Here is a 55,839-nt window from a genome sequence, read left to right on the forward strand (position 1 = left end):
GGCGTCCATGTCCGGCACGGACACGCGGACGATATCCACGCCGGCAGCTTCGAGACGGTTGATCTGAGCGACCGTGGCCGCGACGTCATTGGTGTCGCTGTTCGTCATGCTCTGCACTGCAATCGGCGCATCTCCGCCGACCGGCACGGAGCCGACCCAGATTTTACGAGATTCGCGACGCTTGATCGGTGATTCGCCGTGCATGACTTATTGCCCTAGCTTCAGGCGAGCAGTTTCGCCGCTGGTGAAAGGTGCGACATCTACTGGCTGGCCGTTGTAACTGACTTGAGCTGCGCGGGCGTAGCCCAGGCGCAGGGTCAGGGGCGGCTTGCCATTGACGTCGATACTGTCGCCCTTGCGCTTCAGGCCGCTGGTCAGGACCTTGCCGTTGCCGTCAGTGACCTGAGTCCAGCAGTCGGCAGTGAATTGAACCTGGACCTGACCAGCACCGGCCGCGACAGGGGCAGCTTCAGCCGTCGCTGCCGGGGCGGTGACAGGCGCTGCGGCCGTTGGGGCTGGCGCTGCGTGTGCAGGTGCGACCGGAGTAGCTGGCGTCGTTGTGCCGTGGACCGGCGCGGTTGCCGTAGTCGCAGGCACCGTTGAAGGTGATGCGGTAATTGGCGCGGCAGGCGTTGACGCGCCGGCAACCGGCTCACTGTTGTTGAGCGGCAGAGGCGAGGAATTGCCGTTCTGCGAGTCCGCGACGGCCTGATCTTCGGGCTCATCGAGCGGGTGAATCTGCGTGGTGCCGTCAGCGCTTTCGACTTCTACATGTTCCATGCCAATGCTGGCGGGCTCTTTGCCGCGCATCGCTGCCTGATCCTGCCACCACAGGAAACCGCCGCCAACCAAGGCAACCAGCAGCAACAGGCTGACGATCCGCAAAATGTTATGGGACAAACGCACCGGCTCTTCGATACGACCCAACGCGTGAACATTGCTGCCTTTGCCGTCGGTGCCGGTGTACTGATCGAACTGACTGACCAGAGCCGCCTGATCCAAATCCATCAATTTGGCGTACGCGCGGATATAGCCCCTGGCGAATGTGTGACCGGGCAGCTTGTCGAAATTGCCGGTCTCCAGATTGCTCAAGGACATCACGGTCAGGTTCAACCTTAAGGCCACATCTGGCAGCGACCAGTTTTTGTTCTCGCGGGCCTGACGCAAGGTCTCCCCAGGATTGGTGCGAGTGGCTGCTACAACTTCGGGATGCGCCGCTTTCATCATTGCTCCGACAGGTATTGCTGATATTCCGGCGTACCGGGATAGAGTCTTTTTAGTTGCAGGCCATAACTGGCTGCCTTGTTACGATCATCATAGATTTTCGCCAACCGCGTACCCAACAGGAGACTACGTGCATTTTGCTCGGCGAGTTGGCTAAACCGGTCGTAAAAGTCGCGTGCTGGCACATAATGCCTGTCTTCGTAAGACAACTCAGCCATTTCCAGCAATGAACGCGGCTGCTGTTGATCCAGACGCAACGCTTTTGAGAAATGCTCTCGAGCTCCTTCCCGGTCGCCCAGCATAACTGCTGTCATGCCAAGGTTTTCAAACACCCGTGCACGCTCGGCATAAAGGTTGTCATTGGCCGCCTGCTGGAATCGCTCGTAGGCGTCTTTGTACCGCTTCTGACTGTACAAAAAGCTGCCGTAGTTATTGAGGATCCGGGCGTCCTTGGGGCGAGAGGACAACGCTTTGGCGTAGTACTTGTCTGTGAGTTCCGGCTCTTGCTCGGCCTGAAACACCAGTGCCAGCGCGGCATTGGCATCGGCGTCGGAGCTGTCCAGCTCAAGCGCACTCTTGAGCGGCCCCTTGGCCCGTTCGACTTGCCCCTGCTGCAAGTAACCCAGCCCCAACTGCACATAGGCCTGACGTGCCTCGTCTCGACCCTTGCTGGTACTCAGCGGATCAACATTGCCGGATGAAACGCAACCCACCAGCAACGTGGCAAGACACAGCAATAGCGCAGCGCGCAGGGACATAGAGATCCTCTCAGTCAATTATCGCAGTCAGTTGCGGGACGCAGCGATCTGAGCCCCTTCGGCCTCAGCACTGAGTTCGCGGACAGCGATGTAGCGTTCGCTGCGACGAGTGCGATCCATGACTTGCCCGACCAACTGACCACAGGCGGCATCGATGTCCTCACCGCGTGTGGTGCGCACGGTGACGTTATAACCGGCTTGATGCAATTGATCCTGAAAACGGCGAATTGCGTTATTGCTCGGACGCTCGTATCCCGAGTGCGGGAACGGATTGAACGGAATAAGGTTGATCTTGCAGGGAGTGTCCTTGAGCAGTTCGATCATCTCGATCGCGTGCTCGACCTTGTCGTTGATGTCCTTGAGCATGGTGTACTCAATGGTCAGCACGCGCTTTTCGCCCAGCGACGACATGTAGCGACGGCAGGATTCGAGAAGCATCTTCAAAGGGTATTTCTTGTTGATCGGTACCAGCTGATTACGCAGCGCGTCGTTTGGTGCGTGCAACGAGAGTGCCAGGGAGACGTCGATGTGCTTGGACAGCTCATCGATCATCGGTACCACGCCGGAGGTGGACAGCGTCACCCGACGTTTTGAAATGCCGTAACCCAGGTCATCCATCATCAGATGCATGGCAGCCACGACATTGTCGAAGTTCAGCAATGGCTCGCCCATCCCCATCATCACCACGTTGGTGATGGCGCGGTCGACGGTTGCCGGGACACTGCCAAAAGATTTGTTGGCAATCCACACTTGGCCAATGACTTCGGCGGCGGTGAGGTTGCTGTTGAAGCCTTGCTTGCCGGTAGAGCAGAAACTGCAATCCAGCGCGCAACCCGCCTGGGACGAAACGCACAACGTGCCGCGCTTGCCCTGAGGGATGTAAACGGTTTCTACGCAGCTGCCGGACTCGACACGGACGACCCATTTACGGGTGCCGTCGGTAGAAATGTCCTCGCTGACGACTTCAGGACCACGAATTTCGGCCTGGTTCTTGAGCTTCTCGCGCAAGGGCTTGCTGACGTTGGTCATGGCGTCGAAATCATCGACGCCAAAATGGTGAATCCACTTCATTACCTGACCGGCGCGGAAGCGTTTTTCCCCGATTGACTCGAAGAATTTTTCCATTTCCGGCTGGGTCAGACCCAACAGGTTTGTTTTGCCAGTCAATGCTGTCATGAATTCACCCTCGCTCGTTGGCCAAAAGGCTTATCGAGCGGTTACTTCGGTAGCTGCGAAGAAGTACGAGATTTCACGAGCAGCGGCTGCTTCGGAATCGGAACCGTGAACAGCGTTGGCGTCGATGGAATCAGCGAAGTCAGCACGGATGGTGCCAGCTGCAGCTTCTTTAGGGTTGGTAGCGCCCATCAGTTCGCGGTTCAGAGCGATAGCGTTTTCGCCTTCCAGAACCTGAACGACAACCGGACCGGAAATCATGAAAGCAACCAGGTCGCCGAAGAAACCGCGAGCGCTGTGCTCAGCGTAGAAACCTTCTGCTTCGGCCTTGGACAGTTGCTTGAGCTTCGAAGCGACAACGCGCAGACCGGCTTTTTCAAAACGGGTAGTGATCTCGCCGATAACGTTTTTAGCAACAGCGTCAGGCTTGATGATCGAGAAAGTACGTTGAACAGCCATGGTGTAACTCCAGAAACAGTGATTAATGCGAAAAATTAAACCCGCGAATTATACGCGGGTTCTGGTGTATTGCCTAACGTGCAAAAATGATCAGGCTATTTCGTCGGCCCAAAGCGTCTGGACTGCCTCCAACACCTTCTCGCCTACCCGGCCAGAGGTGTCATCGAAATCCGGCAGTTGCTTGATCATCTGCGGTAGCTTCACGAAACTCACAGAATAAGGGTCGACGCCCGGATGGACCTCGGCCAGCTCTTCTGCAATCCGTTGAACGTCATTCCAACCGTAGCTCATGACTGGCTTCCTGAATCAGTGCGGCGCTTCGGCGGCATGGTTGAGGGAGTATTTCGGGATTTCGACCGTCAGGTCCTGCGTCCCGACCTTGGCCTGGCAGGACAGCCGGGAATGCGCCTCCAGACCCCAGGCACGATCCAGGAAATCCTCTTCCAACTCATCCGCTTCTTCAAGTGAGTTAAAGCCCTCACGGATGATGCAGTGACAAGTGGTGCACGCGCAGACCCCACCACAAGCACTTTCGATCTCGATGTGATGCTCATGAGCCAGTTCGAGAATCGATTGACCGACCTCCGCTTCTACAACCATGCCATCCGGGCAATGCTCGGCGTGTGGCAGAAATATGACCTGCGGCATCAGTTATTCCTCAATCTCATTCAGGTTGCGTCCTGACAGGGCGGCCTTCACCGTCGAGTCCAGGCGACGGGCAGCGAAGGCATCAGTCACTTGCGACAGACGCTTGGTCTGCTGCTCAATGGCCGCACCGTCGGTGCCCTTCATCAATTCACGAAGTTCATCCATCTGCAGATCAATGACCATGCGCTCTTCGGCATCCAGCAAGCGCTCGCCGTCGGCATCAAGCGCGCCCTGGACAGCTTCGAGCAGGCGCTCGGCATCAACCTGCTGCTCGCGCAGAACACGGGCTACCTTGTCGTCGCTGGCGTATTGAAACGAATCCTTGAGCATGCGAGCGACTTCGCCGTCAGTCAGGCCGTAGGATGGCTTGACCTGAATGCTCGATTCCACACCTGACGCCAGTTCGCGGGCAGCAACGCTAAGCAGACCGTCGGCGTCGACTTGAAAGGTGACACGGATTTTCGCAGCACCGGCAACCATGGCTGGAATGCCGCGCAACTCAAAACGCGCCAACGAACGGCAATCGCTGATCAGCTCACGCTCGCCCTGCAAAACGTGAATCATCATGGCCGACTGGCCGTCTTTATAAGTGGTGAAGTCCTGGGCGCGGGCGACGGGAATAGTGGTGTTGCGCGGAATCACCTTTTCCATCAAGCCGCCCATGGTTTCGAGCCCCAACGACAGCGGAATCACATCCAGCAGCAGCAATTCGCCGCCGTCGCGCTTGTTGCCAGCGAGAGTATCAGCCTGAATAGCCGCGCCGATGGCAACCACCTGATCAGGATCAATCTCGGTCAGCGGTTGACGCCCGAACATCTCTGCTACGGCGTCACGCACGCGGGGCACTCGGGTAGAACCGCCCACCATGACCACCGCTTCGACTTCATCGAGTTCAATACCGGAATCACGAACAGCGCGACGGCAAGCCTTGAGGCTGCGCGCGACCATCGATTCGATCAGGCCGTTAAAGCCTTCACGGGTCAGAACTGCACTCCATTGGCCGTAGGCAACATCAACCGACTGGCTGTCGGTCAGCGCTTCTTTCGCCGCGCACGCAGCTTGCAACAGGCTACGCTGAGCCGAAGGATCCAGATCATCGGAAAGGCCCGCTTCGGCAATGATCCAGCTGGCGATGGCGTGATCGAAATCATCACCACCCAACGCGCTGTCGCCGCCAGTGGCCATGACTTCAAATACGCCGCCAGTCAGTCGCAGAATCGAGATATCAAAAGTACCGCCGCCCAGATCGTAGATAGCGACGATGCCTTCGGCATTTTGGTCCAGGCCATACGCAACGGCAGCTGCAGTCGGCTCGTTGAGCAAACGCAGTACATTCAGACCGGCCAGCTTCGCCGCATCCTTGGTGGCCTGACGCTGGGAGTCGTCAAAATATGCAGGGACGGTAATGACCGCTCCCACCAGCTCACCGCCCAAAGTGGCTTCAGCGCGCTGACGCAGAACTTTCAAAATGTCGGCGGACACTTCAACCGGGCTTTTAGGGCCCTGAACCGTGTCAATGAACGGCATGTGGGATTCGCCGCCGATGAAGCGGTAAGGCATCTGCTCACCCAAATGCTTCACGTCAGCAATGCCACGCCCCATGAGACGCTTGACCGAGATGATCGTATTGAGGGGATCGGAGGCGGCGGCAAGCTTGGCCGACTGCCCTACTTCCACGCGATCGGCGTGATAACGGACAGCGGACGGCAGGATAACTTCACCGTCAGTATCGGCCAGCGGTTCGGAAACACCACTGCGCAATGCAGCAACCAGCGAGTTGGTGGTGCCGAGATCAATCCCGACGGCCAAACGGCGCTGGTGAGGTTGTGGACTTTGGCCAGGTTCGGCGATCTGCAGTAGAGCCATTGCTTTTCTGATTTCACAGGCGCGCAGCCAAAGGCAGCGCGGGGTTAATCGTCGAGGCGCTCTTCCAGCTGGCGCACTTCGTAGGAGAGCTTGTCGAGAAACTGCATACGGCGCATCAGCCTTTCGGCTTGCTCACGCTGTGCGGCATCATCCCAACAAGCTGCGAAGCTTTCGTTCAGTTCTTGCTGTGCGGTCTTCAATCGACTCTTGAACGCCGCGACACCTTCCAGGTCAGCCTCGTCCTGCAAATCCTCGAGCTCTTCGCGCCATTGCATCTGCTGCAGAAGAAAATCGGGATCATGCACGGTGACTTCCAGCGGCACCTCGCCGCCATTCAACGCCAACAAATACCGAGCCCGTTTGGGCGCGTTTTTGAGGGTTTGATAGGCGTCGTTAAGGCTCGCCGAACGCTCCAGCGCAACACGCTGCTCACGCTCGGAAGCATCAGCAAAGCGGTCTGGGTGCACGCCACGGGCCAATTCGCGGTAACGCGTCGCGAGCAGATCAAGGTCGACAAGAAACGCAGGCTGCAGGTCGAATAAAGCGAAGTGACAAGGAGTACCCACAATAAGCCTCAGATTTTGAAGCTTTCGCCGCAGCCACATTCGCCGCGTGAGTTAGGGTTATTGAACTTGAAACCTTCGTTCAACCCTTCCTTGACGAAATCAAGCTCAGTACCGTCGAGGTAAACCAGGCTTTTGGGGTCGATAATCACTTTGACGCCGTGAAGTTCGAAAACGGTATCTTCACTTTCCGGCGCATCCACGAATTCAAGCACGTAAGCCAGGCCCGAACAGCCCGTGGTGCGAACACCCAGGCGCACGCCGTCACCCTTGCCACGACCCGAGAGGGAGCGCTGCACATGCTTAGCGGCAGCTTCTGTCATGCTGATAGCCATTTGAACTCCTTACTTCACAGCTGTTACTGAACGCATACTTCGCAAAAGACTGCTTAGAGCAGGCCTTTCTTCAGCTTGTAATCGCGAACGGCCGCCTTGATAGCGTCTTCTGCGAGTACCGAGCAGTGAATCTTCACCGGCGGCAGGGCCAGTTCTTCGGCGAGCTGAGTGTTTTTGATGGTCTCTGCTTCGTCCAGAGTCTTGCCTTTCATCCACTCGGTTGCCAGGGAGCTGGAAGCGATCGCAGAACCGCAGCCGTAGGTCTTGAACTTGGCGTCTTCGATGATGCCCTGCTCGTTAACCTTGATCTGCAGACGCATAACGTCGCCGCAAGCTGGCGCGCCGACCATGCCGGTGCCAACATCAGGATCTTCCGCGTTCATCTTGCCGACGTTGCGCGGGTTCTCGTAGTGGTCGATGACCTTTTCGCTGTAAGCCATGATACTTATCCTCTCAACAGGTGAGCCGCTCTACGGGCTGCGCAACCAGTGGTCAAGCGCGGCCCGTGTGGTAGGCGACTTTAAATTAGTGCGCCGCCCACTCGATCTTCGAGATATCGACGCCATCTTTGTACATGTCCCACAGCGGCGACAGAGCGCGCAGCTTGGTCACGGCCTCACAGACTTTCTGTGCGGCGTAGTCGATTTCTTCTTCGGTGGTGAAGCGGCCGAAGGTAAAGCGAATCGAACTGTGTGCGAGTTCGTCGTTACGACCCAGCGCACGCAGCACGTAAGAAGGCTCCAGAGACGCCGATGTACAGGCCGAACCTGAAGACACCGCCAGATCCTTAAGCGCCATGATCAGCGACTCGCCTTCGACATAGTTGAAGCTCAGGTTCAGGTTGTGCGGTACGCGGGCAGTCATGCTGCCGTTGACGTACAGCTCTTCCAGATGCTCAACCTGCTTATAGAAGCGATCGCTCAACGCCTTGAGACGGAGGTTCTCTGCAGCCATGTCTTCTTTGGCAACACGGAAGGCTTCGCCCATACCCACGATTTGGTGAGTTGCGAGAGTGCCGGAACGCATGCCGCGCTCGTGACCGCCGCCATGCATGGCCGCTTCAATGCGAACACGCGGCTTGCGGCTAACGTACAGCGCGCCGATGCCTTTAGGGCCATAGGTCTTGTGAGCGGAGAAGGACATCAAATCGACTTTGAGCGCGGCCAGGTCGATTTCGACCTTGCCAGTAGACTGCGCTGCGTCAACGTGGAACAACACGCCACGTGAGCGAGTCAGCTCACCGATGGCAGCAATGTCGTTGACCGTACCGATTTCGTTGTTCACGTGCATGATCGAAACCAGGATGGTGTCGTCACGCATGACCGCTTCGATCATCGATGGGGTGATCAGGCCGTCTTCCTGCGGATCGAGGTAAGTGACCTCGAAACCTTCACGCTCCAGTTGGCGCATGGTGTCGAGGACAGCCTTGTGCTCAATCTTGGAGGTGATCAGGTGTTTGCCTTTGGTGGAATAGAAATGGGCAGCGCCTTTGATCGCCAAGTTGTCGGATTCGGTAGCACCGGATGTCCAGACAATCTCACGAGGGTCAGCGTTGACCAGGTCCGCGACCTGACGGCGAGCGTTCTCAACCGACTCTTCAGCTTTCCAGCCAAAGACGTGGGAGCGCGATGCAGGGTTGCCGAAGTTTCCGTCAACCAGCAAGCAATCGCTCATTTTCTGAGCAACACGCGGATCGACCGGGGTCGTCGCGGAGTAATCGAGGTAAATCGGCAATCTCATTGAATATCTCCTATCGGGCAGGCGCGCCGCGCGTTCATCTGCGTTCACTCAACGGCGGATGTTTCAATCTTGTCCAGCTGAGACGTCTTGCTGTTGCAACGACGCTGATCCTGACGCTGAGCGACTTCTTGTACCTCACGGCGAGTGACAAGGTCGGCCAGACTGATACCGCTTAGAAATTCGTGAATCTGCTGACTGAGGTCGCACCACAAGTGGTGGGTCAGACAGGTATCGCCAGCATGGCAATCGCCGAGCCCCTGGCAGCGAGTGGCATCGACAGACTCGTTGACCGCATCGATCACTTGAGCAACCTGAATGCCCTGCATGTTGCGGGAAAGCTGATAGCCACCACCCGGCCCGCGCACACTGGACACCAGATTGCTGCGGCGCAGCTTGGCGAACAGTTGCTCAAGGTAGGAAAGGGAAATGCCCTGCCGCTCGGAAATATCGGCAAGAGACACTGGCCCATGCTGCGCGTGCAACGCCAGGTCAAGCATGGCAGTTACAGCGTATCGGCCCTTTGTAGTCAATCGCATGGCATATACCGCGGAGGTTCGGAATGGAGCCGAGTATGCTATTCCCGAGTATTTAAGTCAACTATAAGACCTAGCGGGTTAGTCGGGATTACCCGCAAAACAGCGGCAGCATCATAGCAAATCCGAACCTCAAAGGGCACGCGCGCCATTGCTCCTGGCGGCCGTTGTCTTTCCCATTCAGCCAGTCTTGGTTTCGTTACGATCCTGGACGCAGTCGAATACATCTTTCTGTAGCGTCGGGAGCTCCTGTTCCCGGTACTGGCAGCCGATCTTTTTCAGGGCATCACCCATATCCTCCAGGCGAACGTCCACAGCCTGGAGATGATCTAGCAATTGCCCAATGGCCTTGGCCACCGGATCAGGCATGTCTTCACTGACCCCATAGGCATCGAAACCAAGCTTTTCGGCCATGGCCTTGCGCTTGGCTTCGGTTTCGTCGCTGGACTTCATAATGATGCGGCCAGGTATACCCACCACCGTCGCGCCGGCAGGAACCGCTTTGGTCACAACAGCATTCGAGCCCACCTTGGCGCCTGCCCCAACGGTGAATGGCCCCAGGACCTTCGCTCCAGCACCGACTACTACGCCAGACTCCAGGGTCGGGTGACGCTTGCCTTTGTTCCAACTGGTACCGCCCAGGGTGACGCCCTGATACAGCGTCACGTCATCACCGATTTCAGCGGTCTCGCCAATGACGATGCCCATCCCGTGATCGATGAAAAACCGGCGACCGACCGTGGCACCCGGATGAATTTCGATGCCCGTGAACCAACGACCGAAATTCGACACCATTCGGGCAGGCCACTTGAAACCGCTGAGCCACAGCAACCGCGAAAGCCGATGCAACCAGATGGCGTGCATGCCCGGATAGCAGGTCAGCACCTCAAACGCATTGCGGGCCGCCGGGTCTCGGTGGAAGACGCTCTGAATATCCTCACGCAGACGCTCGAACATCACTGATCCTTACGCTTATGGGGCTCACCGTTGGCCGACTTTTGGGTTTCGGTGAGGATGCCTCGTAAAATACTCATTTCGGATCGATTAACTGCCGAGCGCCCATAAAGGCGGCGCAGCCGGGCCATCAGATGGCGCGGCTTCTCTGGATCGAGGAAACCGATGGTGACGAGAGTCGATTCCAGATGCTCATAGAATTTCTCCATCTCATCCATTGTCGCGAGCTCGGTACTGCGCACCGAATTCACTTCGAATTTTTCCGTTTTGCTTGCCTGACCGTCTGCCGCCAGCCAGGACATCCGCACTTCATAGCTCAGCACCTGAACAGCTGCTGCCAGGTTCAAAGAGCTGAATTCGGGATCTGACGGGATATGGACGTGATAATGACAGCGCTGCAACTCTTCATTGGTGAGTCCGGCGTATTCCCGGCCGAAGACCAAGGCAATTTCTTCACCCAGCGCGGCATGCTCCACGGATTTGATTCCGGCTTCTCGCGGGTCCAGCAGCGGCCAGGGAATGCGGCGATCCCGGGCACTGGTGCCTAGAACAAGATTGCAGCCCACCAAGGCATCTTCGAGCGTCGCGACCACCTGAGCGTTCTCAAGAATATCGCTGGCACCGGAGGCCCGGGCATCAGCCTCGTGATGCGGGAAAACGGCAGGATCAACCAACACCAGACGCGAAAGGCCCATGTTTTTCATGGCACGAGCAGCGCCACCGATATTTCCCGGATGGCTGGTACCGACCAGAACAACACGAATATTTTGCAGCAAAGGTGAGGTCTCACTAGCAGATGAAATTGGGGAAAGAATCTTACAGAAACGCCCCACGTAACGCCACGAACCCGTGCGACGGTCATTGCGCTTTACCGCATCGACATTAGCCCATGAGCCACGTTTTGCGGCATGAGCAACACTCTGCGCACTGCCCGCAGACGAACTCGCGCTGGAAATCGGTCGGGATTACCCATAGAATGCCCGGCTCTCTTTAACGACCTAGGTGATACATCCATGCAGCCCATGCTGAATATCGCGCTGCGCGCCGCCCGCAGCGCCAGCGAATTGATTTTCCGCTCCATCGAGCGCCTGGATACCATCAAGGTCGACGAAAAAGACGCGAAAGACTACGTAACCGAGATCGATCGCGCCGCCGAGCAGAGCATCATCACTGCCCTGCGCAAGGCTTACCCTACTCATGGCATCCTCGGCGAAGAAAGCGGACTGCATGAAGGCAGCGGCGAAGGCACCGACTACCTGTGGATCATCGACCCACTGGACGGCACCACCAACTTCGTGCGCGGCGTACCGCACTTCGCTGTCAGCATCGCCTGCAAATACCGTGGTCGCCTTGAGCACGCAGTGGTTCTGGACCCGGTTCGCCAGGAAGAATTCACCGCCAGCCGTGGCCGTGGCGCAGCGCTAAACGGTCGTCGTCTGCGGGTCAGCAATCGCAAGAGCCTGGAAGGCGCCCTTCTCGGCACCGGCTTCCCGTTCCGCGAAAACCAGCTGGATAACCTGGAAAGCTACCTGGACATGTTCCGCAGCCTGGTTGGCCAGACTGCCGGGATTCGTCGCGCTGGCGCAGCGAGCCTGGATCTGGCCTATGTTGCAGCCGGCCGCTTCGATGCGTTCTGGGAGTCGGGCCTGTCCGAGTGGGACATGGCTGCTGGCGCCCTATTGATTCAGGAAGCAGGCGGCCTGGTCAGCGACTTCAATGGCGGCCACGACTTCCTTGAGAAAGGTCACATCGTGGCAGGCAACACCAAGTGCTTCAAAGCTGTTCTGACTTCCATCGCTCCGCACGTTCCAGCATCGCTGAAGCGCTGAGTTTTCGAAGCTCGCGAAAAACCGGCCATTGGCCGGTTTTTTATTGCCTGCTAAATGTCTGGCCGTAAAACAACAAAAGCACCCGAGGGTGCTTTTGTTACTTCAGCCCATCAGGGGATTACTGACTCGCCTGACTCAACTCCAGCTGACCGTCTTTATTGACAGGAATCTTGTCGCCCGGATCACGATCCATACGGACCTGACCGACCTTGTCATTGAGCTTGTACTTAACGTTATAGCCAACAACCTTATCGCTGATGTCGTTGACCGTACTGCAGCGGGTCTCGGTAGTTGTGTAGGTATCGCGGTTCTGCATACCTTCCTGAACCTTGTTACCGGCATAACCGCCGCCGACCGCACCGGCGACTGTTGCGATCTTTTTGCCGTTACCACCACCGACCTGATTGCCCAGTAACCCGCCAGCCACCGCACCCAGCACGCTACCGACGATCTGGTGCTGATCCTTGACGGCCGCTCTATGGGTAACCGCTACATCCTTGCAGACCTCACGCGGGGTTTTGATCTTTTCATTGACGGGCTCGACGGCGAGCACGTCCGCGTATTCAGGACCGCTTTTAACGAGGCTATAGGTTGCCACAGCACCCCCGGCAGTTACGCCGACAGCACCCAATACAGCACCAACTAGCAACGATTTGTTCACTTGAACCTCCTGAGGATCTTCAACGCGATTGCTCGCGCTACTCCCAGCCTTGGAGCACAAAAAAAGGCGCGAGTTCAACACTCGCGCCTTTTGGATGACAACCGGTGGGGAAACGCCTTACGGGCGATCGTCCACTTTCTCGGCAGTCACAGGCGGCAGCAAATCTTCACTGCGCAGGTTCAGCCAGATCAACACCACGTTGGCGATGTAGATCGACGAGTACGTACCTGCCAAGACGCCGATGAACAGCGCGACCGAGAAGCCGTGCAAGCTATCGCCACCGAAGGCCCACAGCGCGATGATCGCAAGGAGAGTCGATACCGACGTTGCAATCGTACGCAGCAGGGTCTGAGTAGTGGAGATGTTGATGTTCTCGATCAGCGTGGCCTTGCGCAGCAGACGGAAGTTCTCACGAACCCGGTCGAATACCACGATGGTGTCGTTGAGTGAGTAACCAATGATCGCCAGCACCGCCGCGAGCACCGTCAGGTCGAACGTCACCTGGAAGAACGACAGAATACCCATCGTCACGACCACGTCGTGAATCAGCGAGATGATTGCCCCGACTGCAAACTTCCACTGGAAGCGGAACGCCAGGTAGATCAGTACGCCGCCGAGGGCGAGCAACATGCCGATGCCGCCCTGATCGCGAAGCTCCTCACCCACTTGAGGGCCGACGAACTCGACGCGCTTGACGGTCGCAGGGTTATCGGCGCCGTTCTTGCGCAGCGCCTCGGCAACCTGAGTGCCTAGCTGCGGATCTTCCCCTGGCATACGCACCAGCAGATCGGTTGTCGCGCCGAAGCTCTGCACGACCGCTTCGTGATAACCGGCAGAGGCCAGCTCGTCACGAACCTTGCCCAGGTCAGCAGGACGCTCGTACGTCAGCTCGATGAGCGTGCCGCCGGTGAAGTCCAGACCGAAGTTGAGGCCTTTATGGAACCAGCTGAACAGCGCCAGTACGGTAAGCAGCATGGTGATGCCGAACGCAACGTTGCGAACACCCATGAAGTTGATGGTACGTTTCATGTCAGCCCCTTAAATCCACAACTTCTTGAAGTCACGACCGCCATAAATCAGGTTGACCATTGCGCGGGTCACCATGATGGCTGTGAACATCGAGGTAAAGATCCCGAGCGACATGGTCACGGCGAACCCTTTGACCGGGCCGGTACCCATGGCGTAGAGAATCCCGCCGACCAGCAACGACGTCAGGTTGGCGTCGAGAATCGCTGTGTAGGCACGATCGAAACCTTCGTTGATCGCACGCTGCACGGTCATGCCGTTGGCCAGCTCCTCACGTATCCGCGAGAAGATCAGCACGTTGGCGTCCACCGCCATACCCATGGTCAAGACGATACCGGCGATACCTGGCAGGGTCAGTGTCGCACCCAGCAGGGACATCAAGGCCAGCAGCATGACCATGTTCAGCGCCAGGGCCACGGTCGCTATCACACCAAAGAACCGGTAGATGGCGATGATGAACAACGACACGAACAACATGCCCCACAAGGATGCATCGATACCCTTGGTGATGTTGTCAGCACCCAGGCTCGGACCGATGGTGCGCTCTTCAGCGAAGTACATCGGCGCAGCCAGACCACCGGCGCGCAACAGCAGAGCCAGCTCGGAAGCTTCACCTTGACCGTTCAAGCCAGTGATACGGAACTGAGCACCCAGCGGCGACTGAATTGTCGCCAGACTGATGATCTTTTTTTCTTCCTTGAACGTCTGGACCGGCACGTCTTTCTCGACGCCGTTGACGGTTTGCTTGGTGTAGGTAGTGAGCGGCTTTTGCTCGATGAAGATCACCGCCATGCTGCGACCGACGTTGGCGCGAGTCGCGCGGCTCATCAAGTCACCACCATGACCATCCAGGTTGATATTCACCTGCGGACGACCGTGCTCGTCGAAGCTCGCCTTGGCGTCGGTAACCTGGTCACCAGTGATGATCAGGTTACGCTCGACCGGCGCAGCAGGACGTCCGCCTTCGCGGAACTCGAACATTTCTGTGGTGGCTTTGCTGTCATCGGGACCAGCGCCCAGACGGAACTCAAGGTTGGCCGTCTTGCCCAGAATACGCTTGGCTTCTGCGGTGTCCTGCACGCCTGGCAGTTCGACCACGATGCGGTTGGCACCCTGACGCTGAACCAGCGGCTCTGCAACACCCAGTTCGTTGACGCGGTTACGCACCGTGGTCAAGTTCTGCTTGATCGAGTATTCGCGAATTTCAGCAATCTTGGCCGGCGTCATCGCCAGGCGCAGGGTCGGCATTTCGCCACGATCACTTGGAGTGATTTCGAAATCTGTGAAGCTCTTGCGGATCAATGCACGGGCTTGCTCGCGGGAATCAGCATCGCTGAAACCGAGCTGAATGCCACCATCGACCTGAGGCAGGCTGCGATAACGCAGCTTCTCTTTGCGCAGCAGGCTTTTGACTTCACCCTCATAGACATTCAGACGAGCGCTGAGCGCTTTGTCCATGTCCACTTCGAGCAAAAAGTGTACGCCGCCAGAAAGGTCCAGGCCCAGCTTCATTGGGGTGGCGCCGATATTGCGCAGCCACTTTGGCGTCGTCTGAGCGAGGTTGAGTGCAACGACATAATCGTCGCCCAGCGCCTTGCGAGCGACATCCTTGGCTGGCAGCTGGTCTTCCTGCTTGGTCAGACGCAACAAACCGCCCTTGCCATTCTCGGCCAGAGTCGCGCCCTTGACCGCGATACCGGCATCGGTAAGCGCCTTGCTTACACGATCCAGATCAGCCTGATTGACCTGCAGCGCAGTGCTTGCGCCGGTGACCTGAATGGCCGCGTCATCAGGGTAGAGATTGGGTGCGGAATATATAAAGCCGACCACCAGCACAGCCAGGATCAGGATGTATTTCCACAGAGGGTATTTGTTCAACATCACGCCGCCTGCTTATAACGCGGGGCGCCTTGCGCGCCCCGTCGATTGGTAAAAGACTGGAATCAGATGGCTTTCAGAGTGCCCTTGGGCAGGGTTGCAGCGATAGCGCCCTTCTGGATCTTCAATTCAACAGTGTCGGAAACTTCAATAACAACGAAGTCGTCGGTCACTTTGTTGATCTTGCCGGCGATACCGCCGGAAGTTACAACCTCATCGCCCTTCTGCAAGTTGCCCAGCAGGTTTTTCTGCTCTTTGGCACGCTTGGCTTGTGGACGCCAGATCATCAGATAAAAGATGACGAGAAAGCCGACCAGGAAGATCCATTCAAAGCCACCACCCATAGGGCCTGCAGCAGGTGCAGCAGCGTCCGCGAAAGCGGAAGAGATGAAAAAGCTCATTTAGCACTCCAGTTGCATAATTTTAATAAGAAGCAGAAAGACCGGCTGTCATTCAGTCCAGCGGCGGCGTTGCAAGCCCGCGTTTGGCATAGAAGGCATCGACAAAGGCGGCCAATGTACCCTGTTGAATAGCCTCGCGCAAACCAGCCATAAGCAGCTGATAATGACGCAAATTGTGGATCGTATTAAGCATGCTTCCCAGCATTTCGCCGCACTTGTCCAGATGATGCAGATAAGCGCGCGAGAAGTTCTGGCAGGTGTAGCAGTCGCAAGTAGGATCAAGCGGCGAATCATCGTGACGGTGAAACGCATTACGGATTTTCAGAACACCGGTGTCGATGAACAAATGACCGTTGCGCGCGTTGCGGGTCGGCATCACGCAGTCGAACATATCGACCCCGCGGCGCACACCTTCAACGAGGTCCTCAGGCTTGCCTACCCCCATAAGGTAACGAGGTTTGTCAGCGGGCATCCGGCCTGGCAGGTAGTCCAGCACCTTGATCATCTCGTGCTTGGGCTCGCCCACTGACAGGCCGCCAATGGCTAGCCCGTCGAAGCCGATCTCGTCCAGGCCTTCGAGCGAGCGCATGCGCAAGTCTTCATGCATGCCACCCTGAACAATGCCGAACAGCGCGGCGGTGTTTTCGCCATGGGCAACTTTCGAACGCTTGGCCCAGCGCAGGGACAGCTCCATGGAAATGCGCGCCACATCTTCGTCAGCCGGATAAGGCGTACATTCGTCGAAGATCATCACGATGTCGGAGCCCAGATCACGCTGGACCTGCATCGACTCTTCCGGACCCATGAAAACTTTTGCACCATCGACCGGGGAAGCGAAGGTCACGCCCTCCTCCTTGATCTTGCGCATCGCGCCCAGACTGAAGACTTGAAAGCCACCGGAGTCGGTAAGGATCGGGCCTTTCCACTGCATGAAATCGTGCAGGTCGCCGTGGCGCTTGATCACTTCGGTGCCTGGACGCAGCCACAGGTGAAAGGTATTGCCGAGAATCATCTGCGCGCCAGTCGCTTCGATATCCCGAGGCAGCATGCCCTTCACCGTGCCGTAGGTACCTACTGGCATGAACGCCGGAGTTTCGACCACGCCACGGGGAAAAGTCAGACGACCACGGCGAGCTTTGCCATCAGTGGCCAGTAGCTCGAAAGACATACGACAAGTGCGACTCATGCTAGATCCTCAGGGGCCGCACTCTGGGGAGCAGTCGGCGCGGGATTGCGGGTGATGAACATCGCATCACCGTAACTAAAGAAGCGGTAGCCGTTTTCCACAGCCGACGCGTAGGCGGCCATGGTTTCCGGGTAGCCGGCGAACGCCGAAACCAGCATCAGCAGAGTGGATTCAGGCAAATGGAAATTGGTGACCAGCGCATCGACCACATGAAAGGGGCGGCCTGGAAAGATGAAAATGTCAGTGTCGCCACTGAACGGTTTGAGTACACCGTCGCGCGCGGCGCTTTCGAGAGAACGCACGCTGGTGGTGCCTACAGCAACCACTCGACCGCCACGCTGACGGCACGCGGTCACGGCATCGACCACTTCCTGGCTCACTTCAAGCCATTCGTTGTGCATGTGGTGGTCTTCAAGGCGCTCGACGCGCACCGGCTGAAACGTACCGGCGCCGACGTGCAGGGTCACGAACGCGGTCTCAACGCCTTTTTGCGCGATGGCATCCATCATCGCCTGGTCAAAATGCAGCCCAGCCGTCGGCGCAGCTACCGCACCGGCCCGCTGCGCATAGACCGTTTGATAACGCTCGCGATCCGCGTCGTCGTCCGGGCGATCAATATAAGGAGGAAGCGGCATGTGCCCTACGCGCTCGAGCAGCGGCAGGACCTCTTCAGCGAAATGCAGCTCGAAGAGCGCGTCGTGCCGCGCGACCATCCGGGCCTCGCCACCACCATCGATAAGAATCGATGAGCCAGGCTTGGGCGACTTGCTGGAACGCACATGCGCCAGCACACGATGGTTGTCGAGGACGCGCTCAACGAGAATTTCCAGCTTGCCGCCCGACGCCTTCTGGCCGAACAGCCGCGCCGGAATCACGCGAGTATTGTTGAACACCATCAAATCGCCAGGAAGCAAATGCTCCAGCAAATCAGCAAATTGACGGTGGGCCAGCGCGCCACTCACCCCATCAAGGGTCAGCAAACGGCTGCTGCGTCGCTCGGCCAAAGGATGGCGAGCGATCAAGGAATCAGGGAGCTCGAAGGTAAAGTCAGCAACGCGCATGATGGGGTTCGTCTAGCAGGGCCGGAAAGTTTAGCGGAAATAGTTAAAATTGACCATGAAACATGATTGACCAACGGTCGGACCCTCTCTATACTTCGCCGCCATTGAGCCCTGATGGCGGAATTGGTAGACGCGGCGGATTCAAAATCCGTTTTCGAAAGGAGTGGGAGTTCGAGTCTCCCTCGGGGCACCAAACAGCAGCAAATTCAAGTCCTTACCAGACTTGAAAAACGAAGAAACCGGCCACGTTTGAGCCGGTTTTTTTGTGGGCGTTATTTGACCACGCCACTTGCGCCCTGCCCTCTCAAACCGTCGTTTTGCCAGCCCGCATATCTGCAGACTCCGCCGATATCTACTAGCCTTAAACCTGACTGATCCATAGCCGTTGGACCTTCCTCTGAACCTGGCTGATGGGATAAAAACAATAATGAGAGATCCCTATGCGTTTGGCTTTTACTGCGCGCTGTTTGCCTTGGCGGCGATAACAGGCGCGGTCTTCTACGAGTCGTACACCGGCGCGGGCATTTCGGGGTCGGCGCGTGCGTATGACGTCATCAATTCTGTCTCTGCGCTTGTGCAGGCGCTGGCCGCGATCGGGCTCGTCGGGCTTGCGTTCAAGGCATATCGCGCGTGGAAAAACGAGATGATTCACAACAAAGCCCTCGGGATTATCTGGGAGGCCAATGTGGCGTTTCGCGAAATCGAGATGAGTTTCAACGAGTGGTTCTTCGGACCCAACGCGGTCGATAAAGCAAATAGCGAAGGTGCTCGAATCACGTCATTGCTGAGTGCCAGCCCTTTTGGCGTCAGTCTGCGGGCGTTCAAGAAGCAGTGCGTCTTGCTCGACAAAGTGGTGATCAAGGACAACTGGCAGTGGGTCAATCATGCGACTGAACTGGACATGCTTGCGCGCGTCCTGAGCATGGATGCGTTTCGCCCCGCCAGCCGAACCAAGGAGACTGCCAATGTCATCGACTTTCTTTACTCACGCGAAGGCGAAGCGCTCAAACGCACCCAAGGCGAGTGGGAAATGTTGATGAAAGTGATTGAAAAAGATCTGGCGGCACTGGAGGCAGAGTTCGCTGATTAGCCAACGCAGGACTTGAATCCTGCATCGTGTGCGCATCTCGCAAACCGGACAGAACTGTTCCGACACGCACCGGGTCGAACAGCTTGCGCAGCCCGGAATCGGACTACGTAATCCGCCGGGACCTCCTGCGGCAATCCCATCATTCAAGGTCCGCGCATTTCGTATGTTTGAACATATCGACGTCAATTATTTGCTTGCCACCTACGGTTACTGGGCAGTATTTGTTGGCTGCTTGTTGGAAGGCGAGACCATTCTGCTGCTGGGTGGCATGGCCGCACACCAGCACATCTTGAGTCTCTGGCCGGTCATCGCATACGCCAGTGTTGCCGGCATGCTGGGCGACCAAATCCTGTTCTGGACCGGGCGCTATTTCGGGTCACGACTGCTGCCGCGCCTGCATCGCCATGACGCCGCGATCAAGCGCGTTTCCGGGCTGATTGAGCGCTACCCCACTGCATCTATTTTCTCCGTACGCTTTCTCTACGGCATGCGGTTGGTGGGCCCCATGGTGATCGGCGCCAGTCGGTTATCTGCGATTCGTTTCTCACTGGTGAATCTCGTCGGTGCCGTGGTGTGGGCAACGATTTTCGCGAGCGCCGGTTATTGGGCTGGCGAGTTTCTTGAACAAATGCTCGGCAATCTCAAACCGTATCGTTTGCCAATAGCGATAGTCGTCGTGGTCCTCGCATGCGCTGTCGCGCTGTTCCGGCATTACCGTGCAAAGTCTAAAACGCTTAAATCACCTCAAGACTGACTTCCCTTCTGCCGGTTTTCCTCTTAAAACAACCGGCAGGGTCTAATCGAAGAGGTATCGACACATGAACAAATGCATTACTGCCAGCCTGCTGCTGGGATTGTCGAGCATCGCCCATGCGCAGGAGTCACCCTCGCATCTGGATAAGATCATTGAGCAGGGCCAATTGGCGGTCTGCACCACTGGCGATTACAAGCCCTACACATTTCTACGGCCCGATGGCCAATACGAAGGGATCGATATCGAACTGGCGCAATCGCTGGCGCAGAGTCTGGGCGTGAAGGTGCAATGGGTGCCAACCACCTGGAAAACCCTGATGCCGGACATGGTTGCCGGCAAGTGCGACATCGGTGTCGGCGGCATATCGGTGACGCTGGAGCGCCAGAAAAAAGCGTTTTTCAGCAGCACGCTAGACATCGACGGCAAAGTCCCACTGGTGCGCTGCGAGGACCAGGCTCGCTACCAAACGGTCGAGCAGATCAATCAGGCTTCAGTGCGTGTAATCGAACCTCAAGGAGGCACGAACGAGGCGTTTGTGCATGCCTATCTGCCCAACGCGAATCTCGCTTTTCACGACAACAAAACCATATTTCAAGCGCTCTTGGATAAGCAGGCAGACGTGATGATCACCGACGCATCCGAAGCGCTCTACCAGCAGAAACGTATGCCCGGCCTGTGCACCGTCAATCCGGCGAAATACATGCAATACGGCGAAAAGGCTTACCTGCTGCCCCGCGATGACGTGGCCTGGAAAAGCTACGTCGATCAATGGCTCAAGCTGAGCAAGGCAACCGGGGCTTATCAGAAGGTGGTTGGTGAGTGGTTAGCGGTGCCGGGGGAGTGAGCCGCTTGGAATATGAAGTGGTGATTAAGGCCGATACGTTGCACGTTTGATCTATCTACTGCGGCCGCGATACTCCATTCAGCATCATTCCTCAAAACCTCGGCACGGACTCGACGCCTCGAATGAAGACCAGCAAAAGCATCACCCGCGCGTTTTGCGTCGAGTTGCAGACGGAGTTGTCGATCGTGGCGGCGCGGCGGGAGTATTTTTCGCAGGAGCTGCCGCGAACCCGGTTCAGCTTCTTGTGCTCGACCGAGGCCTGCCGTGAGCGGGGAGTGAAGATTACCGGCGTGCGATACGACGTGAAGCCGCAGGAAAACCCGACGTTCGTCGCCGCGCATTTCCGCGCTAATCCCAATTACGAGCATACCGCCGAATGCGAATGGGTAGACGAAGCTGCTGTCGAGGACGTTGAGGTCGCGGACGAAACAGAGGACCTAAGCGCGCTGCGCAAAGCCAAGCGCAAGCTGGACGACTACATTGATGTGTTCGACCCGTCGATAAAAGAGAAGGCAAAGTCTGAGCCTGCCGCGGCTATTTCAGACGACGTTCGCCCATCCGAACTACAGCCTCGTGAACCCTCTTCCGAAAAAGCCCGGCCACCAAAATCCAGCGAAACTCGCACCAATAATTTCGAGCGACTGGTGGACAGCTTTCGTCAGGCACAAGCACAGCTGGCCAAGGAAGAATTCAGCCTTTTGACCCTGCGCGTACCCGGCCAGGGTGAAACGACATTGCGCGCCTATTTCCGCCACATCAAATTCGCTCAGACGGGCGATGAGCGCCGCGTGCTGTACGGCGGCGCACTGGTCGAGCGCTACGGGGCAGGCTTCAAATTCAAATTTTTTGATCGGCTGCAGGGCAAACTGGTGACACTGTACGTGTCGCCAGCGCAGATGCAGGCCTATCGATCAGCACGCTATATCAGCGAATTGCTCAGTCACGCCGACGAGGTGCGCTTCTTCACTGTATTTGCGCTGGGTACGCTGGTGGCAAGCCCGTCGGGCAAAAGCTTCAGCGTCGTAATCGAGGACCTGCGCCATCTGGCAATTGTGCTCGGTCCTACGAAAGAGGCCACGCAGGATGCACAGAAGGCAGTGCCTACTGAATGAGGGCATGACGGACAGGGTGAACAATTGCAGAGGTGGCTTGTCGAGTATCGATATACGCCAGAAATGCATCCATGTCGGAACCTGAAAGCATTCGCGCCACGGATTTAACCTCCTCCATGGGCCAGTCCCACCAGGCGGCAACCAGCAATCGTTGACGCAGTTCTTCGTCGAATCGCCAGCGTATGAATTTACCAGGATTCCCCCCAACCACCGCGAACGGCGCAACGTCTCGGGTCACGACGGCACCTGCGGCGACGATCGCGCCATGCCCGATAGTGACGCCGGAGAGAATCATCGCATCCGCGCAAATCCAGCAATCGCTACCGATGACTACATCGCCTTTGCTCGGTGCGTAGTCCTTGATGTCCTCAAGGCCAGCCATCATGGCGGGGAATGGATAGGTGGTCAGCCAGTCAGTGCGGTGCTCTCCCCCTAACAAAATGCGCACACCGGCCGCGATTGATGTATAGGACCCCACGCGCAGAATCGTCTCGTCGCCAAACTCGAAAACTTCGGGAATACCGTATGTACCGGTGCCCACTTCATAGCGGGGATATCGCAGCCGAATCTTTTCAGCAGCCCTTTCGAGCTTGTCCATTTGACGCAATCGCTTTCTGGTCTTACGCGCTTTGAGGAGTTCGAGGAGTTTCATTGAAAAGTCCGAAGGGAATTACAGGGCGCACGTGACGAACTATCAGCTGCGCTGGCGGTGCAACAGCAAGCGTTTGAACCGGCGCAACGTCGTTTTGTTGAACTGGCGAATCGGAATAGAGCGCAGCAGGCTCCACGCGTGCTTCTTGTCAGTCACGACCGCGTACTTCAATGCCTTATTGATAATAGCGGTGAGCGCTCGGCTATACGCCGGATGCGCCTGATACGGAGCGATGGTGCGCAGGTCCGCATCCAGCAGAACTCTGTAGCGGCGCGACAAATTGTTTGGGTGGCGCCGATAGCGAGTGACGCTCACAGGTAGAACGTGTACCCCAAAGCCCTGATACGCGATTCTCAGGGTCATCTGGAAATCCTGAACCCTGATCTCGGGATCATAGAAGTCGGCAGCTTTGAGAGCGTCCATGCGGTACAACGAAACCGGTGCGCCCACCACTAGCGCATCACCCAGGATTTCATCGAAACTCAACGCTTTGATTCCGTCGAGCTTCTGGGTTTTGGTGTCATTGCCGTCGCTGTCCATATAGACGATCAGTGCCCCAACGCACCCAACGTCCGGGTGTTCGTCCAGATACTGCGCGCGAATACGCACAGAGGAAGGGAGCATGATGTCGTCGAGGTCCGGGGTGGAGACGTAGACGCCTTTGGCGTATTTCAACCCAAGGTTGAGCGTCGCGCTCACACCCTGATTGGGATGGGAATAAAGCTGAAAGTCGTATTTGCTTTGCAGCGCCTGAAGCATGGCAACGCTTTTATCGGTCGACCCATCGTCAACGATGATGACTTCAAAGTTGCCGTAGTCTTGCGCAAATATGCTTTCGAGCGCGGCTTCCAGGTACTTTTCCGCGTTATAGCAGGGCGCGATGATCGACACGAGGGGTATCGAATCGGTCACTTGCGCAATTCCTGAAGTTTTTTGGTCAGTCATAATTCGTTTTTGTATAGCGAGGCGACTGGATGTCGCAGCGTTGGCGACAATCCTGATACATAACGAATACATGATGCTGCAAACCAAGGGGCTTTGTCATTGGCAGATTCGCCAGCAAGTAGGAGCAGGCCTACATACAAGGTCCGTTTCTCTTGTAAAACTGGCAATAAAAAACCCCGTGGCTCTTTCAAACCACGGGGTTTTGCGTTTCAGATCAAAGCAATCAAGGCGCCGCGTAAGTGACTAACAGCTCCTTAGTTACCTGAAAATCCAGCGACATTGCCACGCTCAACGCCGTAATGGTGAAGATCGAGAACACGAACAGCTTACGTGCCCAGACAACATCATCTTTGGCCTTGTAGCCAGTCCAGGCCATGTACAACCAGTACATGCCCATGGCGGCAGCAACAGCCAGGTAATTGAGGCCAGCGTAACCTCCGAAGGTCAACATCAACGTTGCCAGCAGGAATGCCAGGATGTAGATCAGGATGTGCAGCTTGGCAACCCGGATACCACGCTTGACCGGCAGAACCGGAATCGACGCAGCCAGGTAGTCATTGAAGCGGAAGATCGCGATTGCGTACGAGTGAGGCATCTGCCAGAGGCTGAACATGACCAGCAAGGTCAAGGCAGCCAGGTCGAAAGAATTGCTCACTGCCACGTAGCCGATAACCGGAGGCATGGCCCCCGACAAACTTCCGACCAGCGTGCCGTGAACCGATTTGCGCTTGAGGTACAGGCTGTAGAAGCCGACGTAAATCACAAACCCGATCACTGCGAACAACGCTGCCAGCGGGTTGGCCTTGGTGTACAACAGGCCAACACCGACGACACCCAACACTGTCGCGAACAGCAGCGCCATGTTCAGGGAAACCAGCCCCTGAACCAGCACGCGGTTCTTGGTGCGCTCCATCTTCACGTCGATATCACGATCGATGCAATTGTTGAAGACGCACCCGGACGCTACCACCAATGAAGTGCCGATCATCGCTGCTAGAAACAGACCGAAATCGACATGCCCTTTGGAAGCCAGAAAAAAGCCACCCGCCACCGAAAGCACGTTACCGAAAATGATCCCCGGTTTGGTGATTTGGATAAAGTGCTTCAGTGACATCAGGGGTTCCCTCAGTGCGCCATCATGGCGGTGTGGATGCTGAACATGATCCAGACCGACAAGCCAACCAGCAGGAAGATGACCAGGCCCGCGAAGGCAAAGGCAACGACGTTGTTACGTTGCGCCGCCGAGCGGTCCAGGTGCAGGAAGTACACCAGGTGAACCAGTACCTGAACCACCGCGAATACCAGCACGATCCACAAGGTCGCGACTTTCGAGAGAGTCGGAACCATCACCAGACCAAATGGAATCGCAGTCAGGATGATCGACAGTACGAAACCGATCATGTAGCTCTTCATGCTGCCGTGGCCTGCGTGGGCATCGTCAGCGTGTTGATGTGAATTTGCCATTTAAATGGTCCCCATCAGATAGACAACGGTGAACACACAGATCCAGACCACGTCCAGGAAGTGCCAGAACAGGCTGAGCATGCTCAGGCGTGTGGCATTGCCCGGCGTCAGACCGTGCTTCTGGACTTGATACATCATGACAGCCATCCAGATCAGACCACTGGTGACGTGTACGCCGTGGGTGCCGACCAGCGTAAAGAACGCCGACAGGAAGCCGCTGCGGTTCGGGCCATAGCCTTCAGAGATCAACATGTGGAACTCGTTGATTTCCATGCCGATGAAGCCCAGACCGAACAGGAAGGTTACGAACAACCAGCCCAGAACGCCCGCCTTGTTACCTTTGTGCATCGCCAGCATGGCGAAGCCGTAGGTAATGGAGCTGAGCAACAGGCAAGCCGTTTCAGCGAGTACGTAAGGCAGTTCGAAAATGTCGTGTCCCGATGGACCGCCTGCGACGTTGTTAACCAGCACTGCGTAAGCGGCGAAGATCGACGCGAACAGAATGCAGTCCGTCATCAGGTAGATCCAGAAGCCAAAGATTTTCATCTCGCCGGCGTCATGATGATCGTGGGCATGGTCATGACTTTGGTCATGACCTTTAGCACCTTCAAATACTAAGTTGGACATTGTTTATGCCTGCTCCAGCTTGTTGACAGGAGTGTTTGCCTGGGCATTGCGGACCGAGGCGAGGATCTTGTGTTGTTCGCCTTCGATGCGTGCCACTTCCGAAGCAGGAACCATGTAGCCCTGGTCGTCACGTGATGCATGGATGATGAAGTACACGATAGCGCCACCCAGACCTACGATTGCCAGCCACCAGATGTGCCAGATCATCGCGAAGCCAAACACGGTCAGCAGCAGGCCGATGATCATGCCGCTCGCGGTGTTGTTCGGCATGTGGATGTCCGAATAGTGAGCCGGAACCTTGTACGCTTCACCGTCACGCTTGGCCGCATAGAATGCGTCGATTTCTTCAGCTTTCGGCATTTCTGCGAAGTTGTAGAACGGCGGTGGCGACGAAGTTGACCATTCCAGTGTGTGGGCATTCCACGGGTCACCGGTCAGATCGCGGTTTTGCTCGCGGTCACGAATACTCACGTAGATCTGGATCAACTGGCAGGCGATGCCGATTGCGATCAGCACGGCGCCGTAGAAGGCGATGTGCAGGTACGGAGTCCAGTCTGGGTTGTCAGTAGTGTTCAGACGACGGGTCATGCCCATGAAGCCCAGTGCATACAGTGGCATGAAGGCCACGTAGAAACCGGAGATCCAGAACCAGAACGCTGCCTTGCCCCACTTCTCGTTCAGCGTGAAGCCGAACGCTTTCGGGAACCAGAACGCGAAGCCTGCGATGTAACCGAAGACCGCACCGCCGATGATCACGTTATGGAAGTGAGCGATCACGAACAGACTGTTGTGCAACACGAAGTCAGCGCCTGGGATGGCCAACAGAACGCCGGTCATGCCGCCGATCGAGAAGGTCACCATAAAGCCCAGGGTCCAGAGTACTGGCGCGGTGAAGCGCAGACGGCCCTGGTAGATCGTGAACAGCCAGTTGAATAGCTTCACACCCGTCGGGATGGCAATCAGCATCGTCGCCAGACCGAAGAAGGCGTTGACGCTCGCCCCCGATCCCATGGTGAAGAAGTGGTGCAGCCAGACCATGAAGCCCAGAACGGTGATCGCGCCACTGGCGTAGATCATCGAGTGGTGGCCGAAGAGACGTTTGCCGGTGAACGTGGAAATGACTTCGGAGAAGACCCCGAAAGCCGGCAACACCAGGATGTAAACCTCAGGGTGACCCCATGCCCAGAACAGGTTCACGTACATCATTGGGTTACCACCCAATTCGTTCGTGAAAATGTGGAAGTCCATGTAGCGGTCAAGCGTCAGCAGAGCCAGGGTTGCAGTCAGGATCGGGAACGAAGCCACGATCAGAACGTTTGCCCAGGTGCAGGTCCAGGTGAAGATCGGCATGTCCATCAGCTTCATGCCAGGTGCGCGCATCTTCAGTACGGTCACCAGGAAGTTAACCCCGGTTAGCGTTGTCCCGAGCCCTGATAGCTGGAGTGCCCAGATGTAGTAATCAACACCCACGCCCGGGCTGTAACCCAGTTCGGACAGAGGTGGATAGGCTACCCAACCGGTACGTGCGAATTCGCCGACACCCAGAGACACGTTGACCAGAATCACGCCGGAGATCAGCAGATACAGGCTCAAGGAGTTCAGGAACGGGAACGCAACGTCACGGGCACCAATCTGCAGAGGCAGAACGATGTTCATGAGGCCGGTGAAGAATGGCATGGCCATGAAGATGATCATGATCACACCGTGAGCGGTGAAGATCTGGTCATAGTGCTCAGGCGGCAAGTAGCCCGGTGAGCCTTCAGTGGACAGTGCCAGTTGCGAACGCATCATGATGGCGTCGGCAAAACCGCGCAGCAGCATGACCATTGCGATGATGATGTACATGACACCGATTTTCTTGTGGTCGACTGAGGTCAGCCACTCGGTGTACAGGTAAGTCCATTTCTTGAAATACGTGATCAGACCGAACACCGCCAAACCACCGATAGCGATCATGGCGATCGTGATCATGACTATCGGTTCGTGGAACGGAATCGCATCTAGAGTTAATTTACCAAACATCGTTTACTCCTCTGCCCCAGCAGCTGATTGCTTACCCATGTCCATCCCTTCCATACCGGCCACTTCTTTCTTCTCGTGGACAACCTTGCCCGGTTTCATACCTTCATACTTATCGATGATGATCTGGAACAGGTTAGGAGTGACCGTGGAGTAGAGTTCAACGGGGTTCCGTTCGCTAGGTTTGGCCAATGCAGCGTATTCAGCCGTTGCCAGCTGTTTAGGTGAATTCTTGACATCGGCAACCCAAGCGTCGAAATCAGCCTGAGAGGTTGCAGTTGCCTTGAATTTCATGCCGGTGAAACCTGCGCCGCTGTAGTTGGCGGAGATGCCATCGAACTCGCCGTTTTCATTGGCGATCAAGTGCAATTTGGTCTGCATGCCGGCCATTGCGTAGATCTGGCCACCCAGTGCAGGGATGAAGAACGAGTTCATGACCGAATCAGAGGTGATGCGGAAATTGATTGGAGTGTTGGCCGGGAACACGATTTTGTTGACAGTAGCGATGCCCTGTTCCGGATAGATGAACAACCATTTCCAGTCCAGCGCAACGACTTCGATAGTCACGGGCTTCACGTCGGACTCGAGCGGACGGTAAGGGTCCAACGCGTGAGTCGAGGTGTAAGTGATGTAACCCAGCACGATGATGATCGCGAGCGGCACCAGCCAGATCACGAGTTCGATCTTGGTTGAATGCGCCCAGTCTGGGGTATAGGTCGCTGCCTTGTTCGTCGCGCGGTATTTCCAGGCGAAGATGATGGTCATGAAGATGACCGGAACGACCACCAGCAACATCAGCAACGTAGCCGTGACAATCAGGTCACGCTCTTGAATGCCGACATGGCCCTTGGGGTCCAGCAAGGTGTAATCGCACCCGCTGAGCAGGAGCATGCTGAAAAGCGCCAAGAAACCAAACAACCTGGGGTACCTTTTTTTACTCATCTCACGACCTCTAAAAGCAGCTTTCGCATCGCAGTTGGGTTTCGACCGCCAACACTTCACCCTGCCAGGTGCTGGCAAATTTTTTGGATTGAACAGGGGCCTGTCATGAAGCTGGAGAGCCTCGTAACAAATCCGGGTTTAGCTGTGGTTTCTTATTCGAATGGTGGCAACGGCCTTCGCAGACCAATTCCTTTTGGCGCAGACATTCTGAATTTGATTCATGAGGCCGTCCAAAAATGGCGTCTACAGCAGCGCAAACGCGCTTTCTGACCTCATTTTCCGCCAGCAGTTGTGCTCGCTGGCGTTAAGTGGGGGCGATTGTAGATACGTAAAGTTTTATTGACTATGACTTATCGCGCAACAGTTAATTTCTGAAACTGTAAAAATGCGGCCATAAATCACGCCTGAAAAACACCTACCTGCCCCGGATTTCTTAATGGAATCGGGGCAAAAACGCACGCAACACTTTGTAATCATCGAGCTTTTCGGCGGTTTCGGATAATTCCGGCCGGAACGAGGATTACTGTCAAAACGAATGCAATCAAAGCCCATTGCGCCAAAGACAATCCGAGAACTGGCGGATATGGCGTCTCGCAAAACCCGCCAACCTGAAATCCCAGCGGGAACATGGAGGCCAACGGCAAACCATCAACGAACGGCTGCAATACATCGATACCGCAGCTCTCGGACGGGTGACTCTGGATGTACACATGACGTCCCGCTGCAACAATCCCGCCCACGGCACTCAGAGTTACAAGCGCTTCGCATATCGTGACGCCTACCCGTCCGGGCATGGCCGCACCGATAAACGCGAAGATCGCGATGAACAGCAATGCATATCGCTGCAGGATGCACAGTGGGCACGGCGCTTCACCGAGTACCACCTGCATGTACAACGCACCGCCGATCAAGGCGAGGCAGACGATACCGAGTAAAACCAGAAACTGTTTTTCGCGCCGCAGATAAAACGTGTTGTCGCTCATTCACATACCCTTTGAAAGGAAGTCCATGCCTGTCGGGGCTCGATGCCCAAAACCGGACGAGAGCTTAACACCGCCTCGCCACCCCGCGCCGGGAGTGATCATCAGGTTCGGTACAGAGCATCTCAACGGATCTGCGCCATACGCAATGATGTGCCGGGCAAAGGGCAACAAACATGGACATCCGGCCTGGACAATCGTTGATCGCCACAAGACTCAAAGGTTACAAAATTCTGGAGCATCTGAACCGGCTTGTACGTGTTTGCACCGATCAGATGCCACCCCAAAATAATACGCCTCTATATATATAGAAGCGTGCGGCGTATTGCCGCAGGAGAGCACACCACCCGCTTACTCCAGCGCAGATGCCGGACCAAAAAATTCGAAGCGGCTCTGGCTCTCAGGAACACCCGCGGCCTTGAGCTGGCGCTTCACAGCGGCCATGAACCCTTTTGGCCCAAGAAAGTACGCGTCAAGATCGCGATCTTCAGGCAGCCATTGCTCAAGCCGCGCCTGATCCAGCAGACCAACGGCATGGGCAGCCGGGCTCACACCATCGTCTTCGCCATAGCAGTAAAAGCGCTTCAGCTGCGGATGCTTACCCGCAAGGTCTTCAACCCAGTCACGAAAGGCGTGCACCCCGCCGTTACGGGCGCAGTGGATGAAGCAAATAGGCCGCTCAGTCAATAACGCAGCTTCCAGCATCGCCAGCGTTGGGGTAATGCCGACCCCGCCACTGATCAGCACCAGCGGCTTATCGTTATGGGCGAGTGTGAAGTCACCAGACGGCGTGAACAGATTAATACTGTCACCGATGCGCATGTTGTCATGCAGGAAGTTCGAAGCGCGTCCACCTGGTTCGCGCTTGACGCTGATGCGGTACTGATTGTTACCCGCCAGCGCCGACAGCGAGTAGTTGCGACGAATTTCTTCACCGTCGATGAACAGCTGCATACCAATGTACTGGCCAGCGGTGAAATCCAGAATCGCCTTGCCATCGGCTGGTGCGAAGTAGAACGAGGTGATTTCCGCGCTCTCCTGAACTTTGTTGGCGATTTTGAATTCACGCGCTCCACGCCAGCCACCAACAGCGTGCTCTTTTTCGTCGTAGATGGTCTTCTCGGCACCTATCAGGATGTCCGCCAATTGCTGGTACGCACGTCCCCAGGCATCGATCACCTCAGGGGTGGCAATTTCACTACCTAATACTTCAGAGATTGCCCGCAACAGGCAACCGCCAACTAACGGGTAGTGCTCAGGCAGAATTTGCAGAGCCACATGCTTGTTGATGATCTTGGCGACCAGATCGCCCAGTTGCTCAAGCTGATCGATATGACGGGCATACATCAGTACGCCATTGGCCAAGGCACGAGGCTGGTCGCCACTGCTCTGGTGCGCCTGATTGAACAACGGGCGGACTTCAGGATGCTCCTTGAGCAACATTTTGTAGAAATGAGTGGTTAGGGCTTCACCGCCACTTTCAAGAAGAGGAACGGTGGCTTTGACGATGGCACGATCTTGGGCGTTTAACATGGCTAACTCCTGGCGTGAAGGACTCAAAAAGTTAACTGTTCATTATCAGAAAGCGTGCCACGTTTAATATCGTTTCAATTCATATAGTTAGCGTCAATCAGTCATTTTGACCCCAACCCGAATGCGGTCATTAGGACTAGAGCTAGTCTTTTCGACACGGCGTCCCAGCCTTGTTAACCGGCAGTTGAAGTCACCCGCAAGCAAAACCGTTAAAGCCTGACCTGCTCAAGTCGATAACCCGTCATCGAAAGCTGTTTGCCGCCGGGTGCAGCCAACAACTCATGTCAGAAGGCTCCTATGTCCACAAATGTCCGCGCAGATTCACTTTCGCTCCTGCTGTTCACCTTGCGCAGCGGTAAGTTGATGGCGATCAACCTGCTCAAAGTCAGCGAAATCATCCCCTGCCCTCCCCTGACCCGGTTGCCCGAATCACACCCACACGTCAAAGGCGTCGCCACATTGCGCGGCACTGCTTTGTCGGTAATTGACCTCAGCCGAGCCATTGGTGAGCGTCCTCTGGAAGACCCGAACGGTGGCTGCCTGATTGTTACAGACGTCAGCCGTTCCAAGCAGGGGTTGCACGTGCAGGCGGTGAGCAAGATCGTTCACTGCCTGACTACGGACATCCGTCCTCCGCCCTTTGGCGCGGGCAACCGGTCATTCATTACGGGCGTGACCCAAGTGGACGGCACACTGGTGCAGGTGCTGGATATCGAAAAGGTCATTCACGGCATTGCTCCCGCCAGAATTAACGCAGGGCCGGCCGAACTCAGCGAACAAGACGCCAAAGTGCTGGCAAAAGCCCGGATTTTGGTGGTCGATGATAGCCAGGTCGCGTTACAGCAGTCGGTCATCACGCTGCGTAGTCTGGGGGTCGAATGTCACACCGCGCGCAGTGCCAAAGAGGCAATTGATCAACTGCTGGAACTGCAAGGGACCGAGGCCCAGATCAACGTCGTAGTGTCGGATATCGAAATGTCTGAAATGGATGGATACGCTTTCACACGAACGCTACGGGAAACGCCTGACTTCCAAGAGCTGTATGTTCTGCTGCACACTTCTCTGGACAGCGCGATGAACGCCGAAAAAGCCAACGCGGCGGGAGCGAATGCTGTGTTGACCAAGTTTTCCTCACCAGAGCTGACACGATGTTTGATCCAAGCCGCGCGTACGGTAGAAGCACAGGGCATCTGACGCCCTCCGCCGATGATGCTTCCCCCAGCCATTACTGGCTGATGCGCAGGGACCTTTCGCAAGCACCTGCCCCGGTGCAATGGCCCGCCTCGCTGCGGGTCGCGACGCTCACTGCGGACAACGCCACCCAAATCCATCAGCTATTAATACTCGGCCGCCAGCACGGCGGCGGTCGGGTGGCAGACCTGCGCACCTGGCTCGGCGCGTTCGAAACAGACCCGGAGTTTGACCGGCATCTGGTTTTCGCGGTTGAGGACAGCGCAGGCATCGTTGCTGTCGCTCAATGCTGGACCAGCGCCTTTATTCGAAATCTGGTCGTCCACCCTCGTGCGCAGGGCCAAAGTATCGGCCAGCGCCTGCTTGAGCACGCTTTCGACGCGTTTTACCGAAAACGAGAGCAGCGCGTTGATCTCAAGGTCATGGAGAGCAATCTCATCGCCAGACGCTTGTATGAGCGCGTCGGCATGGAATATGTGCGGCGCGGCGAACTGGATTCGGTCTGACCGACTCTAATCGGTTTTGTAGCCCTTGCAGGATAACGCCCCCATGGAGATACACATGAAAACCACCACTGCGCTGCTGCTTGCTCTAGCCGGATTCGCAAGCCAGGCAAACGCCTCTAGTACCGAAGCATGGAACGCGCTGGACAAGGCCGTCATCGATAGCTGCGTCAAAGCCAGTCAACTGAAAAACGCCAAACCCGCCGGCACATCGGCGTTATTCGATGACACGATTGGCTATAGCGCCCTGCTGATAAAAGGCCAATACAAGCAGGCGTTCATGAAGAATAAGACAGGCACCGAGCTGTGCCTTTACGATCGCAAGAACAAGAAAGCCGTCAGCACCGAGTGGGACAACCTGACCACGCTGCCGAAAAAATAATCGCTCATCCCCCCACGCAGTCACAGCCCCCTGCTGTGACTGGCGCATAACTTGCTGCACATCCTGACCAAATCGGAAAACCCCTGGCCGCGACAGATTGCCAGCGTTTTATCCGGGTTTCTTGATTCAGGTGCAGTCGGGTTAGTTATCTTCATGAATACTCAGTTTTCCTGCGTTGGGTGTGGCAAGTGCTGCACCGATCACCACGTACCTCTTACGCTCAGCGAAGCCATACAGTGGGCGGCTGACGGCGGTTCTCTGATTGTCCTTACCGAAGCGTTCATGGCAGATGGCTACGGCGTGTCCGCAGAACAGCTCATTCACGCAACGCGCCGTTCGCAACCGGTGAAAAGCGGATCGGCTAATGCTCACGTGGCCATCACTTTCGCTGCCTTCAATGCCGGACGCTGCCGAAATCTTGACGCCCAGGACCTCTGCCGTATCTACGAACGTCGCCCCCTGGTGTGTCGGATTTATCCAATGGAAATCAATCCACACATTCCGCTACGCCCTGAAGCCAAGGATTGCCCGCCAGAAGCGTGGACCCAAGGACCTGAGTTGATCGTTGGCAATGCTTTGGTCGATCACCAATTGATGGCGCTTATTGAGCAGTCGCGACAGGCCGACCGTGACGACATCGCGCGCAAGGAAGCCATCTGCGCGGCGTTAGGGCTTAAAACCACCGCGCTCAAGGGCAATGGCTTTGTGGCTTATCTGCCAGACATGAATGCGTTCATTGCCGCGACCGAGCAAAGCGTCGAGGACACAACCTCCACGCGGCACGAATGGAATTTTCGCGTAGTTGGTGATGAGGTAGAAAACACCCTGCGCAATTGCGGCGCGCTGGTGGAGACAGGCGAGGCATCGGGCTATATGTTTATCCCTCTGCAAAGTGCCTGAGGCCTGTCGATGAAAAGCGTGGCAATCGTGCTATTCCCCGGCGTGCAGTCGCTGGACGTTGCTGGCCCGCTGGATGTGTTCGCCGAAGCCAATGGCTTCGTACCTGCGCAGGATGGTTACCGTATGGTCACCATCGGTGCCGCGCCGTATCCGATTCTTGCCTCCAACGGCATGCCGTTGGGTGCGCAGTATGAAATCGACGATGCGCCGATTGAGTTTGATGTGGTGTTGGTGCCAGGCGGGCCATCGCTGCCGCAGGCGCAGGCGATGCCGCAGATAACGGCATGGCTCAATGCAGCCGTCCCGAATGCCGAATGCTACGGTTCGATTTGCACCGGCGCCTTTATCCTTGGCCATGCCGGGTTGCTCGATGGCAAACAGGCGGCGACACATTGGAGTCATGCGCAGCAATTGGCCGATCAATTTCCACTGGCGCGGGTACAGCCGGATCGAATCTATGTACGCGACGGCGCGTTGGTGACGTCAGCCGGAGTGACCGCTGGAATCGATATGGCGCTGGCGCTGGTGACGCAGGATCACGGCGCGGCCATTTCTCTAGCCGTCGCAAAGCGTTTGCTGGTGGTCGCTCAACGCCAGGGCGGGCAATCGCAATTCAGTCCTTACTTGACGGCATCGGCTGAAGACGACTCGCCCGTGGCGAAGATTCAGCGCTACGTCATGGCGCATATTGGCGAGCCGTTTTCAGTCGAGCGTCTGGCCGAAGTGGTGTCGATGAGCCCACGCAGCTTCGCCCGGATTTTTGCCCGCGACGCCAAAATCACCCCGGCCGAATTCGTACAACGTGCGCGAATCGATGCCGCTCGGCATCTACTAGAAGGCAGCGACATGGTGATCAAGGCTGTGGCGTATCACTGTGGATTCGGCAGCGCTGCGCGCATGCGGCTGATATTCAGCCAGCGCCTGGGGGTGACGCCTACGCAGTATCGGGAGAGTTTTCGTAAAGAAGGATGAGTTGCTTGGGGTCTGTAGGAGCCAACTTGTTGGCGAGACAAGCTTAAAACGCCTCGCGAACAAGTTCGCTCCTACAGATTCGCGCTGATTTTCAGCGCTTACCCATCGACCGGCGAGTGCCTGCAGGCGCAGCGCCCGGGCGCTTTTCGTGATTGGACTTGCCGCCTTTCTGGTACCAGCCCTGATCCTTCTTGGCCTGCAACAGTTCGCCCGGCTTGAAAGGGAAGCTGAAGGCCGGGATGTCGGCTTTATCCTGGGCAACCGATGCCGCGTTGTCGACGGTCTCGGGAGCGGGCGTAAGTTCAGAAGTGGTCATGAAAGCTCCAAAAGACGGGAAACGATCGACAATAAACGGGCTAACACCCAAAAGGCCGCGCAGCATACCTCAATCCCCCAGCGGTTGCCTGTTGGCGCACGCCCTCTCATCGGGTCTTGCCACTCGGGTCACTTGTAGAACAAATCCACCATCACTTCGGCTTCGAAGGGCCCTGGCTTGGGTGTTTCGGTTTGCCACAGCAATTCGGCATTAAAGTCCGCCGTCGCCGAATAGTTTCCACCCAGAAGATCGTTCAGGTGAAAGGGTTCGTTGTAGGGAAACGGCTTGCCGCCCTGGGCCGGAACGATACGGATACCAACGCTATTATTGTTGACCGGCACCAGCACCTCACCTGATAACACGCCGGATACCGGGGTAAAACGTGCATCGAGGCTGAACGGTGAGTCGCAGGTACGGCTAGTGGCCAAGGCAAAGCGCCGATAGTCGGCAACTTTGCCAACCTGCACATTCCGGATGGCGACCTGCCCGAACTCCACGACCTCGGGCATCACGCGCAACTCGGCGTCACAGGCGATAAACCGCAGCCCCGTCAGGTTGTTGATCACGTAATTAAGGTTGTTGCCGGGAAACGGATTCAGGCCCAGCGAGCTGTCGAGCTGAAACATTCGATAGTCCAGCAATTGGCTCGCTTGCCCGGAAGGCGGGGTTGGCCCGTATTTCTGAATGAACACCGAAAACGGCAAATTGAAGCTGACCTTTGGGCACGCGCCGATGTTTGATTCGTCCTCCTGACATGCAGGGAGAACCTGCTGGGTACCGATTCGCCCTTGGGTTTGCACATGATCGACCCCATTGACCGTCAGCCCCGCGCGGATGCCCTGCCCCACCTGAAGATTCTCGGGGTTCAGGTAAATAGATACCTCCTCGGCCATTCCCAATTGACCGTCCTTGGCACACACGACCTCAATGCTCAGGCGTTCAGATCGCCAGACCACAGCGCCATCAGCAAGCGCGGCAGGGATCGCCACCGAGCTGCCAAGGTCAGCGCGGATAATCGCTTCGCCCGACCCTTGGGTCTTGCAAGTCATGGCCATGGCCTCAGCGCAAGTAAGTAACAATGCAAGCGCGGACAAGTAAGCTCGCAAGGTCAAAAAAGGCGTATTCATACTCAGCATTTCCCAATCATTGAAGTCGGTGTCCCTGTCATCAATCGCGCAGACTCAGGCCCGTTGTGGCTCAACTGCGCGCAATACCCACGCTGGCCGCCGTAGTCATTCAGCGCCTTGAACGAAAGCCGAGCAGCACTCACGCCCTTGGCAAGCAGCACGGACGTGGTTTGCGCTGGCTTGATCAGCCAGTCATCCCTGACGCGCTCGCCATCGAGCTGCAGGGCCAGCAGCGACACATGAAAAGGCGTGGGGTTGCGCACGTGCAGACGAATTTCCCCGCCCGGTTCTTTCACTAACTGCCATAACAATCCCTGCGCAGCATCAGCGGGATTTCCGCCTAATCCTGCGGGTCGATAAAACACGTTGATGCGCTGTCTTACCGCGATCGTCAGTTGCTGCTTTGCGTCGCTGCGCCGGGGTATTTCCATAACATAAAGGTGCAACAAGGACTCTCGCCCGCCCGGCATACCCACGCCCTCATAAAGCAAACGCAACGACTGCTTGCCCTGCGAAGGTAAATGCACCAAATGCGGGGTGACGACGAAGGGCAGGTCTTCGGGTCTTGACGACTGATCGGCAGCACTTAGCCACGCTTGCAACAGCACTTCTTTGTCGCTGCGGTTGCTTGCCTCAATGCTGGCTTCGCGATACTTGCCATCGAAGATCAGTCGAGTCCCTGCCAACGAAACCCCCGCCTGTCCGTCGGCGCTGAACAGCATCCCGACACACAACGCGCTGACTGCTTTGAGCCACGTCATTGGCACACCACCTTGAGCCGTTCATAGGTGCGCGCCGGGGCCTTGGGCGGCAGACTGAACGCCGCGCTGCACTGCTGATCGGACCAAGTGACCCTGAGCATCCCCCGATCCTCATCGCTCAGCACCAGCGCACGTCCCGTGGGATCGACTGCCGCCAGTATTTTCCCGCGTTCATCCTCAACCACCGCGCCCAGAGGTAATCTGCTGCCATCGGCGCGCACCAGTTCAAATTGCACACGGCGTCCGACTGCCGCCTTGAACGTCACCAACGGCACGGCCCCACGCCTGGGGACGATCTGGGTCACAGCGTTTTCCAGCTCGACATCGGCGCCAAGTTGGCGGGTATCCAGCGTGATCCAGTTGGTCCTGTAAGGCTGGGCATAGGGCAAAACCGCGTAGCCATTGCTCGCTGTCTGCACATTGCTGTAGCTGGAGAGCTTGGCGCCGCCGACATCCTTCACCTGAATCAAGGCGAAGGTTTCTCCCAGTGTCTGACCCAGGTTGACGCCGCCAGCGTGCGCCACTACCGAGCCTGCCGCGCCCACGGAAAAGGTTCGGTATTGCGCGCCCTGCCCGTAGCCCGCGTCAAAGCGCCCGTAGGGAGTGGTGGTGTTGAGCTTGCCGAATCCTGAGGACCCCGAGCGATTGTCCTTTCCGGCCTGAACCGAATAAAACGTGTCGCGATCTTCGAAGACTTGCCCGTTGATACCGGCCTGGGCGTTGTAGTCGCCTGCGCTGTCACGCACCGCATTGAAAGACACCCGCGATGCCCCCGGATTGCTGCCCAGTGGAAAGCTGAGGGTCAACGCGATGCGATTGTCGGTTTCGCTCTGTCCGCCTCGGTTAAAGGTTTGATTTCGCTCAACCGAAAAGTTGTAACTGAGCGCGTGCCAACTGGCGTTGTAAGAAACATACAGCTGCCGGGCTTTGCCGGACATGTCCCAGTAACGCTGTTCGGAACCGGTCAACGTCAGTGAACCCGAAGCATCGGGCAAGGCCTGGGTCACGTTGACTTCCAGACGATCCTTGGCTCTGCCTGAACCGTAACGGTCCACGCGGGCATTCAGTTCATCGACATGCTCGTCGAACGTTCGGTACTGGTCCGTCGAGTAGCGGTAACCGGCAACTGCCAGGGTGGTGCGGGTGAGTTCCAGCGTGTTGGCGTAGCGCAGACGCACGCTTTGCCCCCTGCGGGTTTGCTGGCGTTGCTGGCTGATCGACTGGGTGACGTCCGCCGAGACCGCGCCAAACCCGGTATTGATACCCGCACCCAGATTGCCGGCCTGATACGCCTCGGCCATCTGCACCCCGCCGAAGCCGGTGATTCGATCGTTCAAGCCATAGATCAGCGTACCGCTGGCGAAATGCGGCGATACGCCGTTGTCTTCGTTGCTGTCGTACTGGCCGGCCGCAAGGCTGTATCGAAGGGCACCTTCGGGCACCATGATTGGCAAAGAAGCGTACGCCTGAATGAACACGCGCTTGCTGCCATCGGCTTCTATGACGGTCACTTCCAGATCGCCGTTGGAGCCACTGGGGTAGATATCCGTGATCTCGAACGGGCCGGGGGAAACGTTGCCGCTGTAAAGCATGAAGCCGTTCTGCCGCACCTCGACGGTGGCGTTGCTTTGCGCGATACCTCGAATGGTCGGCGCATAGGTGCGCAAGCTGTCGGGCAACATGCCCTCGTCCGACGCGAGCGTCGCACCAAGAAACCTCACGCTGTCGAATACCTGTGAATCCGTGAAGATTTCACCCAGCGTCAGTTGGCTGTTGAGGGCAGTCATGTCGCGCTGGACAAAGGTCCGGTTGCTGCGAAATCGATAAGGTTGCCCGTCTCCGTATACCAGTGAAGACTCATTGCGCAGCCGCCACGCCCCAAGGTTCAAACCATTGCGCAGTCCGAGGTAATACTGATCGGCGCTTTGCCCTCGATTACTGCGCCGCGAGCCGCTGAGGTTGTAATTGATAAAGCCGGTAGTTTGGCCTTGATCCCACAGTTCGGGCGGTACAAATCCCTTGGCGCTGCGGGACATCACCGCCTGTGGCACGCTGATATTGAGCCGCAGGTTGTTGGGTTGATAGTCAATGTGCGCAAAATCAACCTTGGCCTGCAAATCGAAACAGGCGTCAAGCGCTTGCCCTGGAATTCCGCCTTCCAACTGTTGCGTGTCCAGGCCCAACTGTCCGAGCATTTCCAGCGTCAGACAAGGCTCAATGGCCCCAGTGACGGGATTTGCGCTGAAGGTAATATCCCGCCGACCGCTCAAGGCGCGATTGATAAAGACATCCACGCGATAGCTGCCAGGCACCACACTGGCGCCATCCAGAAATGCCTTGAGATCAGGCGGTTGGTCGCTGCCTTGAATGAACGCGGTGTTGAATCGCACGTGAGCAGATGGCTGCTGGGCTCCACCGACTTGAGCACCGGCGTGATCGGCCATTGCAGCAAAAGGAAATACCAGCGCAAGGCTCGCAGCCGTTGTCATGAACATCGGCATTGCGGCAGTAGCTGCCGATGGCTGATCAAAAGGCTCGATAGGTTGCCCGTCAGCCAACGCTACCCCGCAGATCAGTTCTTTATTGTATTTGTCTCGCCGTTCCATTAGCAGGTATCACTCGATTTCGGTATATCAGTGCGCGGCCGATTCCTTTCGCCCAGCGCGCGACTTCAGAGCGGGAGTTACCCGGCTCAAAAAGGGGAAACAAGAAAAACCCGAGTAGCGAAAGTGCTATTCAGGTTGGGTGAAGGTCCGCGTCGCCAGGTTTATCCGGTGACTGTCAACGACGGCTTGATAAGGAACTTGAGCGCCGAAATCATTGATGCTGATGAACTTCAGGTTTGCCGTAGCTCCCGCTCCAGACTGTTCGAGAGGGAACCTCACCCGCTGCAACGGCGCCAGCATCCGGCTTTCCTCCCTCAGCAAACGTGTGCCCCCCCGCTGCAACCCAAGCTGGATCAATGAAACGTGGTAGGGGCCAGGATTGCTGACTTCCAGCGTTGCGCCATCAATGAGGCGCCATTCCAGTTTTTCCGCCGCTTCCAATGGATCTCCCGGTAACCCGGCTGGACGGAAGAACAACTTGATCCGCTGTCGAACCGCAATTTGCAGGACATTCTCATCAGCGGTCTGCGGAATTTCCTGAACGTTCAGCCAGTACACCGATTCGCGGTGTTGGGGTAAGCCACTACCGGCATAAATGATCCGCACCAGCTGTTTGGCATTGCCCGACATCCGCGCCAAAGCAGGCGTGACTACAAACGGCAGGCTGCCGAGGTCTGCGTTCTCCGCATCGGTTTCAAGCCATGACTGAGCGAGAATTTCTCCCGAACCGCTGTTGTGAATGCCCAGACTGACTTCTTTGTCCTTGGCCGGATAAATGACCCGCGTGGTGTTAAGCACCACGCCCGCCTGGGCGTTGATCATTAGCGTCAGACCCAGCAACAGGGTGAAACTGCGAAGGTAGAGAGAGAACATGAGGGCGTTCGCCTTGCGTATCGGAGATAGGACGGGGCGAGCCTGGCTCGCTCCGTCCGGTGGCATTACTCGTAATCCAGCACGAATGGCAGGAAGCCGTCTGCGTTACCGGGGTTGGTGTCGGCCGTTGATCCATTAAGCGCGTACACGGCAGCGAAGTTGATTTCGGCGGTTGCCCCGTCTGTGCCTTGACGCACCAGTTCGGCATCAATGGTTTCGTTGCCGCTCAAGTCCATGAACTGGTTCGAGGAATTAAGCAGCGCGATGCCCACACCGTCTGCCGCGCCAGTGGTGCGCAGCAATGTCTGGTCGCTGTTGTCCAGCCCGCTTCCCTGACGGGCGATGAAGCGCATTTTGACGGTGCTGTACTGCGCGGCACCCGCCGAACAGTTGACCAGCAATTGAATCGGCGAAGCGGTTTCGATCTTGTTGGCGGCCGGACGGCCAATATCGGAGAAAGATACGTTGCCCAGATCAACGTTGATTTCGCCTGGATTATTGCCAGCGCTGGCACCGCTGCCAGCCCCGACATCGCATGAGATGTTGGTAAGGGTCCCGTTAAGAACCAGTTTTCCGTTGTTTGCGGCGTTGGCGCTGCCTGCTACACCCAGGCCCATTGCAACCATTACAGCCAAAGAGAGAGATACCTTTTTCATGCTAACGACAATCCTTGTGTTAATTCGTCTGTGCCCTCAGTGGACGCCGAAGACTATAGGCGGATGTCTTTTTAGCGGCTGTCAGGATTGGTACCAAGAGGGCTCAGAATCGACAGTGGCGAGTGCCGGAAATTTCCGTAGGAATAAGCCAGATAACGCCAGAGGCCACGTAGTACAAGGGCTGTAGAGTGCAGTAGACAAAATAAGGTGGGCAAAGGTGGCAACTGTTTGAGTCGGCCGCCATTTAAGAGAATATGGAAATGAGCAAGAACCAGACGTAAAACGCCCGTCGCTTAGTGTTTTATGCGACTGGCGTTAATAGCTTTAGAGGGGGTTAGAAGAAAGGCGTTAGAGCAAAAAATCACAGTCGAAGACTTACCGGTAAGTCAGCGTAATCAAACCAGAGTGGTCCTTGAGGTTGGCAGCCGACCTTTCAACGTAACGTGCCTCGAGCGGAACATTTTGCGCACCGCACGCGGTGCGAATCTGGACGGTAGTCTGCTCGTTGGCGGTCGCGCCATCGAGCCTTACCTGCTTAAGTTCAGCAGCAGACAAGCCAAGGCATCCGCCATTGACCATCGCCCCCCTGAAGCTTAGCCCTCGTTCATTAGCGCTTGCCGCCATCGACATGGCGCATCCGCCGATCACCACGATTGAGACGTACATCGAAACGGTTTTCATGATTTTCATCGCCATACTCCAGAGTGAGGGGCAAGCCATGACCAATACCGATCCCCTCAATCGGGTTATCGCCCTGACGAAGATTTTCTTGATGCCCGCCCATCATCCGTCAGACGTTTGCTGACAGTACTGACAGGTGGCAGTCATTTTGCTGACCGGATGAAAGGGCTATAAAGGAGGCAGCATTGTGTCGCTTCCCACTCATTCCCTGGCGTTAACCTTGTATGCACAAAAAGACACAAATTTCTGCTATAGCTGCAGGTGTCATAGCGCTATTGGCTATCGGAATCTGGACTTACACCCGACCGGTTACCGCAAAAGTCAGCACGCCGATTGCGATCCCGGTACGCGTCGTGAATGTGGTGGAACAAGACGTGCCGCGCTTCGCAACCGGTATCGGTTCGGTGTTGTCTTTGCAGAGCGTGATGATTCGCCCCCAGGTGGATGGCATCCTGACCAAGTTGCTGGTTAAAGAAGGGCAACAGGTCAAAGTGGGTGATCTGCTGGCGACTATTGATGACCGTTCGATTCGCGCAACACTTGACCAGACAAAAGCCCAACTGGCGCAAAGTCAGGCGCAGCTGGACATGGCTCAGCTGGATTTGAAACGTTACAAACTACTCAGCGTCGACAACAGCATTTCCAAGCAGCAATACGATCAACAGCAAGCGTTGGTCAGCCAGCTCAAGGCCACGGCAGCTGGCAACCAGGCCACGATCAATGCCTCACAGGTTCAGCTGTCCTACACTCAGATACGCTCCCCGGTCACCGGCCGCGTTGGCATTCGCAATGTCGATGAAGGCAATTTCCTGCGCGTGAGCGACGCTCAAGGCTTGTTTTCAGTAACCCAGATCGACCCGGTATCGGTCACGTTTTCGTTGCCACAACAGATGTTGCCAACACTTCAAGGCTTGATCAGCGCCAGCACCCCCGCTTCGGTCAAGGCCTACCTGGGCGAAGGCGCGACGGGCACATTGCTCGGGGACGGAAAACTGACATTGATCGACAATCAGGTGGTTGCAGCGACCGGCACCATCCGCGCCAAGGCCGAGTTTGCCAACCCGGCGGCGAAGCTCTGGCCAGGGCAACTGGTGACCGTGAAGATCCAGACCGCACTTGACCGCAACGCATTGAAAGTCCCGCCGCAAGTGGTGCAGCGCGGTGCAGAGCATCACTATGTGTATCGGGTCAAAGGCGACAGTGTTGAGATCGTGGCGGTCAAGGTGCTGTATCAAGACAGCGATCTGGTGCTGATCAGTGGCGTCAAAGCCAACGACGTTTTGGTGAGCGATGGCCAATCCAGGCTCAAGGCCGGCTCGCACATCGAAGTCGTCAAGGCACCCACCGACGACGCATTGGTGGACGCCGCGGAGCCCGCGAAATGAAAGGCCACGGTTCGATTTCGGCATGGTGCGTCAACCATCCGGTTGCCACTGTTCTTCTGACGTTTGCCCTGGTTTTATTAGGGCTGATTGCCTTTCCCAGACTACCTGTAGCGCCGTTGCCCGAGGCAGAATTTCCGACCATTCAAGTGTCAGCGCAATTGCCCGGCGCCAGCCCCGAGACCATGGCCTCCTCGGTCGCTACGCCTTTGGAAGTGCAATTCAGCGCCATTCCTGGCATGACCCAAATGACCTCCAGCAGCGCGCTGGGCTCAACCAACCTGACCCTGCAATTTACCCTCGACAAAAGCATCGATACCGCCGCCCAGGAAGTACAGGCCGCGATCAACACCGCCGCTGGGCGATTGCCCGCTGACCTGCCGAACCTGCCAACCTGGCGCAAAGTGAACCCGGCCGACAGCCCGGTGCTGATTCTCAGCGTCAGTTCCGACCTGATGCCCGGCACCGAACTCAGCGACGTCACCGAGTCGTTGCTCGCCCGTCAGTTAAGCCAGATCGACGGCGTAGGCCAGGTCAATATCGTCGGACAGCAACGTCCCGCCATTCGAGTTCAGGCTTCACCTGACAAACTCGCCTCGATTGGTCTGACCCTGGCCGACCTGCGCCTGTCGTTACAGCAAACCAGCCTGAACCTCGCAAAGGGCGCGCTTTACGGCAAAGACAGCATCTCCACCCTCGCCTCTAACGATCAACTGTTTGAAGCCAAGGACTACGAGCAACTCATCGTTTCCTACAAGGACGGCGCGCCTGTTCACCTGCAAGACGTCGCGAAAGTCATCAACGGCTCGGAAAACGCCTACGTCACGGCCTGGTCCGGCGACCGCCAAGGCGTGAATATCGTGGTCTTCCGCCAGCCTGGCGCGAACATTGTCGACACCGTGGATCGCGTACTGCGGGAGCTTCCGCGCCTGCAGGAAATGCTCCCGGCGTCGGTGGATGTATCGGTGCTGAGCGACCGCACCAAAACTATTCGCGCCTCCCTGCATGAAGTGGAGATAACTCTGCTGATTGCGGTGCTGCTGGTGATCGCCGTCATGGCGCTGTTCCTGCGCCAACTGTCCGCGACCTTGATCGTGACGGCAGTATTGGGCGTCTCGCTGATCGCCAGTTTCGCGTTGATGTACGTCATGGGTTTCAGCCTGAACAACCTGACGCTGGTGGCGATTGTGGTCGCAGTCGGCTTCGTGGTGGATGACGCCATTGTGGTGGTGGAAAATATCCACCGCCATCTCGAAGCCGGCGAAAACATGCGCGATGCAGCCATTAAAGGCGCCGGGGAAATCGGCTTTACCGTGGTGTCCATCAGCTTCTCGCTGATTGCCGCGTTCATTCCGTTACTGTTCATGGGCGGCGTGGTCGGGCGGCTATTCAAGGAATTCGCCCTCACCGCGACCTCGACCATTCTGATCTCAGTGGTGGTGTCGCTGACCCTGGCGCCGACCCTGGCCGCGCTGTTCATGCGCGCGCCTAAACATGATCCCCATGCCGAACCCGGTTTCGGCGAACGCCTGTTGGCCCGTTACGCACGAGGGGTCAGGTTCGCCCTCGCTCACCAGCGGCTGATGCTGGGCGTGTTCAGCCTGACGCTAGTGTTAGCGGTGATCGGCTACGTGCTCATTCCGAAGGGGTTTTTCCCAGTCCAGGACACCGGCATGGTGCTGGGGACCAGTGAGGCCGCTGCCGATATTTCCTACCCGGACATGGTCGAGAAACACAAAGCGATCGCGAAAATAATCGGCGCTGATCCTGCGGTCAAAGCGTTCTCGCACTCGGTCGGCGTCAGCGGCAGCAACCAGACTATTGCCAATGGCCGTTTCTGGATCGCTCTGAAAGATCGCGGCGACCGCGACGTCTCCGCCAGCCAATTCATTGATCGGGTACGGCCGAAACTGGCGAAGATACCTGGCATCGTCCTGTACCTGCGCGCCGGGCAAGATATCAACCTCAGCTCCGGGCCAAGCCGTGCGCAGTATCAATACGTGCTCAAGAGCAACGACGGCCCGCTGCTCAATCTGTGGACCCAAAAGCTCACCGAAAAACTGCGCACCATTCCGGCGTTCAGAGACCTGTCCAACGACCTTCAATTGGGCGGCAGCGTGACCCATCTGGAGATTGATCGCAGCGCCGCGGCGCGCTTCGGGCTGACCACCGCCGATGTCGACCAGGCGCTGTATGACGCGTTTGGCCAGCGTCAGATCAATGAATTCCAGACCGAGATCAACCAATACAAAGTCATTCTGGAACTCGATGCGCAGCAACGAGGTAAAGCTGAAAGCCTGAACTATTTCTACCTGCGCTCGCCGCTGACCAGCGAGATGGTGCCGCTGTCTGTGCTGGCTAAAGTCGGCGCGCCGGTGATGGGGCCGCTTTCCATTGCCCATGACGGCATGTTCCCGGCCGCCAACCTGTCGTTCAACCTCTCGCCCGGCATCGCGCTGGGTGATGCAGTGATATTGCTCGATCAGGCGAAAAACGAGATCGGTATGCCGGCCTCGATCAATGGCAATTTCCAGGGCGCTGCGCAGGCGTTCCAGAGTTCGCTGGCCAACCAGCCGTGGTTGATCCTCGCGGCGCTGGTGGCGGTGTACATCATTCTCGGCGTGCTGTACGAAAGCTTCGTTCATCCGCTGACGATCATTTCCACCCTCCCCTCCGCAGGGATCGGCGCGCTGCTGTTGCTGTGGTTGATGGGGCAGGATTTCTCGATCATGGGTTTGATCGGCATCGTCCTGCTGATCGGGATCGTCAAAAAGAACGGCATTCTGCTGGTCGATTTTGCACTGGACGCCCAACGCAACCGCGGGTTGAGCCCGCAAGACGCGATTTACGAAGCATGCCTGACGCGCTTCCGGCCGATCATCATGACCACATTGGCTGCATTGCTCGGTGCCTTGCCGCTGATGCTCGGTTATGGTGTCGGCGCCGAATTGCGTCAGCCACTGGGGATCGCCGTAGTCGGTGGCTTGCTGGTGAGTCAGGCGTTGACGCTGTTCACCACGCCCGTGATTTATCTTCAGCTGGAGCGGCTGTTTCATCGCCCCCCTACAGGCTCGACGGCAACACCCATGTCGACGTCCACGCCCACAAAAAGACCTGCGGCTACGCTGATAACCGAAAAGTGAGAGTGGACCGATGCGTGTCCTGATTATCGAAGACGAAGAGAAAACCGCCGATTACCTGCACCGCGGGTTGACCGAGCAGGGTTACACGGTGGACGTAGCCCGTGAAGGTATCGGCGGGCTGCACATAGCGCTGGAAAGCGATTATGCGGTGATCATTCTCGACGTCATGCTGCCCGGGCTTGATGGCTACGGCATCCTGCGGGGGCTGCGTGCGCGCAAGCAGACGCCGGTGATCATGCTCACCGCGAGAGAGAATGTTGACGACCGTATTCGCGGCCTTCGCGAGGGCGCGGATGACTATCTCGGCAAGCCATTTTCCTTTCTTGAACTGGTGGCCCGGCTGCAAGCGTTGACCCGCCGAAGCGGTGGTCATGAGCCGGTGCAGATCAGCGTTGCTGACTTGTGGATCGATCTGATCAGTCGCAAAGCCACCCGTGCAGGATCACGTCTGGACCTCACTGCAAAAGAGTTTTCGCTGCTCAGCGTGCTGGCGCGCAGGCACGGGGAAATTCTCTCCAAAACAGCAATTGCAGAAATGGTCTGGGACATCAATTTCGACAGCGACGCCAACGTTGTCGAAGTTGCGATCAAACGCTTGCGGGCCAAGCTCGACGGGCCGTTCGAACAAAAACTGCTGCACACCATTCGTGGCATGGGCTATGTGCTGGAGAGCCGCTGTGTCGACTAATTCCATCGCATTGCGCCTGAGCGGTCTTTTTGCGCTGGTGGCACTGCTGGTGTTCCTGCTGATCGGCGCAGCCCTTTATATGCAGGTCGACAAAGGCCTGGGTTTGCTGCCCGAAGCCGAGGTCGATGCGCGTTACAGCGTGCTGGAATCGGCGGTTACCCGCTATGGCAATCCGGAGCACTGGGCGAAGATCAACGCCAAGCTGCGCCTGCTCAGTGAAGAAGACAAACGCCTGCGCTTCTGGGTGGTGAGTGACAACCCGACCTATGAGTTTGGTAATCCCGGCCCTGACATTCGCGCTTTTGCCAATGGCCCGTTGGGGATGCGCGATCTGAAACTGGCTGGCCATGATTATCCCTTCAAAGTGCGTGTCAGCCAGTTTCCGGCCAAGGATCAGCGCCCACCCTTGCGCTTCCTCACCTCCATCGACACTGAGACGTTCTGGCACACCCAACACTCATTGCTAATGGCGTTGATCAGCCTGGCGGCGATTGGCATCGTGCTGGCCTCGGCATTGGGCTATTGGGTGGCGCGCATCGGATTGAAACCGCTGCGCGATCTGTCTGCCGAGGCGCGCAAACTTGCGCCGCCTCGGTTATCCGGCCGCTTGCAAATGAGCTCGCTGCCGCCAGAACTGGACGAGTTCGTCACCTCTTTCAACTCAACCCTGGAGCGCGTCGAGCAGGCCTATTCGAGGCTTGAATCCTTCAACGCCGACGTCGCACACGAATTGCGCTCCCCGCTCACCAATCTTATCGGTCAGACGCAAGTGGCGTTGACACGTGGCCGCTCAGCCGAGCATTACTTCGAGGTGCTGCAATCGAATCTTGAAGAGCTGGAAAGGCTGCGTTCGATCATCAACGACATGTTGTTTCTCGCCAGCGCCGATCAGGGCAGCAAGGCCACCGAATTGATTCGTGTGTCCCTCGCCGAGGAGGTCGCGACCACTCTGGAATATCTGGATTTCATCCTTGAGGATGCGCAGGTACAGGTCCGGGTTCATGGCGATGCCAACGTGCCTATTGAAAAGGCGCACTTGCGCCGCGCATTGATTAACCTGTTGCACAATGCCGTTCAGCACACTGATCCTGGCCAAGTGATCAACGTCAATATCCACCTCCAGGACGATCATGTAAGCATAGGTGTAGCTAACCCCGGCAGTGCCATCGCACGCGAGCATCTGCCCAAGCTATTCGAGCGCTTTTATCGGGTTGACGCCTCCCGCAGTAACAGCGGGGCCAACCACGGTCTTGGACTGGCGATTGTGAAAGCCATCGCTTTGATGCATGGCGGCACGGTCTTCGTGCTTAGCAAGGATGGCATCAATACCTTCGGTATCAATCTTCCGGCCTAGTTTGGCTCGGTCAGATCTTGGCGCTTTTTCCCACATATATCTGGGAAACGGTGGACTTGAACAAGCCGCCCAAAGTATTTCTAATTCCCCCCTTCGAAATATAAGGTTATAAACAGCTCAACGACTGACGTTTGACACTGTTTATCGAGCTGCAACATCCCTTGCAAGCCAATTCATTGGGCGTCTAGCGTGCACTGGCATAGTTTATTGATGACATCGATCGAGAACACGAAGGCTGATCAGAACCGGTGGTCGCGCTCGGAAATAATGCTGATGTCTGGCAGTGCGTTTGCGGTCATCGCAATCCTGACCATCGTTACGTCATTACTCATTCGCGAGTACGGAAACGCCCGTGATGCGGCGGTACGTTCGGCCAACAATGTCGTGCAGTTGATCGATGCCGATGTCCAGCGTAACGCCGAGCTATACGACACCTCCCTGCTCGGGATGATTGCGGCATCCAAGCGCCCGGATCTGATCAGCATTTCGCCGACGCTGCGTCACCTGGTCCTGTTTGATCGATCCACTGCCGCGCCTTATAAAGGCGACTTGTTGCTGCTGGACCAGAACGGCGACATTCTCGCGGATTCAACATCCATTACCCCACGCCACGACAACTTCTCCGATCGCCCGCATTTCCAGCAGCATCGCAACGATCCTTCACTGGAACTCAATGTCGGCGGACCGTTCCAGTCGCGATGGGGTTTCAAGGACTGGTGCATCAGCTTCAGCCGGCGTATCCCGTCCGATGATGGAAGCTTTGTCGGCGTCGCCACAGCCGCGATGCGCCTTGCTTACTTCAATCAGCTGTTCAGGTCGCTGGACGTAGGTCACAACAGCTTTATCACCCTGATCAACACTCGCGGCGTTGTACTCGCACGCCAGCCCGAAGCGCAAGGCAAGGATTACGTCGGCCAGGACTTCAACAAAGCACCCAACTTCCAACGCATTCTCAAGGACGGCACAGGCAGCTTCGCGGCGCTGTCAGCCCTGGACAACATTGACCGCATATATACGTTTTCCAGGGTGGGGGATTTGCCGCTGATTGTGGTGGTGGCGCAGGCACGAGACGAGGTATATGCGGTGTGGAAGCGCAACGCGTGGCTGGTCGGAACAGCGACCAGCATCCTTTGTCTGGGAATCCTTTGGCTGTCGTATCTGCTGGGCAAACAGTTACGTTTGCGCCAGCGGGCCGAACAGGATCTGGCAGAGCTTGCAGCGACAGATAGCCTGACTGGTCTTGCGAATCGACGCCGACTCGATCAGGTGCTCAAGCAGGAATGGTCGCGAGGTTCACGGTCCGGCCAACCGCTATCGTTGCTAATGATCGATGTCGACCACTTCAAAGCATTCAACGATCGTCATGGCCATCAGGGGGGGGATGAAGCATTACGGCAGGTAGCCCAGACCATCGCAGGCACCATCCGCCGGCCTGGCGATCTGGCCGCGCGTTATGGAGGCGAAGAGTTTTCGGTGGTTCTACCCGGCACCACACTGGACGGCGCGAAAGCCATCGCAGAGAAAATCCGCGCAGCGATCCAGGCACTTCCGAGATTCCCCAATGACGCGTATTCGATAACAGTGAGCATTGGATTGGCATCTCTAACACCAGCCTTGACGGACACTCATGCGGATATCCTCGTAGTAGCCGACAAAGCGCTGTACGACGCCAAGAAGAATGGGCGTAATCGGGTTGAGTTTTGAGGATGGCCGTCGTAGGCCACAGAACGGACGTTCAAAAATTACCAACACGTTGAAAAAAATATTAAAAAAAAACGCCGAACAAGTCGGCGTTTTTTTAGCAGCTATAACTTAGCTAGCGCGGCGAACGGTGTCACGCAGAGCCTTCACTTTATCGTGATTGGCTTGGGTGCCAGCCAGCTGACGCTGGATCAGGCTGGTTACGTTCACTGGGAGATTTTTCTCCACAGCTTTCTGGTGCGCTTCTTTGTAAGCTTTCAAAGCGTGGTCTTCACCGGACTCGACTTCGTTCAGCACGGCTTCGTCGGTTTTGCCGGACAGAGCGGACTTCAGCTCTACCCACAAACGGTGTACACCACCAGCGGCGCTTGAGGATGTTTCTGGGTCGCCGCCCAGTGCGCGGACTTCTGCCTGCAGTTCAGCTACTGCAGTTTTGCACTCAGCAGAGCGGGACAGCAGATACGCTTTGATTTCTGGGTTCTTCGCGTCTTCAGCGGCGGTATGAAAACCCTTCTCGCCGTCGATGCTGGTCTCGATCAGGTCATTGAGTACGGAGATCGAATCTTTGTTGATATCAGACATTTGTCTTTTCCTTCCTGGCAGGTTGATCGAACTATAAATTCTGGAAGAGCGATCTATTTCAGCTCTGTGCAGTAGGTATTGCAGCGGCCGTGCCAGCTTTTAGCGCTAAGGTTTTTCTTTGTAAATCAATTAGTTATATTTATCAATACACAGACAGACCAAGCTTTCTGCATGATCTGTCGATTGGCACCGTTGCAGAATGCACGTATCGTTTCGGTTCACTTGAATAGACCAACGGCGCCCCATGGATCCCGAGAAACTCAAGCTTTTGGTGACGCGTGAAATGCCCTTTGGCAAATACAAAGGTCGCCTCATCGCCGACTTGCCCGGGCAGTACCTGAACTGGTTCGCACGCGAAGGTTTTCCCAAAAATGAACTGGGCGGCCTGCTGTCGCTGATGCAGGAGATCGACCATAACGGACTGTCCAGCCTTCTCGATCCACTGCGCACCCGTCCTCGCCAGCCGCTGAACGATCGCCCGGCCAAAACCACCATCCGCTTTACCAACAGGGACGACTGATATGTCTGAAGCACTGCACGCAGATTCGCTGCCTACTGCAACCGCCCGCGCGCAGGATGAAGCGTTCTGGCAGGAAGTCGCGGCTCAGTATGATGTTGCACCGGGTCCGGTGAATCTGGAATACGGCTATTTCGGGCGGATGACGCGCAAGGCGTTGCGCAACTACGAACAAAATCTGGCATACGTCAACGCCAGCAACTCGGTGTATGTGCGCCAGCAATTCGATGCAGTAGACAGCGAGATCATTCGCGCTCAGTTGGCGCAGGTAGTAGGCGCAGAGACCAGCGAAGTGGCGATCACCCGCTGCGCCTCGGAAGGCTTGCAGTCTCTGATTCGAAATTACAACGAGCTGCGTCCGGGCGATCAGTTGCTAATCAGCGACCTCGACTACATGAGCGTGCAAACCGCCATGCGGTGGTTGGCGAAAACCCGAGGCATAGAGCTGATCGAGATTCAGCACGCACACCCTGCAAGCTTCGAGGCATTACTTGATAGCTACCGTGTTGCCTTCGAAAGTTATCCACGCTTGAAGCTGATGGCGCTGACCCACGTGACACACCGCACAGGGCTGGTGATGCCGGTCCAGGCCATTGCTGCGCTGGCAAAAGAACATGGCATCGACGTGATTCTCGATGGCGCACACGCGCTGGGCCAAATGGAATTCAAGGTGAGCGAGCTTGGCGTTGCATTTGCTGGCTACAACCTGCAGAAATGGATCGGCGCCCCATTGAGCCTAGGCTTTATATATGTCGCCAAAGACCGTCTGCAATCGATCGATCCGGACATGGGCGACGCCCGCTATCCGCTCAATGAACTGCTATCACGTGTCCCGTATGGCACCCCCAACATCCCCGCGCTGATGACCTTGCCTACCGTGTTTAAAGAACATCTGGCGGTGGGCGGTTCGGGCGTCAAAGGGGCGCGGCTCAATTACTTGCGTGATTTGTGGGTCATCCCTGCCCGCGACATCGAAGGTATCGAGATTCTGACGCCCGATGATCCCAGGCTTTATGCGGGAATCACTGCTTTCCGATTTACGCGTCACCCGGATCAGCATGTGATGATTCAGCGACTTCTTGATGAGCACGGGGTGTTCACCGTCGCTCGCGAAGGCTCTGCCTGCGGGACATGCATACGCGTGACGCCAGGTTTCACCACCTCGGCCCAAGACATGGAGCGACTGGTCAAAGCGCTGCGGGTATTGGCATAACGGTCAGATTGCAGACGAAAAAAAACGGTGTCCGGACCAGGGAGCACCGTTAAAAAGCCAAGCTGTAATCGCGATAGCGCGCCCGAACCTCAACGAAGTATGTTTTCGTGGGTGAGCGCGCTGTTACATGTTCTGCCGCGAATCAATCAAACAGCGCGATTGCTTCAGCCGTCGCGTCGGTGATGCGATTCCAGTCGCCGTTCTTCACCCAGGCGTTGTCGATCATCCAGGTGCCGCCGACGCACATCACATTGGGCAGCGCCATGTAGCTCTTGAGGTTGGCCGCGCTGACGCCGCCGGTTGGGCAAAACCGCACTTCCGGGAACGGCCCGCCCAGCGCTTTGATCGCGCCAACGCCGCCGCTGATTTCTGCCGGGAACAGCTTGAAGCGACGATAGCCCAAGGCGTAACCGATCATGATTTCCGACGCACTGCTGATGCCAGGCAACAGCGGCAAGTCGCTTTGCACGGCAGCTTCCAGCAGATCCTGCGTGCTGCCGGGAGTGACGATGAACTGCGAACCGGCAGCTTCGGCAGCCGCCAGCATGCGACGGTCGAGAATGGTGCCAGCACCGGTGCAAAGCTCCGGCCGTTGATCGCGCAGGATGCGGATGGCTTTAAGGCCAAACTCTGAACGAAGGGTGACCTCCAGGGCATTCAAGCCGCCTGCTGCCAGCGCGTCGGCCAAGGGCAGCACGTCCTGTTCACGGGCGATAGTGATGACCGGCAATATCTTCGCTTTCGCGCACAGTGCGTCGATCTGGGCAATCTTGCTCGCCATGTCATTGAACGGCTGTTTTGCTTGGGTATTTTCCATGGCGGCTGATCCTTTGCTTATGGGCACCAGTAAATCTCTAGAGACGGGTTGAGAAAGGCACGAATCGGCATTTGGGCGATGTCATCGCCAGCCAGCGCCGTGCGCAGGGTTTCCAGTTTGGCCTGTCCGGAAATCGACAGAATCGGCGATTTCGCCGAGGCCAGAAGTTTGCGGGTCATGGTAAGACGCTGATGCGGCGTGGATGGCGCCAGCATCGGCAGACACAAATGCTCGCTGTTTAAATCCAGCGCATCGGCCAGGTTCGGGCTATTGGGGAATAGCGATGCCGTGTGGCCGTCATCGCCCATACCCAGTACCAGCACGTCAATGGACGGCATTTCTTCTTTAAGTGCGCTATCAGCCGCGGCTGCAGCTTCGTCCACCGTGGTGGTCGCGCGGTACAGACTGAAGAAACCGGCTTCGGCGGCAGGTCCTTGAAACAGGTTGCGCTTGACCAGGCCTGCGTTGCTGTCCGCATGTTCGGTCGGAACCCAGCGCTCGTCAGCCAGGCTGATTGCCACGCGAGACCATTCGATATCTTTCTTCGCCAGCGCCTGGAAAAAAGCTACCGGGCTCTTGCCGCCGGACACGACCAACGTCGCCGTGCCGTGCGGGTTGCTGTTGATAGCCGTCGTCAGCAAGTCGGCCACATGATTGGCCAATGCCTCTGCCAGCAGGGTTGGGTTATCGAATTCGGCAGCCTTCAGGCCATCCGGAAATTCAAGTTCACATATCGCCATACCAGGATCTCCCGTCACGCGTAATAAGGGCAATGGAGCTCATCGGACCCCAGGAACCGGCCGGATAAGGCTTGGGCGCATCGCCCGCTTTCTTCCAGCCAGCAATCAGCTGGTCGCACCATTGCCACGCAGATTCGATTTCGTCCTTGCGGACAAACAGGTTTTGATTGCCGCGCATCACTTCCAGCAACAACCGCTCGTAGGCATCGGGAATCCGGGCACTGCGGTAGGCATCGGAAAAGCTAAGCTGCAGCGGGTTGCTACGCAATTGCATGCCTTTGTCCAGGCCCTGATCCTTGGTCATCACCTGCAGGGAAATCCCTTCATCGGGCTGCAGACGGATGATCAGGCGGTTGCTGATTTGCAGCCGCTGCTCCGGCGCGAAGATATAGTGCGGCGGCTCTTTGAAATGGATCACGATCTGCGACAGCTTTTGCGGCATGCGCTTGCCGGTACGCAGATAGAACGGCACGCCTGACCAACGCCAGTTACGAATGTCGGCACGAATGGCGACGAACGTTTCGGTGTCGCTCTGGGTGTTGGAGTTTTCCTCCTCCAGATAACCAGGGACCGGCTTGCCTTCGCTGTAACCGGCGATGTACTGCCCGCGCACCACTTGGGTCGCCAGACGCTCCGGCGTGAAAGGTGCCAGGGCTTTGAGCACTTTCACTTTCTCATCCCGAATACTGTCAGCCGACAGATCGCTGGGAGGGTCCATGGCAATCAGGCATAACAGCTGCAACAGGTGGTTCTGAATCATGTCGCGCAGTTGCCCGGCCTGGTCAAAATACCCCCAACGGCCCTCAATCCCCACCTTCTCCGCCACGGTGATCTCAACGTGGGAAATATGGTTCTGGTTCCACTGGGTTTCAAACAGGCTGTTGGCGAAGCGCAGCGCGATCAGGTTTTGAACGGTGTCCTTGCCCAGGTAGTGATCGATCCGGTAAACGCGATTTTCCGGAAGGAACTGGGCCACGGCGTCGTTGACCCGACGCGATGAAGCAAGGTCATGACCGATTGGCTTTTCAAGTACCGCGCGGGTGCGTTCGGTCAGATTGACCGACGCAAGGTTTTCGCAAATGGCGCCATAAACCGACGCAGGGGTGGCGAAATAGGCGATCAAGGTTTCAGCGTCGCCTACCGTTTCGGCCAGGGCGACGTAATCTTCGGCCTTGAGAAAGTCAACGTGCAGGTAACTCAGGCGGGCCTGAAAACGCTCAACGTGTTCATTTTCCAGTTGGGCCTCAGGGACAAAGCGACGCAGGCTTTTGTCGATATAAGCCAGATGCTCCTCTGGGGTCCCGGTTTCGCGAGCCAGGGCTAGAATTCGGGTGTCGGCATGCAGCAGTCCTGCTCGATCAAGCTGGTATAACGCTGGAAACAGTTTGCGTACTGCCAGGTCACCCAAGGCGCCAAACAGGGCAAAAGTGCACGGTTCAACCGTAATCGAAAGCATAATGTTGGTTCTTTTATCAAG

58 protein-coding genes and 1 tRNA gene (1 of these 59 cut by a window edge) are annotated in these 55,839 nt (G+C 56.8%); 18 read left to right on the forward strand and 41 right to left on the reverse strand.

Going from position 1 to position 55,839, the window contains the following annotated elements:
* The 15 genes from ispG to trmJ all read right to left on the reverse strand — a co-directional run.
* Positions 1 to 204: the 5' end (the start) of a flavodoxin-dependent (E)-4-hydroxy-3-methylbut-2-enyl-diphosphate synthase gene (gene ispG / locus ACWKV9_RS25410; protein WP_483838859.1), read on the reverse strand. The gene continues 906 nt to the left of window position 1, outside the view; only the first 204 of its 1,110 coding nucleotides appear in the window; it begins with the start codon at positions 202 to 204; the stop codon falls past the left edge of the window.
* Between the two features lie 3 nt (positions 205 to 207).
* On the reverse strand, positions 208 to 1,224 hold the full coding sequence (locus ACWKV9_RS25415; protein WP_483838860.1) for a RodZ domain-containing protein: 1,017 nt from the start codon (positions 1,222 to 1,224) through the stop codon (positions 208 to 210).
* Complete coding sequence (gene pilW, locus ACWKV9_RS25420) at positions 1,224 to 1,982, reverse strand: type IV pilus biogenesis/stability protein PilW (protein WP_483838861.1); 759 nt, start codon at positions 1,980 to 1,982, stop codon at positions 1,224 to 1,226. The genes ACWKV9_RS25415 and pilW overlap by 1 nt, the downstream gene beginning before the upstream one ends.
* A 27-nt stretch (positions 1,983 to 2,009) precedes the next feature.
* On the reverse strand, positions 2,010 to 3,158 hold the full coding sequence (gene rlmN / locus ACWKV9_RS25425; RefSeq protein WP_483838862.1) for a dual-specificity RNA methyltransferase RlmN: 1,149 nt from the start codon (positions 3,156 to 3,158) through the stop codon (positions 2,010 to 2,012).
* 30 nt (positions 3,159 to 3,188) lie between these two features.
* Complete coding sequence (ndk, locus tag ACWKV9_RS25430; RefSeq protein ID WP_002552482.1) at positions 3,189 to 3,614, reverse strand: nucleoside-diphosphate kinase; 426 nt, start codon at positions 3,612 to 3,614, stop codon at positions 3,189 to 3,191.
* 90 nt (positions 3,615 to 3,704) lie between these two features.
* Entirely contained in the window at positions 3,705 to 3,905 is a 201-nt protein-coding gene (iscX, locus tag ACWKV9_RS25435; RefSeq protein ID WP_483838863.1) for a Fe-S cluster assembly protein IscX, read from the reverse strand.
* A gap of 15 nt (positions 3,906 to 3,920) precedes the next feature.
* Entirely contained in the window at positions 3,921 to 4,262 is a 342-nt protein-coding gene (gene fdx, locus ACWKV9_RS25440) for an ISC system 2Fe-2S type ferredoxin (protein ID WP_483838864.1), read from the reverse strand.
* A 3-nt stretch (positions 4,263 to 4,265) separates the two neighbouring features.
* Positions 4,266 to 6,128, reverse strand: coding sequence for a Fe-S protein assembly chaperone HscA (gene hscA / locus ACWKV9_RS25445; protein WP_483838865.1), 1,863 nt, complete (start codon positions 6,126 to 6,128; stop codon positions 4,266 to 4,268).
* Positions 6,129 to 6,172: 44 nt separating this feature from the next.
* Positions 6,173 to 6,694 (reverse strand): co-chaperone HscB, encoded by a 522-nt coding sequence (hscB, locus tag ACWKV9_RS25450; protein ID WP_483838866.1) that lies wholly within the window; start codon positions 6,692 to 6,694, stop codon positions 6,173 to 6,175.
* A gap of 8 nt (positions 6,695 to 6,702) precedes the next feature.
* Complete coding sequence (iscA, locus tag ACWKV9_RS25455; protein WP_483838867.1) at positions 6,703 to 7,026, reverse strand: iron-sulfur cluster assembly protein IscA; 324 nt, start codon at positions 7,024 to 7,026, stop codon at positions 6,703 to 6,705.
* A 53-nt stretch (positions 7,027 to 7,079) separates the two neighbouring features.
* Positions 7,080 to 7,466, reverse strand: coding sequence for a Fe-S cluster assembly scaffold IscU (iscU, locus tag ACWKV9_RS25460; RefSeq protein WP_037012495.1), 387 nt, complete (start codon positions 7,464 to 7,466; stop codon positions 7,080 to 7,082).
* Between the two features lie 85 nt (positions 7,467 to 7,551).
* Complete coding sequence (locus ACWKV9_RS25465) at positions 7,552 to 8,766, reverse strand: IscS subfamily cysteine desulfurase (RefSeq protein WP_483838868.1); 1,215 nt, start codon at positions 8,764 to 8,766, stop codon at positions 7,552 to 7,554.
* A 44-nt stretch (positions 8,767 to 8,810) separates the two neighbouring features.
* Complete coding sequence (gene iscR, locus ACWKV9_RS25470) at positions 8,811 to 9,302, reverse strand: Fe-S cluster assembly transcriptional regulator IscR (RefSeq protein ID WP_483838869.1); 492 nt, start codon at positions 9,300 to 9,302, stop codon at positions 8,811 to 8,813.
* A 177-nt stretch (positions 9,303 to 9,479) separates the two neighbouring features.
* Positions 9,480 to 10,256, reverse strand: a complete 777-nt coding sequence (cysE, locus tag ACWKV9_RS25475; protein ID WP_483838870.1) for a serine O-acetyltransferase — start codon at positions 10,254 to 10,256, stop codon at positions 9,480 to 9,482.
* Positions 10,256 to 11,029, reverse strand: a complete 774-nt coding sequence (gene trmJ / locus ACWKV9_RS25480; protein ID WP_483838871.1) for a tRNA (cytosine(32)/uridine(32)-2'-O)-methyltransferase TrmJ — start codon at positions 11,027 to 11,029, stop codon at positions 10,256 to 10,258. The genes cysE and trmJ overlap by 1 nt, the downstream gene beginning before the upstream one ends.
* Before the next feature lie 237 nt (positions 11,030 to 11,266).
* Between trmJ and suhB the strand changes: the two genes are divergently transcribed.
* Entirely contained in the window at positions 11,267 to 12,082 is an 816-nt protein-coding gene (suhB, locus tag ACWKV9_RS25485; protein WP_483838872.1) for a type III secretion system regulator SuhB, read from the forward strand.
* A gap of 118 nt (positions 12,083 to 12,200) precedes the next feature.
* On the opposite strand, the gene ACWKV9_RS25490 is transcribed toward suhB, so the two are convergent.
* The 6 genes from ACWKV9_RS25490 to queA all read right to left on the reverse strand — a co-directional run bounded on the left by ACWKV9_RS25490 (position 12,201) and on the right by queA (position 18,295).
* The gene (locus ACWKV9_RS25490) at positions 12,201 to 12,743 is read right to left on the reverse strand and encodes a glycine zipper 2TM domain-containing protein (RefSeq protein ID WP_483838873.1); all 543 of its coding nucleotides are present in this window, start codon (positions 12,741 to 12,743) and stop codon (positions 12,201 to 12,203) included.
* A gap of 117 nt (positions 12,744 to 12,860) precedes the next feature.
* The gene (secF, locus tag ACWKV9_RS25495) at positions 12,861 to 13,772 is read right to left on the reverse strand and encodes a protein translocase subunit SecF (RefSeq protein WP_483838874.1); all 912 of its coding nucleotides are present in this window, start codon (positions 13,770 to 13,772) and stop codon (positions 12,861 to 12,863) included.
* A 9-nt stretch (positions 13,773 to 13,781) separates the two neighbouring features.
* Complete coding sequence (gene secD, locus ACWKV9_RS25500) at positions 13,782 to 15,650, reverse strand: protein translocase subunit SecD (RefSeq protein ID WP_483838875.1); 1,869 nt, start codon at positions 15,648 to 15,650, stop codon at positions 13,782 to 13,784.
* A gap of 62 nt (positions 15,651 to 15,712) precedes the next feature.
* On the reverse strand, positions 15,713 to 16,048 hold the full coding sequence (yajC, locus tag ACWKV9_RS25505) for a preprotein translocase subunit YajC (protein ID WP_020292183.1): 336 nt from the start codon (positions 16,046 to 16,048) through the stop codon (positions 15,713 to 15,715).
* Between the two features lie 52 nt (positions 16,049 to 16,100).
* Positions 16,101 to 17,216: a tRNA guanosine(34) transglycosylase Tgt gene (gene tgt / locus ACWKV9_RS25510; RefSeq protein ID WP_483838931.1), complete on the reverse strand. Its 1,116-nt coding sequence runs from the start codon at positions 17,214 to 17,216 to the stop codon at positions 16,101 to 16,103.
* 14 nt (positions 17,217 to 17,230) lie between these two features.
* Positions 17,231 to 18,295, reverse strand: a complete 1,065-nt coding sequence (gene queA / locus ACWKV9_RS25515) for a tRNA preQ1(34) S-adenosylmethionine ribosyltransferase-isomerase QueA (RefSeq protein ID WP_483838876.1) — start codon at positions 18,293 to 18,295, stop codon at positions 17,231 to 17,233.
* A 108-nt stretch (positions 18,296 to 18,403) separates the two neighbouring features.
* Here queA and ACWKV9_RS25520 point away from each other — a divergent pair.
* The 5 genes from ACWKV9_RS25520 (at position 18,404) to ACWKV9_RS25540 (ending at position 22,095) form a co-directional block, all read left to right on the forward strand.
* Positions 18,404 to 18,488: transfer RNA gene (locus ACWKV9_RS25520), tRNA-Leu, on the forward strand.
* Between the two features lie 234 nt (positions 18,489 to 18,722).
* Positions 18,723 to 19,385, forward strand: a complete 663-nt coding sequence (locus ACWKV9_RS25525; RefSeq protein WP_483838877.1) for a hypothetical protein — start codon at positions 18,723 to 18,725, stop codon at positions 19,383 to 19,385.
* A 163-nt stretch (positions 19,386 to 19,548) separates the two neighbouring features.
* Positions 19,549 to 20,139, forward strand: coding sequence for a DedA family protein (locus ACWKV9_RS25530; RefSeq protein WP_483838932.1), 591 nt, complete (start codon positions 19,549 to 19,551; stop codon positions 20,137 to 20,139).
* Between the two features lie 64 nt (positions 20,140 to 20,203).
* Positions 20,204 to 20,983, forward strand: a complete 780-nt coding sequence (locus tag ACWKV9_RS25535) for a transporter substrate-binding domain-containing protein (protein ID WP_483838878.1) — start codon at positions 20,204 to 20,206, stop codon at positions 20,981 to 20,983.
* Between the two features lie 122 nt (positions 20,984 to 21,105).
* Positions 21,106 to 22,095, forward strand: a complete 990-nt coding sequence (locus ACWKV9_RS25540) for an ATPase (RefSeq protein WP_483838879.1) — start codon at positions 21,106 to 21,108, stop codon at positions 22,093 to 22,095.
* Here ACWKV9_RS25540 and ACWKV9_RS25545 read toward each other — a convergent pair.
* The 9 genes from ACWKV9_RS25545 to hmpA form a co-directional block, all read right to left on the reverse strand.
* Positions 22,085 to 22,747 (reverse strand): CatB-related O-acetyltransferase, encoded by a 663-nt coding sequence (locus tag ACWKV9_RS25545; RefSeq protein WP_483838880.1) that lies wholly within the window; start codon positions 22,745 to 22,747, stop codon positions 22,085 to 22,087. The genes ACWKV9_RS25540 and ACWKV9_RS25545 overlap by 11 nt on opposite strands.
* Before the next feature lie 42 nt (positions 22,748 to 22,789).
* Positions 22,790 to 23,692: a glycosyltransferase family 2 protein gene (locus ACWKV9_RS25550; RefSeq protein ID WP_483838881.1), complete on the reverse strand. Its 903-nt coding sequence runs from the start codon at positions 23,690 to 23,692 to the stop codon at positions 22,790 to 22,792.
* A gap of 223 nt (positions 23,693 to 23,915) precedes the next feature.
* Complete coding sequence (gene cyoE, locus ACWKV9_RS25555) at positions 23,916 to 24,806, reverse strand: heme o synthase (RefSeq protein ID WP_483838882.1); 891 nt, start codon at positions 24,804 to 24,806, stop codon at positions 23,916 to 23,918.
* 11 nt (positions 24,807 to 24,817) lie between these two features.
* Complete coding sequence (gene cyoD, locus ACWKV9_RS25560) at positions 24,818 to 25,156, reverse strand: cytochrome o ubiquinol oxidase subunit IV (RefSeq protein WP_483838883.1); 339 nt, start codon at positions 25,154 to 25,156, stop codon at positions 24,818 to 24,820.
* A complete protein-coding gene (locus ACWKV9_RS25565; RefSeq protein WP_483838884.1) occupies positions 25,157 to 25,783 on the reverse strand; it encodes a cytochrome o ubiquinol oxidase subunit III in 627 nt (208 codons plus the stop codon).
* Positions 25,784 to 25,786: 3 nt separating this feature from the next.
* Positions 25,787 to 27,805: a cytochrome o ubiquinol oxidase subunit I gene (cyoB, locus tag ACWKV9_RS25570; protein ID WP_483838885.1), complete on the reverse strand. Its 2,019-nt coding sequence runs from the start codon at positions 27,803 to 27,805 to the stop codon at positions 25,787 to 25,789.
* A gap of 3 nt (positions 27,806 to 27,808) precedes the next feature.
* On the reverse strand, positions 27,809 to 28,744 hold the full coding sequence (cyoA, locus tag ACWKV9_RS25575) for a ubiquinol oxidase subunit II (RefSeq protein WP_483838886.1): 936 nt from the start codon (positions 28,742 to 28,744) through the stop codon (positions 27,809 to 27,811).
* A gap of 473 nt (positions 28,745 to 29,217) precedes the next feature.
* The gene (locus tag ACWKV9_RS25580) at positions 29,218 to 29,727 is read right to left on the reverse strand and encodes a disulfide bond formation protein B (RefSeq protein WP_483838887.1); all 510 of its coding nucleotides are present in this window, start codon (positions 29,725 to 29,727) and stop codon (positions 29,218 to 29,220) included.
* Positions 29,728 to 30,075: 348 nt separating this feature from the next.
* The gene (gene hmpA / locus ACWKV9_RS25585; RefSeq protein ID WP_483838888.1) at positions 30,076 to 31,257 is read right to left on the reverse strand and encodes an NO-inducible flavohemoprotein; all 1,182 of its coding nucleotides are present in this window, start codon (positions 31,255 to 31,257) and stop codon (positions 30,076 to 30,078) included.
* A 297-nt stretch (positions 31,258 to 31,554) separates the two neighbouring features.
* Between hmpA and ACWKV9_RS25590 the strand changes: the two genes are divergently transcribed.
* The 5 genes from ACWKV9_RS25590 (at position 31,555) to ACWKV9_RS25610 (ending at position 35,205) form a co-directional block, all read left to right on the forward strand.
* Complete coding sequence (locus tag ACWKV9_RS25590) at positions 31,555 to 32,451, forward strand: chemotaxis protein CheW (protein ID WP_483838889.1); 897 nt, start codon at positions 31,555 to 31,557, stop codon at positions 32,449 to 32,451.
* Entirely contained in the window at positions 32,406 to 32,954 is a 549-nt protein-coding gene (locus tag ACWKV9_RS25595; protein WP_483838890.1) for a GNAT family N-acetyltransferase, read from the forward strand. Before ACWKV9_RS25590 ends, ACWKV9_RS25595 begins: the two co-directional genes overlap by 46 nt.
* A gap of 55 nt (positions 32,955 to 33,009) precedes the next feature.
* Positions 33,010 to 33,333 carry a hypothetical protein gene (locus tag ACWKV9_RS25600; protein WP_483838891.1) on the forward strand — a complete coding sequence of 108 codons (324 nt, stop codon included), beginning with the start codon at positions 33,010 to 33,012 and terminating at the stop codon, positions 33,331 to 33,333.
* A gap of 153 nt (positions 33,334 to 33,486) precedes the next feature.
* Entirely contained in the window at positions 33,487 to 34,233 is a 747-nt protein-coding gene (locus ACWKV9_RS25605; RefSeq protein ID WP_483838892.1) for a YkgJ family cysteine cluster protein, read from the forward strand.
* A 9-nt stretch (positions 34,234 to 34,242) separates the two neighbouring features.
* Positions 34,243 to 35,205, forward strand: a complete 963-nt coding sequence (locus ACWKV9_RS25610; RefSeq protein WP_483838893.1) for a GlxA family transcriptional regulator — start codon at positions 34,243 to 34,245, stop codon at positions 35,203 to 35,205.
* A 91-nt stretch (positions 35,206 to 35,296) separates the two neighbouring features.
* On the opposite strand, the gene ACWKV9_RS25615 is transcribed toward ACWKV9_RS25610, so the two are convergent.
* From ACWKV9_RS25615 to ACWKV9_RS25645, 7 genes are all read right to left on the reverse strand, one after another.
* Positions 35,297 to 35,521: a hypothetical protein gene (locus ACWKV9_RS25615; protein WP_483838894.1), complete on the reverse strand. Its 225-nt coding sequence runs from the start codon at positions 35,519 to 35,521 to the stop codon at positions 35,297 to 35,299.
* A gap of 128 nt (positions 35,522 to 35,649) precedes the next feature.
* Complete coding sequence (locus ACWKV9_RS25620) at positions 35,650 to 36,648, reverse strand: fimbrial protein (RefSeq protein ID WP_483838895.1); 999 nt, start codon at positions 36,646 to 36,648, stop codon at positions 35,650 to 35,652.
* Positions 36,649 to 36,650: 2 nt separating this feature from the next.
* Positions 36,651 to 37,409: a fimbrial biogenesis chaperone gene (locus ACWKV9_RS25625; RefSeq protein ID WP_483838896.1), complete on the reverse strand. Its 759-nt coding sequence runs from the start codon at positions 37,407 to 37,409 to the stop codon at positions 36,651 to 36,653.
* Positions 37,406 to 39,853 (reverse strand): fimbria/pilus outer membrane usher protein, encoded by a 2,448-nt coding sequence (locus tag ACWKV9_RS25630; RefSeq protein WP_483838933.1) that lies wholly within the window; start codon positions 39,851 to 39,853, stop codon positions 37,406 to 37,408. Before ACWKV9_RS25630 ends, ACWKV9_RS25625 begins: the two co-directional genes overlap by 4 nt.
* Before the next feature lie 288 nt (positions 39,854 to 40,141).
* Positions 40,142 to 40,888 (reverse strand): fimbrial biogenesis chaperone, encoded by a 747-nt coding sequence (locus ACWKV9_RS25635; RefSeq protein ID WP_483838897.1) that lies wholly within the window; start codon positions 40,886 to 40,888, stop codon positions 40,142 to 40,144.
* A gap of 65 nt (positions 40,889 to 40,953) precedes the next feature.
* Complete coding sequence (locus ACWKV9_RS25640) at positions 40,954 to 41,544, reverse strand: fimbrial protein (RefSeq protein ID WP_483838898.1); 591 nt, start codon at positions 41,542 to 41,544, stop codon at positions 40,954 to 40,956.
* 375 nt (positions 41,545 to 41,919) lie between these two features.
* Positions 41,920 to 42,234, reverse strand: coding sequence for a hypothetical protein (locus ACWKV9_RS25645; protein ID WP_483838899.1), 315 nt, complete (start codon positions 42,232 to 42,234; stop codon positions 41,920 to 41,922).
* Between the two features lie 215 nt (positions 42,235 to 42,449).
* Between ACWKV9_RS25645 and ACWKV9_RS25650 the strand changes: the two genes are divergently transcribed.
* The 5 genes from ACWKV9_RS25650 (at position 42,450) to ACWKV9_RS25670 (ending at position 50,496) form a co-directional block, all read left to right on the forward strand.
* A complete protein-coding gene (locus tag ACWKV9_RS25650) occupies positions 42,450 to 43,610 on the forward strand; it encodes an efflux RND transporter periplasmic adaptor subunit (protein ID WP_483838900.1) in 1,161 nt (386 codons plus the stop codon).
* Positions 43,607 to 46,750 (forward strand): multidrug efflux RND transporter permease subunit, encoded by a 3,144-nt coding sequence (locus ACWKV9_RS25655; RefSeq protein WP_483838901.1) that lies wholly within the window; start codon positions 43,607 to 43,609, stop codon positions 46,748 to 46,750. The genes ACWKV9_RS25650 and ACWKV9_RS25655 overlap by 4 nt, the downstream gene beginning before the upstream one ends.
* Positions 46,751 to 46,760: 10 nt before the next feature.
* Positions 46,761 to 47,438 (forward strand): heavy metal response regulator transcription factor, encoded by a 678-nt coding sequence (locus tag ACWKV9_RS25660; RefSeq protein ID WP_483838902.1) that lies wholly within the window; start codon positions 46,761 to 46,763, stop codon positions 47,436 to 47,438.
* Complete coding sequence (locus tag ACWKV9_RS25665) at positions 47,428 to 48,792, forward strand: heavy metal sensor histidine kinase (RefSeq protein WP_483838903.1); 1,365 nt, start codon at positions 47,428 to 47,430, stop codon at positions 48,790 to 48,792. Before ACWKV9_RS25660 ends, ACWKV9_RS25665 begins: the two co-directional genes overlap by 11 nt.
* A gap of 267 nt (positions 48,793 to 49,059) precedes the next feature.
* Positions 49,060 to 50,496 (forward strand): sensor domain-containing diguanylate cyclase, encoded by a 1,437-nt coding sequence (locus ACWKV9_RS25670; protein WP_483838904.1) that lies wholly within the window; start codon positions 49,060 to 49,062, stop codon positions 50,494 to 50,496.
* 108 nt (positions 50,497 to 50,604) lie between these two features.
* On the opposite strand, the gene ACWKV9_RS25675 is transcribed toward ACWKV9_RS25670, so the two are convergent.
* Positions 50,605 to 51,075: a ferritin-like domain-containing protein gene (locus tag ACWKV9_RS25675; RefSeq protein WP_483838905.1), complete on the reverse strand. Its 471-nt coding sequence runs from the start codon at positions 51,073 to 51,075 to the stop codon at positions 50,605 to 50,607.
* Between the two features lie 244 nt (positions 51,076 to 51,319).
* Between ACWKV9_RS25675 and ACWKV9_RS25680 the strand changes: the two genes are divergently transcribed.
* Together ACWKV9_RS25680 and ACWKV9_RS25685 are read left to right on the forward strand one after the other, a co-directional pair.
* The gene (locus tag ACWKV9_RS25680) at positions 51,320 to 51,595 is read left to right on the forward strand and encodes a DUF3820 family protein (protein WP_483838906.1); all 276 of its coding nucleotides are present in this window, start codon (positions 51,320 to 51,322) and stop codon (positions 51,593 to 51,595) included.
* Between the two features lie 28 nt (positions 51,596 to 51,623).
* Positions 51,624 to 52,805 (forward strand): aminotransferase class V-fold PLP-dependent enzyme, encoded by a 1,182-nt coding sequence (locus ACWKV9_RS25685; RefSeq protein WP_483838934.1) that lies wholly within the window; start codon positions 51,624 to 51,626, stop codon positions 52,803 to 52,805.
* 142 nt (positions 52,806 to 52,947) lie between these two features.
* Here ACWKV9_RS25685 and ACWKV9_RS25690 read toward each other — a convergent pair whose 3' ends face one another.
* Genes ACWKV9_RS25690 through zwf form a run of 3 tightly spaced genes read right to left on the reverse strand, consistent with a single transcriptional unit; the run spans position 52,948 to position 55,818 of the window.
* A complete protein-coding gene (locus ACWKV9_RS25690) occupies positions 52,948 to 53,622 on the reverse strand; it encodes a bifunctional 4-hydroxy-2-oxoglutarate aldolase/2-dehydro-3-deoxy-phosphogluconate aldolase (RefSeq protein ID WP_483838907.1) in 675 nt (224 codons plus the stop codon).
* A 17-nt stretch (positions 53,623 to 53,639) separates the two neighbouring features.
* On the reverse strand, positions 53,640 to 54,362 hold the full coding sequence (gene pgl / locus ACWKV9_RS25695) for a 6-phosphogluconolactonase (protein ID WP_483838908.1): 723 nt from the start codon (positions 54,360 to 54,362) through the stop codon (positions 53,640 to 53,642).
* On the reverse strand, positions 54,349 to 55,818 hold the full coding sequence (gene zwf / locus ACWKV9_RS25700) for a glucose-6-phosphate dehydrogenase (protein WP_483838909.1): 1,470 nt from the start codon (positions 55,816 to 55,818) through the stop codon (positions 54,349 to 54,351). Before zwf ends, pgl begins: the two co-directional genes overlap by 14 nt.
* Positions 55,819 to 55,839: the final 21 nt, after the last annotated feature.

It is taken from the genome of Pseudomonas corni, assembly GCF_057128765.1.

Excerpts from the sequence above, each read along its gene's own strand:
- ACWKV9_RS25415 (WP_483838860.1), bottom strand. The coding sequence starts at position 1,224 with ATGAAAGCGGCGCATCCCGAAGTTGTAGCAGCCACTCGCACCAATCCT.
- pilW (WP_483838861.1), bottom strand. The coding sequence starts at position 1,982 with ATGTCCCTGCGCGCTGCGCTATTGCTGTGTCTTGCCACGTTGCTGGTG.
- rlmN (WP_483838862.1), bottom strand. The coding sequence starts at position 3,158 with ATGACAGCATTGACTGGCAAAACAAACCTGTTGGGTCTGACCCAGCCG.
- ndk (WP_002552482.1), bottom strand. The coding sequence starts at position 3,614 with ATGGCTGTTCAACGTACTTTCTCGATCATCAAGCCTGACGCTGTTGCT.
- iscX (WP_483838863.1), bottom strand. The coding sequence starts at position 3,905 with ATGAGCTACGGTTGGAATGACGTTCAACGGATTGCAGAAGAGCTGGCC.
- fdx (WP_483838864.1), bottom strand. The coding sequence starts at position 4,262 with ATGCCGCAGGTCATATTTCTGCCACACGCCGAGCATTGCCCGGATGGC.
- hscA (WP_483838865.1), bottom strand. The coding sequence starts at position 6,128 with ATGGCTCTACTGCAGATCGCCGAACCTGGCCAAAGTCCACAACCTCAC.
- iscA (WP_483838867.1), bottom strand. The coding sequence starts at position 7,026 with ATGGCTATCAGCATGACAGAAGCTGCCGCTAAGCATGTGCAGCGCTCC.
- iscU (WP_037012495.1), bottom strand. The coding sequence starts at position 7,466 with ATGGCTTACAGCGAAAAGGTCATCGACCACTACGAGAACCCGCGCAAC.
- ACWKV9_RS25465 (WP_483838868.1), bottom strand. The coding sequence starts at position 8,766 with ATGAGATTGCCGATTTACCTCGATTACTCCGCGACGACCCCGGTCGAT.
- iscR (WP_483838869.1), bottom strand. The coding sequence starts at position 9,302 with ATGCGATTGACTACAAAGGGCCGATACGCTGTAACTGCCATGCTTGAC.
- cysE (WP_483838870.1), bottom strand. The coding sequence starts at position 10,256 with ATGTTCGAGCGTCTGCGTGAGGATATTCAGAGCGTCTTCCACCGAGAC.
- suhB (WP_483838872.1), top strand. The coding sequence starts at position 11,267 with ATGCAGCCCATGCTGAATATCGCGCTGCGCGCCGCCCGCAGCGCCAGC.
- secF (WP_483838874.1), bottom strand. The coding sequence starts at position 13,772 with ATGAAACGTACCATCAACTTCATGGGTGTTCGCAACGTTGCGTTCGGC.
- secD (WP_483838875.1), bottom strand. The coding sequence starts at position 15,650 with ATGTTGAACAAATACCCTCTGTGGAAATACATCCTGATCCTGGCTGTG.
- yajC (WP_020292183.1), bottom strand. The coding sequence starts at position 16,048 with ATGAGCTTTTTCATCTCTTCCGCTTTCGCGGACGCTGCTGCACCTGCT.
- tgt (WP_483838931.1), bottom strand. The coding sequence starts at position 17,216 with ATGTCTTTCGAGCTACTGGCCACTGATGGCAAAGCTCGCCGTGGTCGT.
- queA (WP_483838876.1), bottom strand. The coding sequence starts at position 18,295 with ATGCGCGTTGCTGACTTTACCTTCGAGCTCCCTGATTCCTTGATCGCT.
- ACWKV9_RS25525 (WP_483838877.1), top strand. The coding sequence starts at position 18,723 with ATGAGAGATCCCTATGCGTTTGGCTTTTACTGCGCGCTGTTTGCCTTG.
- ACWKV9_RS25530 (WP_483838932.1), top strand. The coding sequence starts at position 19,549 with ATGTTTGAACATATCGACGTCAATTATTTGCTTGCCACCTACGGTTAC.
- ACWKV9_RS25535 (WP_483838878.1), top strand. The coding sequence starts at position 20,204 with ATGAACAAATGCATTACTGCCAGCCTGCTGCTGGGATTGTCGAGCATC.
- ACWKV9_RS25540 (WP_483838879.1), top strand. The coding sequence starts at position 21,106 with ATGAAGACCAGCAAAAGCATCACCCGCGCGTTTTGCGTCGAGTTGCAG.
- ACWKV9_RS25545 (WP_483838880.1), bottom strand. The coding sequence starts at position 22,747 with ATGAAACTCCTCGAACTCCTCAAAGCGCGTAAGACCAGAAAGCGATTG.
- ACWKV9_RS25550 (WP_483838881.1), bottom strand. The coding sequence starts at position 23,692 with ATGACTGACCAAAAAACTTCAGGAATTGCGCAAGTGACCGATTCGATA.
- cyoE (WP_483838882.1), bottom strand. The coding sequence starts at position 24,806 with ATGTCACTGAAGCACTTTATCCAAATCACCAAACCGGGGATCATTTTC.
- cyoD (WP_483838883.1), bottom strand. The coding sequence starts at position 25,156 with ATGGCAAATTCACATCAACACGCTGACGATGCCCACGCAGGCCACGGC.
- ACWKV9_RS25565 (WP_483838884.1), bottom strand. The coding sequence starts at position 25,783 with ATGTCCAACTTAGTATTTGAAGGTGCTAAAGGTCATGACCAAAGTCAT.
- cyoB (WP_483838885.1), bottom strand. The coding sequence starts at position 27,805 with ATGTTTGGTAAATTAACTCTAGATGCGATTCCGTTCCACGAACCGATA.
- cyoA (WP_483838886.1), bottom strand. The coding sequence starts at position 28,744 with ATGAGTAAAAAAAGGTACCCCAGGTTGTTTGGTTTCTTGGCGCTTTTC.
- ACWKV9_RS25580 (WP_483838887.1), bottom strand. The coding sequence starts at position 29,727 with ATGAGCGACAACACGTTTTATCTGCGGCGCGAAAAACAGTTTCTGGTT.
- hmpA (WP_483838888.1), bottom strand. The coding sequence starts at position 31,257 with ATGTTAAACGCCCAAGATCGTGCCATCGTCAAAGCCACCGTTCCTCTT.
- ACWKV9_RS25590 (WP_483838889.1), top strand. The coding sequence starts at position 31,555 with ATGTCCACAAATGTCCGCGCAGATTCACTTTCGCTCCTGCTGTTCACC.
- ACWKV9_RS25595 (WP_483838890.1), top strand. The coding sequence starts at position 32,406 with ATGTTTGATCCAAGCCGCGCGTACGGTAGAAGCACAGGGCATCTGACG.
- ACWKV9_RS25600 (WP_483838891.1), top strand. The coding sequence starts at position 33,010 with ATGAAAACCACCACTGCGCTGCTGCTTGCTCTAGCCGGATTCGCAAGC.
- ACWKV9_RS25605 (WP_483838892.1), top strand. The coding sequence starts at position 33,487 with ATGAATACTCAGTTTTCCTGCGTTGGGTGTGGCAAGTGCTGCACCGAT.
- ACWKV9_RS25610 (WP_483838893.1), top strand. The coding sequence starts at position 34,243 with ATGAAAAGCGTGGCAATCGTGCTATTCCCCGGCGTGCAGTCGCTGGAC.
- ACWKV9_RS25615 (WP_483838894.1), bottom strand. The coding sequence starts at position 35,521 with ATGACCACTTCTGAACTTACGCCCGCTCCCGAGACCGTCGACAACGCG.
- ACWKV9_RS25620 (WP_483838895.1), bottom strand. The coding sequence starts at position 36,648 with ATGAATACGCCTTTTTTGACCTTGCGAGCTTACTTGTCCGCGCTTGCA.
- ACWKV9_RS25625 (WP_483838896.1), bottom strand. The coding sequence starts at position 37,409 with ATGACGTGGCTCAAAGCAGTCAGCGCGTTGTGTGTCGGGATGCTGTTC.
- ACWKV9_RS25630 (WP_483838933.1), bottom strand. The coding sequence starts at position 39,853 with ATGGCCGATCACGCCGGTGCTCAAGTCGGTGGAGCCCAGCAGCCATCT.
- ACWKV9_RS25635 (WP_483838897.1), bottom strand. The coding sequence starts at position 40,888 with ATGTTCTCTCTCTACCTTCGCAGTTTCACCCTGTTGCTGGGTCTGACG.
- ACWKV9_RS25640 (WP_483838898.1), bottom strand. The coding sequence starts at position 41,544 with ATGAAAAAGGTATCTCTCTCTTTGGCTGTAATGGTTGCAATGGGCCTG.
- ACWKV9_RS25645 (WP_483838899.1), bottom strand. The coding sequence starts at position 42,234 with ATGAAAATCATGAAAACCGTTTCGATGTACGTCTCAATCGTGGTGATC.
- ACWKV9_RS25650 (WP_483838900.1), top strand. The coding sequence starts at position 42,450 with ATGCACAAAAAGACACAAATTTCTGCTATAGCTGCAGGTGTCATAGCG.
- ACWKV9_RS25655 (WP_483838901.1), top strand. The coding sequence starts at position 43,607 with ATGAAAGGCCACGGTTCGATTTCGGCATGGTGCGTCAACCATCCGGTT.
- ACWKV9_RS25660 (WP_483838902.1), top strand. The coding sequence starts at position 46,761 with ATGCGTGTCCTGATTATCGAAGACGAAGAGAAAACCGCCGATTACCTG.
- ACWKV9_RS25670 (WP_483838904.1), top strand. The coding sequence starts at position 49,060 with ATGCTGATGTCTGGCAGTGCGTTTGCGGTCATCGCAATCCTGACCATC.
- ACWKV9_RS25675 (WP_483838905.1), bottom strand. The coding sequence starts at position 51,075 with ATGTCTGATATCAACAAAGATTCGATCTCCGTACTCAATGACCTGATC.
- ACWKV9_RS25680 (WP_483838906.1), top strand. The coding sequence starts at position 51,320 with ATGGATCCCGAGAAACTCAAGCTTTTGGTGACGCGTGAAATGCCCTTT.
- ACWKV9_RS25690 (WP_483838907.1), bottom strand. The coding sequence starts at position 53,622 with ATGGAAAATACCCAAGCAAAACAGCCGTTCAATGACATGGCGAGCAAG.
- pgl (WP_483838908.1), bottom strand. The coding sequence starts at position 54,362 with ATGGCGATATGTGAACTTGAATTTCCGGATGGCCTGAAGGCTGCCGAA.
- zwf (WP_483838909.1), bottom strand. The coding sequence starts at position 55,818 with ATGCTTTCGATTACGGTTGAACCGTGCACTTTTGCCCTGTTTGGCGCC.